Annotated in this window: 45 protein-coding genes; 22 read left to right on the top strand and 23 right to left on the bottom strand. The window is 69.9% G+C overall.

Going from position 1 to position 55,212, the window contains the following annotated elements; translation table 11 throughout:
• Positions 1-135: 135 nt before the first annotated feature.
• Positions 136-1,038: a CmcJ/NvfI family oxidoreductase gene (locus tag ACFOGJ_RS17330; protein WP_379902764.1), complete on the bottom strand. Its 903-nt coding sequence runs from the start codon at positions 1,036-1,038 to the stop codon at positions 136-138.
• A 211-nt stretch (positions 1,039-1,249) separates the two neighbouring features.
• On the opposite strand from ACFOGJ_RS17330, the gene ACFOGJ_RS17325 reads away from it, so the two are divergent.
• The 3 genes from ACFOGJ_RS17325 to ACFOGJ_RS17315 are packed head-to-tail and all read left to right on the top strand — an operon-like array spanning position 1,250 to position 4,429.
• Entirely contained in the window at positions 1,250-2,479 is a 1,230-nt protein-coding gene (locus tag ACFOGJ_RS17325; protein WP_379902762.1) for a diaminopropionate ammonia-lyase, read from the top strand.
• Complete coding sequence (locus tag ACFOGJ_RS17320; protein ID WP_379902759.1) at positions 2,476-3,654, top strand: M24 family metallopeptidase; 1,179 nt, start codon at positions 2,476-2,478, stop codon at positions 3,652-3,654. Before ACFOGJ_RS17325 ends, ACFOGJ_RS17320 begins: the two co-directional genes overlap by 4 nt.
• A 16-nt stretch (positions 3,655-3,670) precedes the next feature.
• On the top strand, positions 3,671-4,429 hold the full coding sequence (locus tag ACFOGJ_RS17315) for a maleate cis-trans isomerase family protein (RefSeq protein WP_379902757.1): 759 nt from the start codon (positions 3,671-3,673) through the stop codon (positions 4,427-4,429).
• 199 nt (positions 4,430-4,628) lie between these two features.
• Here the strand turns inward: ACFOGJ_RS17315 and ACFOGJ_RS17310 are convergent, their stop codons facing one another.
• From ACFOGJ_RS17310 to gltB, 3 genes are read right to left on the bottom strand one after another with little or no spacing between them, the layout of a single operon-like run.
• A complete protein-coding gene (locus ACFOGJ_RS17310; protein ID WP_379902755.1) occupies positions 4,629-5,066 on the bottom strand; it encodes a hypothetical protein in 438 nt (145 codons plus the stop codon).
• Positions 5,067-5,113: 47 nt separating this feature from the next.
• Positions 5,114-6,532, bottom strand: a complete 1,419-nt coding sequence (locus ACFOGJ_RS17305; RefSeq protein ID WP_379902752.1) for a glutamate synthase subunit beta — start codon at positions 6,530-6,532, stop codon at positions 5,114-5,116.
• 57 nt (positions 6,533-6,589) lie between these two features.
• Positions 6,590-11,362: a glutamate synthase large subunit gene (gltB, locus tag ACFOGJ_RS17300; RefSeq protein ID WP_379902750.1), complete on the bottom strand. Its 4,773-nt coding sequence runs from the start codon at positions 11,360-11,362 to the stop codon at positions 6,590-6,592.
• 572 nt (positions 11,363-11,934) lie between these two features.
• On the opposite strand from gltB, the gene ACFOGJ_RS17295 reads away from it, so the two are divergent.
• Genes ACFOGJ_RS17295 through ACFOGJ_RS17280 form a run of 4 tightly spaced genes read left to right on the top strand, consistent with a single transcriptional unit; the run spans position 11,935 to position 15,835 of the window.
• Positions 11,935-12,945: an NAD(P)H-dependent flavin oxidoreductase gene (locus ACFOGJ_RS17295; RefSeq protein WP_379902748.1), complete on the top strand. Its 1,011-nt coding sequence runs from the start codon at positions 11,935-11,937 to the stop codon at positions 12,943-12,945.
• A 10-nt stretch (positions 12,946-12,955) separates the two neighbouring features.
• Positions 12,956-13,609 (top strand): 2-hydroxychromene-2-carboxylate isomerase, encoded by a 654-nt coding sequence (locus ACFOGJ_RS17290; protein ID WP_379902746.1) that lies wholly within the window; start codon positions 12,956-12,958, stop codon positions 13,607-13,609.
• A gap of 14 nt (positions 13,610-13,623) precedes the next feature.
• Positions 13,624-14,259 carry a 2-hydroxychromene-2-carboxylate isomerase gene (locus tag ACFOGJ_RS17285; RefSeq protein ID WP_379902743.1) on the top strand — a complete coding sequence of 212 codons (636 nt, stop codon included), beginning with the start codon at positions 13,624-13,626 and terminating at the stop codon, positions 14,257-14,259.
• A gap of 40 nt (positions 14,260-14,299) precedes the next feature.
• Positions 14,300-15,835: an acetyl-CoA acetyltransferase gene (locus ACFOGJ_RS17280; protein ID WP_379902740.1), complete on the top strand. Its 1,536-nt coding sequence runs from the start codon at positions 14,300-14,302 to the stop codon at positions 15,833-15,835.
• A gap of 60 nt (positions 15,836-15,895) precedes the next feature.
• Here the strand turns inward: ACFOGJ_RS17280 and ACFOGJ_RS17275 are convergent, their stop codons facing one another.
• Entirely contained in the window at positions 15,896-16,768 is an 873-nt protein-coding gene (locus tag ACFOGJ_RS17275; RefSeq protein ID WP_379902737.1) for a crotonase/enoyl-CoA hydratase family protein, read from the bottom strand.
• A 166-nt stretch (positions 16,769-16,934) separates the two neighbouring features.
• Between ACFOGJ_RS17275 and ACFOGJ_RS17270 the strand changes: the two genes are divergently transcribed.
• Genes ACFOGJ_RS17270 through ACFOGJ_RS17255 form a run of 4 tightly spaced genes read left to right on the top strand, consistent with a single transcriptional unit; the run spans position 16,935 to position 21,348 of the window.
• A complete protein-coding gene (locus ACFOGJ_RS17270) occupies positions 16,935-17,759 on the top strand; it encodes a phytanoyl-CoA dioxygenase family protein (protein WP_379902734.1) in 825 nt (274 codons plus the stop codon).
• Positions 17,756-18,580 (top strand): hypothetical protein, encoded by an 825-nt coding sequence (locus ACFOGJ_RS17265; RefSeq protein WP_379902731.1) that lies wholly within the window; start codon positions 17,756-17,758, stop codon positions 18,578-18,580. Before ACFOGJ_RS17270 ends, ACFOGJ_RS17265 begins: the two co-directional genes overlap by 4 nt.
• Before the next feature lie 12 nt (positions 18,581-18,592).
• Positions 18,593-20,044 (top strand): O-linked N-acetylglucosamine transferase family protein, encoded by a 1,452-nt coding sequence (locus ACFOGJ_RS17260; RefSeq protein ID WP_379902729.1) that lies wholly within the window; start codon positions 18,593-18,595, stop codon positions 20,042-20,044.
• On the top strand, positions 20,041-21,348 hold the full coding sequence (locus ACFOGJ_RS17255; RefSeq protein WP_379902727.1) for an MFS transporter: 1,308 nt from the start codon (positions 20,041-20,043) through the stop codon (positions 21,346-21,348). The genes ACFOGJ_RS17260 and ACFOGJ_RS17255 overlap by 4 nt, the downstream gene beginning before the upstream one ends.
• A 6-nt stretch (positions 21,349-21,354) precedes the next feature.
• Here the strand turns inward: ACFOGJ_RS17255 and hemN are convergent, their stop codons facing one another.
• Positions 21,355-22,707 (bottom strand): oxygen-independent coproporphyrinogen III oxidase, encoded by a 1,353-nt coding sequence (hemN, locus tag ACFOGJ_RS17250; RefSeq protein WP_379902724.1) that lies wholly within the window; start codon positions 22,705-22,707, stop codon positions 21,355-21,357.
• Between the two features lie 107 nt (positions 22,708-22,814).
• Here hemN and ACFOGJ_RS17245 point away from each other — a divergent pair, with 107 nt between their 5' ends.
• Positions 22,815-23,588: an enoyl-CoA hydratase/isomerase family protein gene (locus ACFOGJ_RS17245; RefSeq protein ID WP_379902722.1), complete on the top strand. Its 774-nt coding sequence runs from the start codon at positions 22,815-22,817 to the stop codon at positions 23,586-23,588.
• 59 nt (positions 23,589-23,647) lie between these two features.
• On the opposite strand, the gene ACFOGJ_RS17240 is transcribed toward ACFOGJ_RS17245, so the two are convergent.
• Complete coding sequence (locus ACFOGJ_RS17240) at positions 23,648-24,583, bottom strand: hypothetical protein (RefSeq protein WP_379902719.1); 936 nt, start codon at positions 24,581-24,583, stop codon at positions 23,648-23,650.
• A gap of 52 nt (positions 24,584-24,635) precedes the next feature.
• The gene (locus ACFOGJ_RS17235; protein ID WP_379902716.1) at positions 24,636-25,556 is read right to left on the bottom strand and encodes a GlxA family transcriptional regulator; all 921 of its coding nucleotides are present in this window, start codon (positions 25,554-25,556) and stop codon (positions 24,636-24,638) included.
• Between the two features lie 129 nt (positions 25,557-25,685).
• Between ACFOGJ_RS17235 and ACFOGJ_RS17230 the strand changes: the two genes are divergently transcribed.
• Positions 25,686-26,228: a cysteine hydrolase family protein gene (locus tag ACFOGJ_RS17230; protein WP_379902713.1), complete on the top strand. Its 543-nt coding sequence runs from the start codon at positions 25,686-25,688 to the stop codon at positions 26,226-26,228.
• A 373-nt stretch (positions 26,229-26,601) separates the two neighbouring features.
• Here ACFOGJ_RS17230 and ACFOGJ_RS17225 read toward each other — a convergent pair whose 3' ends face one another.
• The 4 genes from ACFOGJ_RS17225 to ACFOGJ_RS17210 form a co-directional block, all read right to left on the bottom strand.
• Complete coding sequence (locus tag ACFOGJ_RS17225; protein WP_379902710.1) at positions 26,602-27,540, bottom strand: aminotransferase class IV; 939 nt, start codon at positions 27,538-27,540, stop codon at positions 26,602-26,604.
• 37 nt (positions 27,541-27,577) lie between these two features.
• The gene (locus ACFOGJ_RS17220; RefSeq protein WP_379902707.1) at positions 27,578-28,975 is read right to left on the bottom strand and encodes an aspartate aminotransferase family protein; all 1,398 of its coding nucleotides are present in this window, start codon (positions 28,973-28,975) and stop codon (positions 27,578-27,580) included.
• A 280-nt stretch (positions 28,976-29,255) separates the two neighbouring features.
• Positions 29,256-30,185, bottom strand: a complete 930-nt coding sequence (locus ACFOGJ_RS17215; protein WP_379902704.1) for a DMT family transporter — start codon at positions 30,183-30,185, stop codon at positions 29,256-29,258.
• Between the two features lie 5 nt (positions 30,186-30,190).
• Positions 30,191-30,991: a crotonase/enoyl-CoA hydratase family protein gene (locus ACFOGJ_RS17210; protein ID WP_379902701.1), complete on the bottom strand. Its 801-nt coding sequence runs from the start codon at positions 30,989-30,991 to the stop codon at positions 30,191-30,193.
• 139 nt (positions 30,992-31,130) lie between these two features.
• Here ACFOGJ_RS17210 and ACFOGJ_RS17205 point away from each other — a divergent pair, with 139 nt between their 5' ends.
• From ACFOGJ_RS17205 to ACFOGJ_RS17165, 9 genes are all read left to right on the top strand, one after another.
• The gene (locus tag ACFOGJ_RS17205) at positions 31,131-32,279 is read left to right on the top strand and encodes an acyl-CoA dehydrogenase family protein (protein ID WP_379902699.1); all 1,149 of its coding nucleotides are present in this window, start codon (positions 31,131-31,133) and stop codon (positions 32,277-32,279) included.
• A 13-nt stretch (positions 32,280-32,292) separates the two neighbouring features.
• A complete protein-coding gene (locus ACFOGJ_RS17200) occupies positions 32,293-33,348 on the top strand; it encodes an acyl-CoA dehydrogenase family protein (RefSeq protein WP_379902697.1) in 1,056 nt (351 codons plus the stop codon).
• 48 nt (positions 33,349-33,396) lie between these two features.
• Positions 33,397-33,786 (top strand): zinc-ribbon domain and TM2 domain-containing protein, encoded by a 390-nt coding sequence (locus ACFOGJ_RS17195; RefSeq protein WP_379902694.1) that lies wholly within the window; start codon positions 33,397-33,399, stop codon positions 33,784-33,786.
• Between the two features lie 160 nt (positions 33,787-33,946).
• On the top strand, positions 33,947-34,243 hold the full coding sequence (locus ACFOGJ_RS17190; RefSeq protein WP_379902691.1) for an NINE protein: 297 nt from the start codon (positions 33,947-33,949) through the stop codon (positions 34,241-34,243).
• Between the two features lie 174 nt (positions 34,244-34,417).
• Positions 34,418-35,185, top strand: a complete 768-nt coding sequence (locus ACFOGJ_RS17185) for a GntR family transcriptional regulator (RefSeq protein WP_379902688.1) — start codon at positions 34,418-34,420, stop codon at positions 35,183-35,185.
• Positions 35,186-36,775 carry a gamma-glutamyltransferase family protein gene (locus tag ACFOGJ_RS17180; RefSeq protein WP_379902686.1) on the top strand — a complete coding sequence of 530 codons (1,590 nt, stop codon included), beginning with the start codon at positions 35,186-35,188 and terminating at the stop codon, positions 36,773-36,775.
• A gap of 102 nt (positions 36,776-36,877) precedes the next feature.
• On the top strand, positions 36,878-37,378 hold the full coding sequence (locus ACFOGJ_RS17175) for a TRAP transporter small permease subunit (protein ID WP_379902683.1): 501 nt from the start codon (positions 36,878-36,880) through the stop codon (positions 37,376-37,378).
• A complete protein-coding gene (locus tag ACFOGJ_RS17170; protein ID WP_379902681.1) occupies positions 37,368-38,927 on the top strand; it encodes a TRAP transporter large permease in 1,560 nt (519 codons plus the stop codon). The genes ACFOGJ_RS17175 and ACFOGJ_RS17170 overlap by 11 nt, the downstream gene beginning before the upstream one ends.
• A gap of 32 nt (positions 38,928-38,959) precedes the next feature.
• On the top strand, positions 38,960-40,042 hold the full coding sequence (locus tag ACFOGJ_RS17165; protein ID WP_379902679.1) for a TRAP transporter substrate-binding protein: 1,083 nt from the start codon (positions 38,960-38,962) through the stop codon (positions 40,040-40,042).
• A gap of 75 nt (positions 40,043-40,117) precedes the next feature.
• On the opposite strand, the gene ACFOGJ_RS17160 is transcribed toward ACFOGJ_RS17165, so the two are convergent.
• From ACFOGJ_RS17160 to ACFOGJ_RS17110, 11 genes are all read right to left on the bottom strand, one after another.
• Positions 40,118-41,326 carry an acyl-CoA dehydrogenase family protein gene (locus tag ACFOGJ_RS17160; protein WP_379902676.1) on the bottom strand — a complete coding sequence of 403 codons (1,209 nt, stop codon included), beginning with the start codon at positions 41,324-41,326 and terminating at the stop codon, positions 40,118-40,120.
• A gap of 66 nt (positions 41,327-41,392) precedes the next feature.
• Positions 41,393-41,773 (bottom strand): response regulator, encoded by a 381-nt coding sequence (locus ACFOGJ_RS17155; protein WP_379902673.1) that lies wholly within the window; start codon positions 41,771-41,773, stop codon positions 41,393-41,395.
• Complete coding sequence (locus ACFOGJ_RS17150) at positions 41,770-44,055, bottom strand: hybrid sensor histidine kinase/response regulator (protein ID WP_379902670.1); 2,286 nt, start codon at positions 44,053-44,055, stop codon at positions 41,770-41,772. The genes ACFOGJ_RS17155 and ACFOGJ_RS17150 overlap by 4 nt, the downstream gene beginning before the upstream one ends.
• Positions 44,056-44,084: 29 nt before the next feature.
• Positions 44,085-44,864, bottom strand: coding sequence for an SDR family oxidoreductase (locus ACFOGJ_RS17145; protein ID WP_379902667.1), 780 nt, complete (start codon positions 44,862-44,864; stop codon positions 44,085-44,087).
• Between the two features lie 168 nt (positions 44,865-45,032).
• Positions 45,033-45,869, bottom strand: coding sequence for a TIGR03084 family metal-binding protein (locus tag ACFOGJ_RS17140; protein ID WP_379902665.1), 837 nt, complete (start codon positions 45,867-45,869; stop codon positions 45,033-45,035).
• A gap of 162 nt (positions 45,870-46,031) precedes the next feature.
• Complete coding sequence (locus ACFOGJ_RS17135) at positions 46,032-47,174, bottom strand: nitronate monooxygenase (protein WP_379902662.1); 1,143 nt, start codon at positions 47,172-47,174, stop codon at positions 46,032-46,034.
• A 26-nt stretch (positions 47,175-47,200) separates the two neighbouring features.
• Entirely contained in the window at positions 47,201-49,210 is a 2,010-nt protein-coding gene (locus tag ACFOGJ_RS17130) for an acetyl/propionyl/methylcrotonyl-CoA carboxylase subunit alpha (RefSeq protein ID WP_379902660.1), read from the bottom strand.
• Between the two features lie 14 nt (positions 49,211-49,224).
• Entirely contained in the window at positions 49,225-50,040 is an 816-nt protein-coding gene (locus tag ACFOGJ_RS17125) for an enoyl-CoA hydratase/isomerase family protein (protein ID WP_379902657.1), read from the bottom strand.
• Positions 50,041-50,053: 13 nt separating this feature from the next.
• Positions 50,054-51,676 carry an acyl-CoA carboxylase subunit beta gene (locus ACFOGJ_RS17120; protein ID WP_379902655.1) on the bottom strand — a complete coding sequence of 541 codons (1,623 nt, stop codon included), beginning with the start codon at positions 51,674-51,676 and terminating at the stop codon, positions 50,054-50,056.
• Positions 51,676-53,481, bottom strand: a complete 1,806-nt coding sequence (locus ACFOGJ_RS17115) for an acyclic terpene utilization AtuA family protein (protein ID WP_379902652.1) — start codon at positions 53,479-53,481, stop codon at positions 51,676-51,678. The genes ACFOGJ_RS17120 and ACFOGJ_RS17115 overlap by 1 nt, the downstream gene beginning before the upstream one ends.
• Before the next feature lie 40 nt (positions 53,482-53,521).
• Positions 53,522-55,212: long-chain fatty acid--CoA ligase (locus ACFOGJ_RS17110; RefSeq protein ID WP_379902649.1), on the bottom strand; the 1,691-nt coding region annotated here is incomplete at its 5' end.

Genomic DNA, 55,212 nt, shown 5'->3' with positions numbered 1-55,212 from the left:
AAGCGCGGCGTCAGCCACAACGAGGCGGAGGCCGCCGATCCGGGGCATCTCGCGGCCGGCTGCGATGTCCTGTTGCACGCGATTCTGGCGCGGGCGGGGATCGCCGCCGGCTGATGGCGGTCCCGCAGCAAGGGATCAGAAGCTCGATCCTTCGTCGAGCCGCACCAGCGCCCGCACCTCGATGCTGCGCCGCGGGGCGGCGCCGGGCCGCGTGTCCGGGTCGTCGAAGGCGGTGTGGGGCACGTAGCGGACCGGCGCGTCCGGGTCGGAATCGTAGGTCTTGATCAGCAGCGCCTCTTCCGGGGTCATGTCCGGCACGTAGAGCCAGCGCTGCCCCGGCGACCAGGTCAGGCTGAAGACCTCGCCCACCCGGTCGCGATAGACCAGGTCGGTCGGCACCAGGTCGGCGGGATCCAGGGAGCCGCCGTCGACGATGGCCAGCGGCGCCATCTCCACCGGCCCGCCGAACGGCCGCCACAGGTTCACGATGCCGAAGCGGCCGCGCAGCCAGTCCGCGGCGCGGTCGGCCGGCAGCAGGTCGCGCACCCGCTGCGGCCCGGACCTGGGCGTGTAGTCGCCATGGGCGCGGCGCACCGGAACGCGGGCGCCGGTCGCGCCGCCGCCCTCGATCCGCACGGTGTGGTCGAAGATCACCACTTCGCTGGCGCCGGTGCGCGCCTTCAGCAGGGCCTCCACCTCCGGGTAGAACCGCGCGCGAACCTCCGCCTCGTCGGTGAAGTCGGCGACCGCGCTGCTGCTGCGCACCAGGGTGAAGCCGTTCTCCGCCAGGGTCAGCTGCTCCGCGATCGGGCGGATGTCCAGGATCTCGACAGTGCGGGGCTCCAGTTCGACGGCATAGCGGACACCGCCATCGTCGCGGCTGAAGCTGCCGATCGGTTCGACATGGATCTGCGGCCTGCCTGGCTGCGGCTTCAGGAAGTTCACCTGCGCCTCCACCGCCGGCAGATGCAGGGAGGGGATCGGGCCGGAATGAATGAGGCTCAGTTCCAGCGAGGCGATATCGGTGCGGTCGAACATCTTGGCCTCCAGTTCCTGCGATGAACCCCTGTCATGAGGCAGGTGGCGGCATCGCGCTTTCGATCTGCAGGAGATGGGAGCGGTGCAGGCCGTCTTCACGCGACAAATCGTCGACCGGTACATGAACGGAAATCATGTCAAAAATGAAAGCGAAGCGGCCGGCCGATTCGGCCCTCGCCCTCGCGTCCTGTCGGAGTAGACTGCTGTCGCGATGATTGTCCTGGAGCATCACCAGCGGCCGGCGGAAACCGGTCCCTGGCCGCAGGAGCTGGATGCGGTCCTGCCGCCGGCCATGCTCGGCACCGCGGCGGCCGAGATTGCCGCCTGGCCGGGATACGCCCCCACCCGGTTGCGGAGCCTCGACGTCCTGGCGGGCCAGCTCGGCATCGCGCAGCTTCTCTACAAGGACGAAAGCGGCCGCCTCGGCCTGGGCAGTTTCAAGGCGCTGGGCGGCGCCTATGCCGTGCTCTGCCTGGCCGCGGAACGGGTCGCGGCGGCGACGGGGCAGCAGCCGCCGCTGGCGGAGATCCGTGCCGGCGACCATGCGGCGCTGCTGGCCGGGCTGACGGTGGCCACCGCCACCGACGGCAATCACGGCCGCTCCGTGGCCTGGGGCGCCCGCCTCGCCGGCTGCCGCTGCCGGGTCTACATCCATGCCGGGGTCAGCGCCGGCCGGCAGGCCGCGCTGGAGGCGCTGGGCGCGGAGGTCCGGCGGATCGACGGGGACTACGATGCCTCGGTCCGGCTCTGCGCGGCGGAGGCGGCGGCGGAGGGCCTGTTCGTCGTCTCCGACACCTCCTATGACGGCTATGGCGACCTGCCGCGGCAGGTGATGGCCGGCTACAGTGTGATGGCGGCGGAGGTGCTCGATCAGGTCGGCGGTCATGGCGCCGCAGGCAGCGCCGCCCTGCCCACCCATGTCTTCGTCCAGGCCGGGGTCGGCGGCCTGGCCGCTGCCGTCTGCGCGCAGATGTGGCAGCGCCTGGGTGCGGCGCGCCCGCGCTTCGTGATCGTGGAACCGGCCCGCGCCGCCTGCCTGATGGCGACCGCGCGTGCCGGCCGGCCGACGGCGGTGTCGCTGCAGGAGGAAACGGTGATGGCGGGATTGTCCTGCGGCGAGATCTCGCCGATCGCCTGGACCATCCTCGACCGCGGTGCCACCGACTACCTGACGATCGGCGAGGACGACGTGGCCCCGATCATGCGGCTGCTGGCCTCCGGTGCCGCAGGCGGCGGCACGATCACCGCGGGTGAGTCCGCGGTGTCCGGCCTGATCGGCCTGCTGGGTGTCGCCGCGGATCCGGATCTGCGGCGCGCGGTCGGCCTGACCACCGGCAGCCGGGTCCTGGTCTTCGGCAGCGAGGGCGCCACCGACCCGCAGATCTATGCCAGCATGGTCGGTCATCCGCCGCCCGGCGAAGGCGCGCCGGACGGCGCATGATCCAGGCGGGCATGACCGGATCGGCGCCCGACAGGGGCCTGCCGGCCGGCGAATGCGCCGCCCGCTGCACCCGTGCCCAGGCCCTGATGGCGGCGGCGGGGCTGGACCTGATCCTGCTGACCACCGAGCCGGAGGTCCGCTACTTCTCCGGCTTCCTGACCCCGTTCTGGCAGAGCCCGACCCGCCCCTGGTTCCTGCTGCTGCCGGCAGACGGCAGGCCCGTCGCGGTGGTCCCGCGGATCGGCGCCGTCGCGATGGCGGCGACCTGGGTCACCGATATCCGCACATGGCCTTCGCCCCGGCCGCAGGACGAGGGGATCTCGCTGCTGGCCGATACGGTCCGCGACCTTGCCGGGACAACGCCGATGCTGGGCGTCAGCCAGGGGCCGGAGAGCCATCTGCGCCTGCCGCTGACCGACTGGAACCGGCTGCTGGCGGGACTGCCGGGTGCGGTCCTGCGGGATGCCACGCCGATCCTGCGGCAGCTGCGGATGGTGAAGTCGCCGGCGGAAATCGCGAAGATCGCCCATGTCTGCGACCTGGTCTCCGAAGTGTTCGAGGGGATGCCCGCCTGGCTGCGGCCGGGCATGAGCGATATCGAGGTCTTCCGCCGCTTCCGCATCGCCTGCCTGGAGGCCGGCGCCGACGACGTGCCCTACCTGGTCGGCGGCGCGGGTCCGGGCGGCTATGGCGACATCATCTCGCCGCCGCAGGGCCGGCCGCTCGCCCCCGGCGACGTCCTGGTGCTGGACACCGGCGCCACCTTCGACGGCTATTTCTGCGACTTCGACCGTAACTACGCGTTGGGACCCGCCGACGATGCGGCGCGCGACGGCTATCGCCTGCTGCACGCGGCGACCGAGGCCGGTTTCGCGGCCGCTCGGCCCGGCAACACCTGCGCCGACCTGTTCGCGGCGATGCAGGCGGTGCTGGGCAGGGCGGACGGCGATGTCGGCCGCATGGGCCATGGCCTGGGGATGCAGCTCACCGAATGGCCGTCCCACACCGCGGACGACGAGACGGTGCTGCAGCCCGGCATGGTGATCACCCTGGAGCCCAGCCTGGACCTGGCTCCCGGCCGGATGATGGTGCATGAGGAGAACCTGGTGATCGAGGCGGCTGGGACGCGCTGGCTGACCCGCCGCGCGCCGGCGGAACTGCCGGTCATCGACTGAGGGGCGGGAGGGGCTGGTGCGCCTGGACTACGAGCTGGACGAGGGCGCCGAGCGCGACGCCGCCTTCGGCTTCGTGATCCTCCAGGTCGACGAGACCCTGGAGGCGGACCTGCGCCGCCTGCTGCCGGATCCGGGCCTGCGCCTCTATCACAGCCGGATCCCCTCCGCGCCGGAGGTGACGGTGGAGACCCTGCCGCGCATGGCCGCCGATCTGACCCGGGCCGCTGCGCTGCTGCCCGCCCATGCCGGGCTGGACGCGATCGGCTATGCCTGCACCTCCGCCGCCACGGTGATGGGGGAGGGGCGGGTGTCGGAGCTGGTCGCCGCCGCGCATCCCGGCGTGCCGGTGACCAACCCGCTGACGGCGGTGAAGGCCGCCTGCCGGGCGCTGGGTGTCACCCGGCTGGGGCTGGTCAGCCCCTACGAACCGGTCGTGTCCCAGGCCCTGCGCGATGCGCTGGAAGCGGCCGGTATCGCGGTCAGCGCCTTCGGCTGTTTCGAGCAGAAGGAGGAGCGGCTCGTCGCCCGCATCAGCCCGGATTCGATCCTCGACGCCCTGCTCGCCATCGGCGGCCGCGACTCCCAGGCGGTGTTCGCCGCCTGCACCAACCTGCGCGCGGTGGAGGTGCTGGCGGAGGCGGAGCGGATGCTGGGCAAGCCGGTCCTGGCCAGCAACCAGGTCATGGCCTGGCACCTGCTGCGCCTGGCCGGCCTCGACGCGCCGCTGGGGACGGGCGGGGCGCTGTCGGATGCGGGTCTGGCCGACGCGGACTGAGGGCGCCGCACAGCGACGTAGCCGTCGTCCTCGGGCTTGACCCGCGGATCGTGGCAGGGCCGCGAAGTCGCGCAGCGTCTTTGTCCCGTCACGGCCCTCGGCTCGGGGGCCGAGGGCGACGGCGCCGGGAAAGGCACGTCGAGAAGACGTGTGAATGCCGTATGGTCGAGCCCGAGGGCGACGGTGATCGTATCGGAACCTACCGCTTCGACCCGGCCACGGCGCCGTTGGTGAAGCACTTTCCGGCGGCGCCCAGGTCCAGCGCGTCGCGGTCGAGCCAGCCGTCGGGGCCGGCTCTCGCGGACATCTGCAGATAGCTGACCCATTGCGGGGTCTTGCCGCTCTCGTCCAGGCAGAGGCAGTGCGACTTGTCGCCGGCGACCGGCCAGCGGAAGCGCAGGTTGTAGCCGGGAAAGACCACGTCGGTCTGGCAGGTGCCGGGGTTCGCAGGCTGCTGGTTTGGCGCCTGCACCTGCGGCTGTGCGCCGTCGGGCCGACAGTCGACCGCGACCCTGGCCTGCTGGTGATTGGCGGTGGAACAGATCTGCGCGTAGGGCAGGAACCAGGGGGCATCGGCTGCCGCCGCCGGCGCGGCGAGCGCGGCGGTCACCAGCAGGACAGACATGTGCAGCTTCATCGGTTGCCTCCCGCCGGCCGGGCAGCCCGGCCGGCTGGCGGGACCCGTCAGCGCGGCAGCAGGGTCTCGCCCATCAGGAACTTGTCGACCGCATGGGCGCATTGCCGGCCTTCGCGGATCGCCCAGACCACCAGCGACTGGCCGCGTCGCATGTCGCCGGCCGCGAACACCTTCGGCATCGACGTCGCATAGCCCTCGGTGTCGGCACGGACATTGCCGCGGGCATCCAGGTCGACGCCCAGATCCTCGATCATGCCCTCCGCCACCGGATGCACGAAACCCATCGCCAGCAGCACCAGTTCCGCGTCCAGGGTGAACTCGCTGCCCGGGATCTCTTTCATGTCGTCGTCCAGGCGGATGCCCTTCAGGCGCTTGACCTTGCCACCCTCGCCCTCCAGCGCGACGGTCTTCACCGCGAAGTCGCGCTGCGCGCCTTCCGCCTGCGATGACGAGGTGCGCATCTTCATCGGCCAGTTCGGCCAGGTCATGCCCTTGTTCTCGCGCTGCGGCGGCATCGGCATGATCTCCAGCTGCGTGACCGAGGTCGCGCCCTGGCGGAACGAGGTGCCGATGCAGTCCGACCCGGTATCGCCGCCGCCGATCACCACGACGGGCTTGCCGGCGGCGCTGAGTTCCTTCACGTCGCCAAGCGGCTCGCGCCCGACCCGGCGGTTCTGCTGGGTCAGGAAGTCCATGGCGAAATGCACGCCGTCCAATTCCCGGCCCGGGACCGGCAGGTCGCGCGGCTTTTCCGAGCCGCCGGCCAGCACCACCGCGTCATAGCTGTCCAGCAGGGTCTGGACGGCCAGGTTGCGGCCGACTTCCACCCGCGGCTTGAAGCGCACGCCCTCGGTCTGCATCTGCGCGATCCGGCGGTCGATCAGATGCTTCTCCATCTTGAAGTCGGGGATGCCGTAGCGCAGCAGGCCGCCGATCTTGGCGTTCTTCTCGTACACCGTGACATCGTGGCCGGCCCGCGCCAGCTGCTGCGCGGCCGCCAGGCCTGCCGGTCCGGAACCCACCACCGCCACCCGCTTGCCGGTCTTGTGGGCGGGCACTTCGGGTGCCACCCAGCCATGTTCCCAGGCCTTGTCGGCGATCGAGCATTCGATCGTCTTGATGGTCACCGGGGTGTCGGTGATGTTCAGGGTGCAGGCCGCCTCGCAGGGCGCCGGGCAGATCCGGCCCGTCACCTCCGGGAAGTTGTTGGTGGAATGCAGCACGTCCGCCGCCTCCCGCCAGCGGCCGCGATACACCAGGTCGTTCCAGTCCGGGATGATGTTGTTCACCGGACAGCCGGTATGACAGTAGGGCACGCCGCAATCCATGCAGCGCGCGCCCTGCTCCGCCACCTTCTCGTCGGGAAGCGGTACGACGAATTCGCGGAAGTTCTTGGTCCGCTTCTCCACCGGCAGGTAGGTGCGGTCCTGCCGCTCGATCTCCATGAAACCCGTTGGCTTGCCCATCGGAAGCAGCCTCTTCTACATTCTGGTCTGACTGGGGTCGGGGTCTGCCGCTGCGGCCTACTCGCCGGCGGCGACCACCGGCTCGGCCGCCTCGGCCTGCAGTTCGCGCAGCGCCCGGCGATAGTCCTTCGGCATCACCTTCACGAATTTCGGCAGGTAGGTGTCGAATTCGTCCAGGATCATCCGCGCCCGCCGGCTGCCGGTATAGTGCAGATGGTTCTCCAGCAGCCGCCGGATCCGCGCCGCGTCCTGGCCCAGCATGTCGACCATCGCCGGTGCCAGGTCCTGCGGCCCGCGGCTGGCCTTGCCCAGCCAGGTGGAGCCGGGGTCCACATCCTCCAGGTCGACCATCGCCTGGTTGCAGCGCATGGCGAAGCTGCCGTCGGTGTCCAGCACATAGGCGACGCCGCCGGACATGCCGGCCGCGAAGTTCGCGCCGGTCGGTCCGATCACCACCACGGTGCCGCCGGTCATGTACTCGCAGCCATGGTCGCCGACACCCTCGATCACCGCCGCGGCGCCGGAATTGCGCACGGCGAACCGTTCGCCGGCGACGCCCCGGAAATAGCATTCGCCGGAGATCGCCCCGTACAGCACGGTATTGCCGACCACGATCGCCTCTTCCGGCACGATCCGGCTCTGCGCCATCGGATAGATCGCCAGGATGCCGCCGGACAGGCCCTTGCCGACATAGTCGTTGGCATCGCCGGCCAGCTCCAGGGTCACGCCCTTGGCGACCCAGGCACCGAAGCTCTGCCCGGCGGTGCCGGTCAGCTTCACGTGGATACTATGGTCGGGCAGGCCGGCATGGCCGTAGCGCTTCGCCACCTCGCCCGACAGCATCGCGCCCGCGGTGCGGTCGACATTGGTGATACCGCGCTCGATCGTCACCGGGGTGCCGTCCTCCAGCGCCGGCTTCGCCTGGGCGATCAGGTCGCGGTCCAGGATGTCGTAAATATGGTGCTCCTGGCGCTCGCTGTTGTGGGTGGCGACGCCGGGCCGGTCCTCCGGACGGTGGAAGATCTTCGAGAAGTCCAGGCCCTGCGCCTTCCACAGGCTCAATGCCCGCTTCTTGTCCAGGCAGTCGGAGCGGCCGATCATCTCGTCGAAGCGCCGGAAGCCCAGCTCCGCCATGTACTTGCGCACCTCTTCCGCGACGAAGAAGAAGTAGTTCACGACATGCTCGGGCTGGCCGGTGAACTTCTTCCGCAGCTCCGGGTCCTGGGTAGCGATGCCGACCGGGCAGGTGTTCAGGTGGCACTTGCGCATCATGATGCAGCCGGCGGCGATCAGCGGCGCGGTGGCGAAGCCGAACTCGTCGGCGCCCAGCAGCGCGCCGACCACGACGTCGCGGCCGGTGCGCAGGCCGCCATCGACCTGCACCGCGATGCGGCCGCGCAGGCGGTTCAGCACCAGGGTCTGGTGCGTCTCCGCCAGGCCGATCTCCCACGGCGAGCCGGCATGCTTGATCGAGGTCAGCGGGCTGGCGCCGGTGCCGCCCTCGAAGCCGGCGATGGTGACATGGTCCGCCCGCGCCTTGGAGACGCCGGCCGCGACCGTGCCCACGCCGACCTCCGACACCAGCTTCACGCTGACATCGGCGTCCGGGTTCACGTTCTTCAGGTCGAAGATCAGCTGCGCCAGGTCCTCGATCGAATAGATGTCGTGGTGCGGCGGCGGCGAGATCAGACCGACGCCGGGGGTCGAGTGCCGCACCTTGGCGATCACCTTGTCGACCTTGTGGCCGGGCAGCTGACCGCCCTCGCCGGGCTTGGCGCCCTGCGCGATCTTGATCTGCATCATGTCGGAATTGACCAGGTATTCCGTCGTGACGCCGAACCGGCCGGAGGCGACCTGCTTGATCGCCGACCGCATGGAATCGCCGTTGGGCATCGGCTTGAAGCGCTCCGGCTCCTCGCCGCCCTCGCCGGTGTTCGACTTGCCGCCGATCCGGTTCATCGCGATCGCCAGGGTGGTATGCGCCTCGCGGCTGATCGAGCCGAAGGACATCGCGCCGGTGGAGAACCGCTTCACGATCTCCGCCGCGGGCTCGACCTCGTCCAGCGGCACCGGCTCGCGCCGGCCGCGGATCTCGAACAGGCCGCGCGGGGTCAGCAGCTTCTCCGCCCGCTCGTTGATCATCGCCGCGAAGGCGTCGTACTGCTCCTGGCTGTTGCCGCGCACCGCGTGCTGCAGCGCGCCGACCGTCTCGTAGGTCCAGGCATGCGCCTCGCCGCGGATGCGCTGGGCATATTCGCCGCCGGCATCCAGCATGGTGCGGTAGATCGGCGCCTCGGAATAGGCCAGCCGGTGGCGGGTGACGCTTTCCTCCGCCACCTCCTTGATGCCCACTCCCTCGATCCGGGTATGGGTGCCGGTGAAGTACTTCTGCACGAAGCCCGACGCCAGGCCGACGGCGTCGAAGATCTGCGCGCCGCAATAGGACTGGTAGGTGGAGATGCCCATCTTGGACATCACCTTCAGGATCCCCTTGCCCACCGCCTTGACGTAGTTGGCATGGGCCTGGGCCTCGTTCAGCCCGTCCTTCAGCTCGCCCTGGTGCAGCATGTCGGAGATCGTCTGGAACGCCAGGTAGGGGTTCACCGCCTCCGCGCCATAGCCGGCCAGGACGCAGAAGTGATGCACCTCGCGCGCCTCGCCGGTCTCCACCACCAGGCCGACCTGGGTGCGCTGGCCGGTGCGGATCAGGTGATGGTGCACCGCGGCCGTCGCCAGCAGCGCCGGCAGCGGCACCCGGTCGGCATCCACCGTGCGGTCCGACAGGATGATGATGTTGTCGCCGGCCTTCACCGCCTCCTCGGCGGCGGTGCAGAGGCGGCGGATCGCCTTCGCCATCGCCGTCTCCGCCCGGGCGGCGGGATAGGTGATGTCCAGGGTGACGGCGCGGAACTGGTTGTCGGAGATGTCGCTGATATAGCGGATCTTCTCCAGATCCTCGTTGGTGAGGATCGGCTGCCGCACCTCCAGCCGCTTCAGGCTGTCCCATTCCTTAAGGTCGAGCAGGTTCGGCCGCGGCCCGATCAGGGAGACCAGCGACATCACCAACTCCTCACGGATCGGGTCGATCGCGGGGTTGGTGACCTGGGCGAAGCACTGCTTGAAATAGGAGTAGAGCAGCTTCGGCCGGTCCGACAGGGCGGAGATCGGGATGTCGTTGCCCATCGAGCCGATCGGCTCCTGCCCGTCCATCGCCATCGGGCCCAGGATGAACTTCAGGTCTTCCTGCGTGTAGCCGAACACCTGCTGCCGGTCGAGCAGGGTGGCATGGTTGGGCGCCATCGGCGGCAGGGCCGGCGGCAGGTCCTCCAGCACGATCTGCGTGCGGTCCAGCCATTCCTGGTAGGGATGCGCCTGCGCCAGCTCGCGCTTGACCTCCGCATCGTCGATGATGCGGCCTTCTTCCAGGTCGATCAGCAGCATGCGCCCGGGCTGCAGGCGCCACTTCTGCACGATCCGCTCCTCCGGGATCGGCAGCACGCCCATCTCGGAGGCCAGGATCACCTTGTCGTCGTCGGTGACCAGGTAGCGCGCCGGCCGCAGGCCGTTGCGATCCAGGGTGGCGCCGATCTGGCGGCCGTCGGAGAAGGCGATCGCCGCCGGCCCGTCCCAGGGCTCCATCAGCGCCGCGTGATGCTCGTAGAAGGCGCGCCGCTCCGGATCCATCAGCGGGTTGCCCGCCCAGGCCTCCGGGATCATCAGCATCATCGCATGGGCCAGCGAATAGCCGCCGGCGACCAGCAGCTCCAGCGCATTGTCGAAGCAGGCGGAGTCGGACTGGCCGGGGCCGATCAGCGGCCAGAGCTTCGGCAGGTCGTCGCCCAGGATCTCCGACGTCATCGCCTGCGCGCGTGCGGCCATCCAGTTGACGTTGCCGCGCACGGTGTTGATCTCGCCGTTGTGGCAGATCATCCGGAACGGCTGCGCCAGGTTCCAGGTCGGGAAGGTGTTGGTGGAGAAGCGCTGGTGCACCAGCGCCAGGGCGCTGACGCAGCGCTCGTCTTCCAGGTCGGGGTAGAACGGCCCCACCTGGTCGGCCAGCACCAGCCCCTTGTAGATGATCGTCCGCGACGAGAAGGAGGGGACGTAATAGCCCTCGGTATCGCCGCCGATGTCGCGGATCGCGTTGGCGACCTGCTTGCGGATCACGAAAAGCTTGCGCTCGAAGGCGTCCTGGTCGGCGCAGTTCGCGCCGCGGCCGACGAACACCTGCCGGATCACCGGCACCGTCGGCTTCACGCTCTCGCCCACGATCTCCGGCCGGGTCGGCACGTCGCGCCAGCCCAGGCAGCGCTGGCCCTCCTCGGCGATCTTGCGCTCGATCAGCCGCTCGCATTCCACCCGGGCCACCGCATGGCGCGGCAGGAACAGCATGCCGACGCCATATTCCCCCACCGGCGGCAGGTCGATGTGCAGCTCGGCACAGGCATCGCGCAGCAGGGCATCGGGGATCTGCAGCAGGATGCCGGAGCCGTCGCCGGCATCCGGATCCGCGCCCACCGCGCCGCGATGGGTCAGGTTCTTCAGGATCTCCAGCCCTTCGACGACGATGTCGTGGCTCTTGGCATTCTTGATGTGGCAGACGAAGCCGATGCCGCAATTGTCGCGCTCGAGCGTGGGGTCGTAGAGCCCCTGAGCCGGCGGCAAGCCGTAGGCGCCGGCCGGCACGGCCGTGCCGGTTTTCCTGCCGCTGCCATTGCGCCCGGTGTCCGCCGCCCGGTCCTGCCGGAGGGTGTCCTGGTTCGCCTCAGCCGCCCCAACGCGCTCGATTCCGTCGAACTCGATTTCGGGCAGCGGGTGTGTCGTCGTCATGGATCTCTCGTTCATGGCGTTCCACATCAGCCGCAATGTCAGGTTGCCGCGACACGTCCATCCGCAGCGTCGGCGGTCGTGTCGGGCATGTCGTTCTTTGCCGTCCTGCCGCTCCCGTCCGTCGCCGACGGGCCCGTCCATCACCGACAGGGTCCAGTCCGGCACCGATTTCGGTTGGAGCGGCCGGTTTTGCCGGGCGCGCGCGGTCTGTGCCGGTACGCCCCTACGCCGGCGCAGACGCGTAGACCCGCGCCGCGGCCGGCAACCCCCGGTCCCTGGCCCCCAGATGTTGGCCCTGTTTCCGCTCAAACCCGCGGGCACAGCCGGACGAAATTACCGAAAGCGAGCCCCCGTGGCAAATGTCCACGGTGTCGCAACCCCGCCGCGCGGCTGCCGGAAGCGATGCAGCGCAGCGGCGCCGGGGCGTTTAGCAGTTAGCGCCGCCGACTGCAAAGGCAAGCGCCGCGGGCCGCCATCCGCTCCGGGTCGGACAGCGGGGGGCTTGCCCCGCCGGCGCCGCGGCGGTTAGCTGCGTCCCGGCCGATGGCGGACGACGCGGAGGGGAGAGCGCGATGCTGGCGACACGGATCACGGAACTGCTGGGGATCGAGCATCCCATCGTCCAGGGTGGCATGCAGTGGGTCGGGCGGGCGGAACTGGCCTCTGCGGTCTCCAATGCCGGGGCGCTGGGCATCCTGACCGGCCTGACCCAGCCGACGCCGGAAGCGCTGGCCAAGGAGATCGCGCGCTGCCGGGAGATGACCGACAGGCCGTTCGGGGTGAACCTGACGATCCTGCCGACCCTGAAGCCGGTCCCCTATGACGAATATGCCGCAGCGATCGTGGATTCGGGGGTGAAAATCGTCGAGACGGCGGGCCGCAACCCGGAACCCTACCTGCCGATGTTCAAGGCGAACGGGGTGAAGGTGCTGCACAAATGCACCTCCGTCCGTCATGCCATGAAGGCGGAGGCGATCGGCTGCGACGCAGTCTCCATCGACGGCTTCGAATGCGCCGGCCATCCCGGCGAGGACGACGTGCCCGGCCTGATCCTGATCCCGGCGGCGGCCGACAAGCTGACGATTCCGATGATCGCCTCCGGCGGCTTCGGCGATGCGCGCGGTCTGGTCGCAGCCCTGGCCCTGGGCGCCGACGGCATCAACATGGGCACCCGCTTCATGGCGACCGAAGAGGCGCCGATCCACCGCAACGTCAAGGACGCCCTGGTGGCTGGCGGCGAGCGCGACACCTCGCTGATCTTCCGCCCCCTGCGCAACACCGCGCGGATCTACCGCAACAAGGTGGCGGAGGAGATCCGCGGCATCGAGGATGCGAAGCTCGATGCCGGCGAGAAGGTGACCATCGACGACCTGATGCACCTGGTGTCCGGGGAACGCGGCCGGAAGGTCTATGAGGAAGGCGATATCGACTTCGGCATCTGGTCCGCCGGCCAGATCACCGGCCTGATCCACGACGTGCCCAGCTGCGCGGACCTGGTGCACCGGATCGTGGCGGAGGCGGAGGCGATCATCGACGCCCGCCTGGCCGGCCTGCGCCGGCCGGCGGCCCGGGCGGCCGAGTAGGCCGCGGTCGATGGCCGGGATCGAGTATTTCTACAGCGCGCATTCGGTCTTCGCCTATATCGGCGCCGCCCGGTTCCACCGGATCGCCGCGGCGGCCGGCCGTACCGTCCGGCACCGGCCGATCGACCTGAACCGCCTGCTGCGCGGTATCGGCGGGGCTCCCTTCGCCGGGCGCAGCCCCGGCCATATGCGCTATTTCTTCGGCCGCGAGATCGCCCGCTGGGCGCAGGAACGGGATGCGCCGGTCTGTGGCCATGTGCCGGCCGGCCATGACGCCGACATGGCTCTGCCGAACGGCCTGCTGATCGCGGTACAGGCAGAAGGCGGCCCGGTCGACGCGCTGTCGCAGTCGATCCTGCAGGCGCATTGGCGCGACGATACCGACATCACGGACCCGGACGCCCTGGCACCGCTGCTCGCCGCCCTCGGCCTGGCGCCGGCGCCGCTGCTGCAGGCGGCGCGCTCCGCGGCGGTGCGGGCGGCCTACGACGCCAATATCGAAGAGGCGGTGGCAAGGTCGGTCTTCGGCTCGCCCACCTACATCGTGGACGGCGACATGTTCTACGGCCAGGACCGGCTGGAGATGGTGGAGAAGGCGCTGCAGGCGCCCTATCCGGGACGGACGTTCGGCGGGCCGGTGCACGCGGCGGCCGAAGCGAACTGACGGGAGGCGGACCCTTGGCCGAGATCGAGTATTTCTACAGCGCGCATTCCGCCTTCGCCTATCTGGGTTCGGCCCGCTTCCTGGAGATCGCGCAGGCGGCCGGGCGGAGGATCCATCACCGCCCGATGGACCTGGACCAGCTGATGGTGCGGATCGGCGCGGTGCCGATGGCGGAGCGCGGCCCGGTGCGCCGCGGTTATTTCTTCGGCCGCGAGATCGAGCGCTGGTCGGAGGAACGCAACGCCCCGGTCACCGCCACCCTCCCGGCCGGCCATCGCAAGGACCAGACCCTGCCCAATGCGGTGCTGATCGCGGCGCTGCAGGCGGGCCGGAATGTCGATGCCCTGGCCCATGCCATGCTGCAGGCGCATTGGCGCGACGATGTCGACCTGACCGAGCCCGGCAACCTGGAACCGCTGATCCGCGGCGCCGGCCTGGACCCGGCGGCGCTGCTGGCCGCGGCCGGGACCGATGCCGTGCTGGCCAAATATCGTGCCAATACCGACGAGGCGGTGGAGCGTGGCGTGTTCGGCGCGCCGACCTATTTCGTGGACGGCGACATGTTCTACGGCCAGGACCGGCTGGAGCAGGTGGAGAAGGCCCTGCGCAAGCCGTATCGCAAGGGATTCTATGGCGGCGGCGGCCGCTGAAGCCGGCAACGGGAACAGGACGAGGGGAGGGGAAAGAGGAATGGACACCGCGCGCATCCCGGTGCTGGTCGGCTGCGGCCAGGTCAGCCGCCACGATCCGGATCCGGCGACGGCTTCGGCGCCGATCGACCTGATCGCGGAGGCGGCGCGTGCCGCCGCCGCCGATACCGGCGCCGGCGCGGCGATGCTGCAGGCGCTGGACACCATCGTGGTGATCCGCTCCTTCGCCGATACCAGCTGGCGTTTCGCCTGCCCCTTCGGCTCCTATGCCAACCCGCCGAAATCGCTGGCGGCGCGGCTGGGCGCCGATACGGCGAGGCGGCAGATCTACACCTGGCCCGGGGGCAACATGCCGCAATGGTGCCTGAACCGGCTGTCGGAGATGGTGACCCGCGGCGAGCTGGGCGCCGCGCTGATCGCCGGCGGCGAGGCGCTGGCCACCCAGAAGGCGGCGCAGCGGGCCGGCCTGCAGCTGGACTGGAGCGAGAATCCGGGCGGCGAACCGGAGATGTGGGGCGTCTCCACCCGCGGCTGGAACGAGGTCGAGGACCGCCACCGCATGGCGGGCGCAATCTACGCCTATCCGCTGATCGAGACCGCGATCCGCGGCGCCCGGGCCGAGGACCTGGAAACCCACCAGGCGGCGATGGGCCGACTGTTCGCCCGCTTCGCCGCCGTCGCCGCGGCGAACCCGCTGGCCGACCGCCGCGATGGCTTCGACGCCGCGACCATCGCCACGCCGGGACCGGGCAATCCCTATATCGTCTCGCCCTATACCCGGCTGATGAACGCCAATGCCTTCATCGACCAGTCGGCGGCGCTGATCCTGACCTCTGTGGCGGTCGCCGACCGGCTCGAGGTGCCGCAGGACCGCCGGGTCTACCTGCATGGCTGCGCGGACGCCTATGACAGCTGGTATCTCAGCGACCGCAGGGCGTTTCACCGCTCGCCCGCAATGGGCGTGGTGGCGCGGGAGGCGATGGCGATGGCGGGGACGGAGATGGCCGACATGGCGGCACTGGACCTCTATTCCTGCTTCCCCTCGGCGGTGGAGATCGCCTGCGCGGAGATGGGCATCGACCCCGACGACCCGCGCGGCCTGACGGTGACCGGCGGCCTGCCCTATTTCGGCGGGCCGGGGAACAACTACGTCACCCATTCGATCGCGGAGATGATGAACCGGGTCCGCCAGATGCCGGGCGCGAAGGGCCTGGTCACCGCCAACGGCAACTACATCACCAAGCATTCCGCCGGGATCTATTCCACCGAGCCGCCGCAAAAGCCCTTCGCGCCGATAGATCCGAAGAGTTACCAGGCGGAGGTGGACGCGGTGACGGGCCCCGCGATCGCGGAGGCCCCCGAAGGGCCGGCGGAGATCGAGACCTATGCCGTCGTCCACGACCGCAAGGGCCCGTCCTTCGCCATCCTCTATGCCCGCCTGCCCGACGGCCGCCGCTTCATCGCCAACACGCCGGAGGACCCGGCGCTGCTCGCCGACATGGTGGAACGCGACTATCTGAGGGCGCCAGGGCGGGCCAGCTCGGCGGAGGGGCTGAACACCTTCACCCCCGACTGAACGGTCTCGAGGGCGCCGGGTGGGCTGACATCGGAATCGGCCCGTCCCGGCGCGCGGTCGTTATTCGAACTCGCGTTCTTTCCACCAGGGGAAGAAGTCGGGCATGTCGTTGGCCGCGCTCATGGTGAATTCCGGCTTGCGCTTCTCCAGGAAGGACTGCACGCCTTCATAGGCGTCGGCGGAGCGGCCGCGCTGGAAGATGCCGCGGGAATCGATCTTGTGCGCCTCCATCGGATGGTCGGCGCCCAGCATCCGCCACAGCATCTGCCGCGACAGGGCGACGGAGACCGGCGCGGTGTTCTCCGCGATCTCGGCGGCGATCTCGCGCGCCCGGGGCAGCAGCGCGTCGGGGGCGCAGAGTTCGCGCACCAGGCCGCCCTCCAGCGCCTCCTGCGCGGGAAAGACCTTGCCGGAATAGACCCATTCCAGGGCGCGGGAGATGCCGACGACCCGCGGCAGGAACCAGCTGGAGCAGGCCTCCGGCACCACGCCGCGGCGGGTGAAGACGAAGCCGAAGCGCGCCTCGGTGGAGGCGAGCCGGATGTCCATCGGCAGCTGCATGGTGACGCCGACCCCGACCGCCGGGCCGTTCACCGCGGCGATCACCGGCTTGCGGCTCTCGAAGATCCGCAAGCTGACCTTGCCGCCGCCGTCGCGCCAGTGCTGGCCCTGCGGGCTTTCCCGGTCCTCGCGCGCGTCCATGTCGAAGGTCTTGCCGCCGGCGGACAGGTCGGCGCCGGCGCAGAAGGCACGGCCGGCGCCGGTCACGATCACCACCCGGACGTCGTCGTCCGCATCCGCCGCGTCGAACGCCGCGATCAGCTCCTGCAGCATGGTCTCGGTGAAGGCGTTCAGCTTCTCCGGCCGGTTCAGGGTGATGGTGGCGATGCGATCCTCCACCTCGTAGAGGATCTGGCTGAACGGCTGCGGCATCTCGGATGCTCCTCCCTTTCTGCATTGCTGGTCTGCGGCGGCATTTCGTCCGGCGGGGCGCCGGCCGCTTGCCTGCCGGGTGCCGGTGACTGTATGTCGCCAGGAACGGGTCCGCCACAGCCGGGATCGCCTGCGGGCCCATGTCTTCGGGGGAGGAGTGCATTCCGTGCCGGCCCAGGCGCCCGAACAGGCGGCAGCGCCCGCCCATCCCTTCCAGCGGCCGATCCCGGTCAGCGGCGATTACGGCCGCGACGGGGTGGTGGCGCTGCATGGCGTCGCCGATCCTGCCCGCCTGCTGCTGCTGCGGGAACGGGCCGTGGCGATGTTCGACCTATTCGACAGCCTGACGGAAAGCCAGCTTGCCGCGCTGGACTCCGGCGACTACCGCTTTCACGGCGCGCTGCCCTATCGCCGCATCGATGCCGGCTTCGACATCCTCAACGCCCTGCATCCGGGCCTGGTGCCGCTGGTCACCGCCCTGCTGGGCAGCGAGAAGGCGGCGCTGCGGAACTGCATCGTCCGCCGCATGCAGCCGCAGCGGACGGAGACCCGTGCCTCCTTCCACCAGGACCTGCAGTTCCTGTGGCCGCACGACCTGCCGATGGCGACGGTCTGGATCCCGCTGGACCCGCTGGACGGCAGCCGGCCGGGCCTGCAGGTTTTGCCGCGGCGGCTGAGCGCATTGGCCGGACCCAGCCGCACGCAGCGCCAGAAGGACGACCCGGCCTTCACCGACTATGCCGAGGGCGGGCCGGGCGAGGCCTTCGACCTGCCGATCGCCCTGGACGAGGAAGCGGTCGCCGCGCTGGCGCCCGGGGTGGAGCTGTGGGAGCCGCATCTGGCGTGCGGCGACGTCCTGGTCTTCGACGGGCTGACGGTGCATCGCAGCGCCCTGCGGCCGGACATGGCGCATGCCCGGATCAGCGTGGAACTCCGCCTCTCGGTGCCGCCGCCGGGACTTGATCCCGCCGCGGGGGAGGCGAAGGCGTGAGCGGCAATGCGGTCTCGGAGGGCGCGGCGCCGTCCGCCCCGTCGGCGGGCGGCGGGACCGTGCGCGAAGGCGATCTCGAACGGCTGGGGATCGTGCTGTTGCGCGGGGCGGCCGAGCCGGCCGGCCTGCAGGCGATCCTGGCCCGCGCACAGCAGGTCTTCGCCATGCTGGAAGGGCTGTCGAAGGCGGAACTGCAGGCCCGCGGCGCGGGCGAGTTCCTCTTTCACGGCGCCCTCAACCTGGCGGCGGTCGATCCGGAGATGGAGATCCTCAAGGCGCTGCATCCGGGCATCCTGCCAGCGGTCACCGCCTTCCTGGGGGGCGGCGGATTCGGCTTCCGCAACAACATCGTGCGGCGGATCTATCCCGCCCGGCCGGAGGCCAGTTCCTCCTTCCATCAGGACCTGCAGTTCCTGAAGCCCTATACCGGGCGGATGGCGACGATCTGGGTGCCGCTGCAGCCCTGCGACGGCAGCCGGCCGGGGCTGGACATCCTGCCGGTACGGCTGGACCGGCTGGCCGGCGCCAGCATCGGCGACTATCTGGGCGATTCCCCGGTCTTCCAGCCCTATGTCGACCGCGGTCCCGGCGTCGCCCATGACAGCGCCGTCGCCCTGGACGACGCGGCGGTGGCGCGGGCCGCCGGCGGCCGGCCGCTCTGGCGGCCGCAGCTGCAGGTCGGCGACGTGCTGGTGTTCGACGGCTATACCATTCACCGCAGCGGCATGGCGCCCGGGATGCAGCAGCCCCGGACCAGCATCGAACTGCGCTGCGTACCCACCGACGCGCCGGCAGCGCCGGCGCCGCAGAACGGCATCTAGCAGGGGGAAGGCATGAGCGAGGCAGGCGTCGCGGCCTTCCAGGCGGGCCGCTGGGTGGAGGCGATCGTGGCCTTCCGCGATGCGGTACAGGCCGATCCGCAGGACCATTGGTCGCGGCTGAATCTCGCCCGCGCCTGCTTCAACCTGAAGGATTTCGTGACCTGCAACCGGGTGCTGCGGGACCTGGTGGCGGCCGGTCCGGTGGCCGAAATCCGCTTTCCCGCCCTGGAGATGCAGGCCTATGTGGCGCCCTTCGACCCGGCGATGGACAATGCGGCGCTGCTGCAGCTGTCGCGCGACTGGGCGACCGTGCTGCGCAGCCGGGCTGGGGACCTGTTGCCGCCACCGCCGGCACCGGCGGTGCGGGAGCGCCTGACAATCGGCTTCCTCTGCGCCTATTTCGGGGCGCCGATCGACTACCTGCCGGTCGGCCTGCTCGACCGGGCCGGCTTCCGGGTGATCGGCTATGGCGCGGCGCGCAAGCCCGTCCCGCAGCTGCAGAGCATGCCGCGCTTCGACCTGTACCGCGACCTGTCCGGCCTGGACGACCGCGCCGCGGCGGAGCGGATCCGGGCTGACGGGGTCGACATCCTGGTCGACCTGGGCGGCCAGGGCTGGGGGCAGCGCAACGGCATCGCGCTGCACCGGCCGGCGCCCGTCTCTGTCGGCTGGAGCAACCGGCTCTACCCGGCCAGCGGCGCGCTGATCGACTGGCTGCTGGCCGATTGGGTGACGATGCCGGTGGGCGCGGAACGGGCCGAGGAGGTCCGGGTCTGGCGCATGTCGGAGCCGGTGCTGCCCTGCAACCACCTGCAGAAGCCGCCGCCGCCGGGCCATCCCGCGGCAGATGCGCCGATCACCTTCGGCACCGTGGCCTCGCCGTTCAAGCTGAACGGCGCGACCCTGTCGCTCTGGGCGGCGGCGATGCGGGGCGTGCCGGGCAGCCGCTTCCTCTATGCGATGGAGACGATGTCCGGCGACCAGGCGCAGCATGTCGCCCGCCTGTTCCGCGATGCCGGGATCGGGCCGGACCGGGTGGAACTGCGGGCGCTGGAGCCCAACACCCTGCCGCTAGCGATCAACGATGTCGATGTCGTGCTGGACACGCAGCCCTTCACCGCGAACTTCACGACCTGGCAGGCGGCGGCGCAGGGCGTGCCGATGGTGAGCCTGCGGGGGACGCGCTATTCCGGCCGCATGGCCGCCGCTGTGCTGACCGCGCTGGGGCGGGTCGACTGGGTGGCGGAAACCCCGGAGCAGTTCGTCGACATTGCGGTGGCGATGGCCGGCCAGGCCCGCGCCGCCGCCGGGCAGCGGGCGGCCCGGGCGGAGCGTGCCCGTACCGCACGGATGGCCGATCCGGCCCATGCCGCCCGCGTCCTGGGCCGGGCACTGCAGGGCATCTGGACCGAAGAGGTGGCGCGGCGCGCCGACCCGGCCGATCCCGGCGCGGCGGCGGCGTGACCACCGGCGGCGCGCCCGCAGGACGGCCTTCGGACGCGGCGGAGGGAAGTCCCCGGCCGCCGATTCCGCTGCGCGCCTGGGCGACCTATTTCCTGTGCACCAGCGCCTTCGCCTATGCCTTCTTCCAGCGGGTCCTGCCGTCGGTCATCGTCGAGGACCTGATGACCGCCTTCGCGGTCGGCGGCGCGCTGCTGGGCAACCTGTCGGCGATCTACTTCTACACCTATGCGGCGCTGCAGATCCCGATCGGCGTTCTGACCGACCGGCTGGGCGCGCGGCTGATCCTGACGGTGGCGCTGGTGATCGCCGCCGGCGGCTCCGTCCTGCTGGGCATGGCGGAAGCGGTGGAGGAGGCCTATCTGGGCCGCGCCCTGGTCGGCATCGGCTGCTCCGTCGCCTTCGTCTCCACCCTGAAGCTGGTCACCGTCTGGTTCCCGGCGAACTATTTCGCCTCCCTCTCCGGCGGGCTGATGCTGTTCGGCATGGCCGGCGGCATGGGCGGCCAGGCGCCGCTGGCCTATCTGCTGCAGTTCATCACCTGGCGGGAGGCGCTGCTGGGCGCGGGCGTCGCCGCCGTGCTGATCGCCGCCCTGGTCTGGCTGGTGGTGCGCGACCGGCCGGCGGATGCCGCCAGCACCGGGCGCGGCCGGCAGACCGTGCCGCTGGGCCCGGCCCTGCTGCATGTCGCGCGCAGCGGCCAGGTCTGGCTGTCCGCTGCGGTGGCCGGCGCGATGGCGGGGCCGATGCTGGCCTTCGCCGGGCTCTGGGGCGTGCCCTATCTGGAGGCCGAATACGGCCTCAGCCGCAGCGCGGCGGCGGGCACCGCCTCGCTGATGCTGCTCGGTGTCGCCGCCGGCGGTCTGGTGGGGGGCGCCATCTCCGACCGGATCGGCCGGCGCAAGCTGCCGCTCTATACCGCCACCATCGTCTTCGCGGCCGCCCTGGGGCTGCTCCTGCTGCCGGGCATGTCGCACCTTCTGGCCGCGGTGCTGATCGCGGTCGCCGGCTTCGCCTGCGGCGTGTCGGTGCTGTGCTACGCCCTGGCGACGGAGCAGCTGACCCCGGACTATGCCGGCGCCTGCAACGGGGTGGTGAACATGGCGACGGTGGGGTCGGGCGCCCTGATGCAGCCGCTGATCGGCTTCCTGCTGGATCTCCAGGTGCCGGCGGGGGTAGGCGCGCCGGTGTTCACGGCAGCCATGTTCCGGGAGGCCTTCATCGCCTTCCCCGTCAGCGCCGTGGCGGCCTTCCTGCTGGTCCTGACGGTGCGGGAGACCTGGTGCCGGCCGGCGGCGTCAGGCTGATACGGCTCACACCGCCCGGCTGTGGCGGCCGGCGGCGGCGGCCAGGTGGCTGTCGAAGGCCGCGGCGACATTGCGCACCAGGAAACGGGCCTCCGGCGGGATGCTGATGCGGTCGCCCTGCAGACGCACCACGCCGTCGGCCTGCAGGGCGGGCAGGCGGTCGGCCGCGCGCAGCAGGGTGTCGGCCCGGGTGCCATGGGCCCGGCAGACCTGACCCAGGTCGACCTCGAAATCGCACATCAGCCGCTCGATCACCACCGCGCGGCAGCGATCCTCGCGGCTGATCCGGATGCCGCGGGCGGTGGCCGGCAGGCCGGCGCCGATGCGCCGGGCATAGCGGCCGCGGACCGGGTCGTTCTGCACATAGCCCTGCGGCAGGCGGCCGATCGCCGAGGGCCCGAAGCCCAGCAGGGCGTCGGCATCGTCGGTGGTATAGCCCTGGAAGTTGCGCCGCAGCAGGCCGGCCTCGTGGGCGCGCGCCATCGGGTCGGCGGGCAGGGCGAAATGATCCATGCCGATGCGGCGATACCCGGCCTCCTGCAGCACCGCGGCGATCGCCTCGGCCTGGGCATGGCGGACCGGGCCGTCGGGCAGGTCCGCGCTCCGGATCTTCTGCTGGTGTTTCTTGAAGCCCGGCACATGGGCATAGCCGAAGACGGAGAAACGGCTGGGTTGCAGCGGCAGGCAGGCACGGACCGTCTCGACGCAGGCGGCAACGGTCTGTTGCGGCAGCCCGTAGAGCAGGTCGACATTGAGCGCGGTCACGCCGGCGGCCCACAGCCGATCAGCCGCGATGACGGTCTGCGCCACGCTCTGCCGCCGGTTGATCGCGGCCTGGACCGCAGGATCGAAGCATTGCACGCCCAGGCTGGCGCGCGTGACGCCAGCAGCGCCCAGCACGCCCGCCATCTCCTTTGAAAGGCTGCGGGGATCGATCTCAATGGCGATCTCGGCCTTGTCCGCCAGATCGAAACGGGTGCGCAGCAGATCGACGAACCACTTGAACTCGTCCGCGGGCAGGATCGTCGGCGTGCCGCCGCCGAAATGCACATGCTGTACCGCGAGCCGGCGGGGCAGGCGGTCGGCAATCAGCGCGACCTCGCCGCGCAGCTGGTACAGGAAGTCCAGCACCGGCCCGTCGCGTCGGGCCACCGTGGTGTTGCAGCCGCAATACCAGCACATCGCCCGGCAGAACGGCACGTGGAAGTAGAGCGAGCCTGTCAGCCCCTCCTCCAGTTCCTCCAGCCATTCGGCATAGTCGCGGTAGCCGATCGCGGCGCTGAAATGCGGCGCGGTCGGATAGCTGGTATAGCGCGGCAGCCGCTCGTCGCCATAGCGGGCCGCAAGGTCGGTGCGCATCACGGCTTGCTCCTGCTGGATTCCCGATGACGGCAGGATGACAGCCCTTGCGGCGACCGGCCTTGAGGCAGATCAAGTCATCGCGCAACGGCAATGGGAGGAAGCCGATGGCCTATCGATCGATCGACCTGGAGGTCCGCCAGGGCGTCGGGTGGCTGCGCTTCAACCGGACGCCGGTGAATGCCGTCGACTGGGCGATGATGGGCGAGATGCATGACGGCTTCGTCGACCTGGTGGGGCGGCCGGAGGTGCGTGTCGTCGTGATCGCCAGCGCCCTGGAGCGCTATTTCAGCGCCGGGGCGGACATCCAGACCTTCCGCGATACCGACGATGACGGCGTGCGTCGCTGGATCGCCATGGCGCAGCGCCTGGCGCTGGCAGTGCGCGCGGCGGACAAGCCGGTGCTCGCCGCGATCAACGGCACCGCGGTCGGCGGCGGGCTGGAGATGGTGCTGCATGCCGACCTGCGCTTTGCGGCCAGCGATGCCAGGTTCGGCCAGCCGGAGGTCAATATCGCCTTCATCCCGCCCGTCGGCGGCACCCAGGGGCTGGTGCGCCTGGTCGGGCGCGGCGCGGCCTTCCGGATCCTCTACGACGGTACCCTGATCGATGCCGAACAGGCCCTGGCGATCGGCCTGGTCGACGAACTGGTGGCGCCGGAGACGCTGGTGGACAGGGTGCAGGCCTATGCGACTGGCCTCGCTTCCAAGCCGGCGAATGCCCTTGCCGCGATCCGCCGCTGCCTGATCGACGGCGGGGCGATGGCCTTCGCCGACGGCCTGGCGGTGGAGAAGGCGCAGGCCGAGGCGCTGGCCGGCCATCCCAACTTCCGCGAGGGGATCGCCGCCTTCCTGGAAAAGCGGAAGCCGGGCTGGCGCTGACGGTTTCCGGGCCCAGGTCCGGCAAAGGGGGGTGGCACGGGGAGCTGGCAGAAGAGGCGTCAGGTCTGGGACGGTTCCCCGTCGACGGTCAGATGGCGCAGGCGCGCGACGGCACGGTCCGCGAAATGCTCCAGCGCGAACCGCGCATCGATTCCCTTGTTGCGGGCAACCTCCTGCGAACTCTGGAGGATCTCATGCCGCTGGGGGAGGTCGCTCACCACGACCAGGTTGTAGCGCCGGATCCCCATCGCCCGCAGTTCCTCGTAGAGCCCGCCGATCGCCTGCGTCGGCACCTCCGGTGCCGCGGCCCGCTCGTCGCAGACGATGCTCAGGGTGTCGCTGGCGATATGGGGACGCAGGGCGACAAAGATGCGGTGGATCTCCGCCGCCGTGGAGCTTCGGTTCATATGGATCATGAAGCTGTTCGGGATGGCGCCGGGCTCGAATTCCACGTCCGACGAGGTCGAGATCGCATCCATCCGCCGGCCCAGCCTCTGGGCCAGTTCCCTCTGGTCGAGCGCTGCGCCGGGCGGCCTTTTTCCGGGCACCTGCTGCGGTGCGGAGGCCGGCGCGGCCAGCATCGAACGCATGGTCTCGATCGCCTCGGCCCGGGAGCGGACATGCCGGAAATCGGCCTGCAGCCCGACGCTCTGTGCGACCGCGGTGGCATAGCTCTGGAACAGCGGCCGGCCGCGGTCGGCATCGATCACGACGGAGCGGAACAGGCGGATGCCGTTCTCGTGAAAGTGGCGATAGGCCGCCAGCAGATCGATATGGTTGGCGAACAGGGTCGCCGCGCCATAGTCGGAGATGATGTTCAGTTCCGACCCGGATATCTCGGTCCGCAGCCGGTCGAAGAGCATCGGAAAAGCCGAAACGACGATCTCGCCGACGAAGGTGATCAGGAAACAGTCGGGAAGTCCGTCCGGAGATTTCTCGATCTCCGTGCCGAACGGCCCGGTCCGCGGGGCTCCTGCTTCAGAATCGCTGTCCATCCTGTCGTTAAGTTCGCTGAAAAGTAGTCGTTCCGCAAACGCGCGCTGACGGTCACGCGCGGAAGCGCTGGCGATACTCGCCCGGCGTCAGGCCGACGATGCGCTGGAACACCTTCCGGAAGGCGGCCGGGTCTCGATAGCCCACCTCCCACGCGATGCTTTCCACCGGCCGGGACCCGAACTGCAGCAGCTCGCGGGCGCGGCCGACGCGCAGGCGCTGGGCATAGTCCGTGGAGGTCAGGCCCGTCGCCTTCTGGAAGCGGCGCAGGAAGGTCCGTTCTTCCAGCCCGGCCCGCTGTGCCAGGTCGGACAACCCCGCCTCCCGGCCGCCGGTCGCCTGCAGCCAGTGCTGCACCGAAAGGATGGCGGCATCGCCATGGTTCAGCCGCGGCGAGAAGGTGCTGTAGAAGCGCTGTTCCCGGCCGGGCGGGTCCAGCAGCAGGATCTGCGCGGTCTCCAGCATCACCGACGGGCCGAGCAGCCGGTCCACCAGCTTCAGGCCCAGGTCGGTCCAGGACATCAGCCCGCCGGCGGTGAGGATGTCGCCGTCGTCGATGATCAGCCGGTCGGTGTCCAGCGCGACCGCCGGGAAGCGGTCCCGGAACAGCTCCGCATAGGCCCAGTGGGTGGTTGCCGCCCGGCCGTCCAGCAGTCCGGTTTCCGCCAGGACGAAGGTGCCGGCGCAGACCGAGGCGAGGATGCTGCCGCGGCCGTGGCAGGCCAGCAGCCAGGCGGCCAGGGGGCGCGCCGCCGTCGGGGCCATCGGTGTCCCCAGCGCGGGCGGCAGGATCAGGACGTCGCATTCGCCGCCATCCGGTGCGGCATCCGGCCCGCAGGGGCATTCGCAGACGTCCAGCAGCTGCGGTGCCTCGGACCGTCGCCGGGCGACGTCGTTGGCGATGCCGAACAGGTCGGCCAGGCCAAGGACGGCCGACAGCTGCGCGCCCGGATGGCGTACCAGCCCGATCTGCATCCCTGGCTCTTCCTTTGGCATAGGGGTGTCGGTATCGCCTCGCATAATGTCGGTCACGCCAATGGCGGCGCAAGCCGGTTCCGGCGAGAGTCGCCCTTCACGACCCATCACCAGACAGGACATCCGGACATGAGCAAGCGCGCGATCCTCGTCGTCGATCTTCAGAACGAGTATTTCCCCGCCGGCAAGCTGCCGCTCGTCGGCATCGAGGGGGCGGCAGCCAACGCTGCGAAGGTGATCGCCACGGCCCGCGACAAGGGGGATCTGATCGTGAACATCCGCCACGAACGGCCGGGCGGACCGATCTTCGAGCCCGGCAGCACCGGCGCGGAGATCAACGATCTGGTGGCGCCCGCACCTGGCGAGGCCGTGATCACCAAGAACTTCCCGAATTCCTTCCGGGAAACCGGCCTGCACGACCTGCTGCAGGAGAAGGGGATCGAGGACGTGGTGGTCGTCGGTGCGATGAGCCAGATGTGCGTCGATGCGACCGTTCGTGCCGCCGCCGATCTGGGCTACGGCACCACGACGATCCACGACGCCTGCGCCTGCCCCGATGTGGAATTCGGCGCCGCCAAGGTGCCGGCTGCCCAGGTCCATGCCGCGATCATGGCGGCCCTGGGCTTCGCCTATGGCGAGGTGGTGGACACGGCGACCTGGCAGGGTCGTTGAGGCGGGCCAAGCAGTCGAAACAGTCTGCCGTCCTCCTCGGGTTTGACCCTACGGGACTCACACATCTCGCCAGCGGGCCAAATCGGCGCCGCTTTCCACTCCAGGTGCCGTCGCCCTCGGGCTTGACCCGAGGGGCGCGACGAGACAGGGGCGCTGCGCAGCATCACCGTCCTGCCACGATCCTCGGGTCGAGCCCGAGGACGACGGCAGCGGGGAGCCGCGGCGAGAAGATGTGTGAAATCCCATAGGGCTTGACCCGAGGACCGGGCGGCGGAGCGCCCCATATATGCGGCCGTGCCGTCCTGCCAAGATCCTCGGGTCGGGCCCGAGGACGACGACACCGGTTGAGGCGCGACTGGAGGGGGAACCGCCCCTAATTGTCGCCGTAGTCGACCGGCGTGGCGTGCCAGCCTTCCTTGTGCTTCTTCCAGTAGAGTTCGCGCAGCTTCGCGCTGACCGGGCCGGGGCGGTCGTTGTGGTAGATCCGCTCGTTGACCCGGGAGACCGGCATCACGCCGCCGGCGGTGGTGCAGGTCAGCACCTCGTCCGCCTCCAGCAGTTCGTCGGGATGCAGCGGCCGGACCTCCGTCGGCACGCCGATCTCCGCGCAGAGGTCCAGCACCGACTGCCGGGTCACGCCTTCCAGCGCGCCATGGTCGGGGCAGACCATCTTGCCGTCGATCAGGGCGAAGATGTTGAAGCCGGGGCCTTCCGCGACGGTGCCGTCGGGGCCCAGCAGGACGGCATTGTCGGCGCCCCTGTCCGTCGCCTCGAACTGGGCGCGGATCATGTCGCCCCAATGGTAGTTCTTCACCGTCGGATCGACCGATTCCGGTGCGATCCGCGGCACCGAGGAGATCACCAGATGCGCGCCGCGCGCCTGCATCTCCTCGTCCATCACCCAGACCCAGGGGATCGCATAGGCGATCAGCCGGTTCTCGCAGTTCGCCGGATGGCGCGGCAGGCCGGGCTTCGCCAGGCCGCGGGTGCAGACCATGGCGACATAGCTTTCCCGCAGGCCGGAACGGGCGACGCAGCCGTGCAGGATCGCCGCCAGCCCGGCCCGGTCCACCGGCAGGGTCATCCGCAACGCGTCGACCGAGCGCAGGAAGCGGTCCAGATGGTCGTCCAGCCGGAAGAAGGCGCCGTCCCAGACATGCACCACGTCATAGGTGACGTCGGACTTGGTGAAGCCCCAGTCGAGCACCGAGATTTTCGCCTCGGCGATCGGGACATAGTCCCCGTCCTGCCATGCGCATCCCTTGGCGAAGGGATTGCTCTGCACCGCGGTCAGGGTCTGTGCCTGGCTCATGGCTGCCTCCTTCCGGTCGAACGTTGCTGGGTTACGATCAGGCCGCGACCTGGCGCAGGCCCTTCTTGTTCACCCAGCCGTCGGTATCGTCGAGCGCCTTCTCCAGCGCGTCGAAGATCTCATGGATCTGCCCTTCCTCGATCATCAGCGGCGGGCAGATGGTGACCGCGCCGGCGCCGATCGCGCGCAGGATCACGCCATGCGCTTGCGCGAACTCCACGCACTGGGCGGCGACCCCGTCGGTGGCTGCGAACTCCCGCTTCGACGGTTTGTCGGCGACCAGTTCCACCGCGCCGACCAGGCCGACGCCCCGCGCCTCGCCCACCAGCGGATGGTCGGCCAGGGCCTTCAGCCGCTTCTGGAACGCCGGATAGATCGCCTGGACATGCGCCAGGGTGTTGCGCTCCTCGTAGAGCTGCAGGGTGCGTAGCGCCACGGCGGCCGAGACCGGATGGCCGGAATAGGTATAGCCGTGGCCGAAGGCGCCGATGCTTTTGCTCTCGTCCGCGATCGCCTGGTAGATCGGGTCGTCGACCATCACCGCGGCGATCGGCAGGTAGGCCGACGACAGCTGCTTGGCGCAGGACAGGGTGTTGGGGCGGATGCCGAAGGTCTGGCTGCCCCACATGTTGCCGGTCCGCATGAAGCCGGTGATCACCTCGTCGGCGATCATCCAGACGTCGTACTTCGTCAGCACCGCCTGGATCTTCTCGAAATAGCCCTCCGGCGGCACGATCACGCCGCCGGCGCCCATCACCGGTTCGGCGATGAAGGCGGCGACCGTCTCCGGCCCCTCCTTGATGATCAGCTCTTCCAGGTTCTTCGCCAGGCGGGTGGAGAATTCCTCCTCGCTCTCGCCCGGCTCGGCATAGCGGTAGTGGTGCGGGCAGTCGGTGTGGCGCACGCCTTCGATCGGCAGGTCGAAGCTCTTGTGGTTGAGCGGGATGCCGGTGAGGCTGGCGGCCGCCACGGTGACCCCGTGATAGCCCTTGATGCGGCCGATGATCTTCTTCTTCTCCGGCCGGCCGACGGCGTTGTTGTAGTAGCGGACCAGCTTGACCTGGGTGTCGTTGGCCTCCGAGCCGGAATTGACGAAGAACACCTTCGAGAAATCGGCCGGCGCGATGCTCTTCAGCTTTTCCGCCAGGTCGATGCTGGGCATCGAGGATTTGTGGGTGAAGCCGTGATAGTAGGGCAGCTCGCGCATCTGCTTCACGGCCGCCTCGATCAGCTCCTCCTCGTTCCAGCCGAGCGAGGCGCACCACAGGCCGGCCATCCCCTCGATATAGCGGTTGCCCTGGTCGTCCCAGACATGCACGCCCTGGCCCTTGGTGATGATCAGCGGCCCCTTTTCCTCATGCTTGCGCAGGTTGGTGTAGGGGTGCAGCACATTGGCAATGTCCCGGGCGGCCGCGGAATTCGGGGCGTAGTTCATGACTGGGTCCTCTGCTTGATGGCCGGTCCGGCCGGTCATGCGCGCATGCGCCACGGCACGGGCCGGTTGCGACGGGCCCACGGGCCGGCCCGGGGGCGACCAGGGGGTCGACCGGGGCGGGTGGGGCCGGGCACGTTATCCGACCGATACAGCATACGATTGTTGCAGCCGCCGCCCAAGGGGAAGCGAGGGGGCGCAGGCGGCAATTTTCCCGGCCGACTTGGCTTCAACCGAACGAATCCTGGCAGTTGCAGGCCGGGGCGCGGGTTGCGCCCTGCGCTCAGCCCCGCACGGCCTTGTCCAGCGGCCGGCGGAAGCTGGCGAGGATGATGCCCGCCACCACCAGGGCGAAGGCGAGCCAGATCCACCAGCTTACCGCCTCGCCCCAGATCACCCAGCCCCAGAAGAAGCCGTAGAGGGTGATCAGATAGTTCGCCTGCGAGAAGAAGACCGGCCCCTTCAGCCGCACCAGTTCCAGGAAGACGCTGATGAAGAAGGCGGTCAGCACCGCGGCGGCCAGCAGTGCCCAGGGCGCCACCGTCCAGGCGGGCAGCAGGTCGGGCGTGCGGCCGGTGGCCAGGACGAAGACCAGCATCACGACGGTGGACCCCAGCAGGGTGCCGCCGGCGCTGGTCGGGCTGGGTTCCGCCGGCGGCTGCAGGATGGCGGCGGCGATGCTGGCCAGGGCGAAGAAGCAGGGCGTGCCCAGCGCCAGCAGGAACCAGCCCGCCATGTCGGGGTCGGGCAGGGCGGTCTCCGGCACCAGCACCAGGCTGACACCGGCGAAGCCCAGCAGGATGCCCAGCACCCCGAACAGGTAGATCCGTTCCAGCCGGGCGATCACGCCGAAAAGGTAGGTCAGCGCCGGCGCGAAGGAGAGCACCAGGGTCATCAGCCCGGCATTCAGGTGCGGCGCGACGAAGTTCAGCAGGGTCAGCGGAAAGCCGACCGCCAGGGCACCGATCACCGCATAGGCCCGCAGGTGGCGCCAGCCGGTGCCCGGCGGGATCCGCAGGCCCAGGCAGATCGCCAGCAGCAGCAGCCCGCCGCCGAGGCTCTGCCAGAACGAGAAGACGAAGGAGGGGATGCCCGCCTCCGCCGCCACTTTCGACGCGGAATAGAACAAAGCCCAGACCGCGGGCGCGCCGACCAGCAGGATGAACGGCCAGGCGCGCCGGAACGGCGTGTCGCCGGTGCCGCCGGCAGCCATCGCGCTCAGCGCCCCTTGAAGGCGGGTGCGCGTTTCTCCAGGAAGGCGTCGACCGCCTCGGCATGGTCCTCGGTGGCATGGGCCAGGGCCTGGAAGGCCGCCGACATCTCCAGCAGGGTGTCCAGCCGGACATGCTGGCCCTCGCGCAGCAGCCGCTTGGACATCCGCAGGGCATGGCCCGGATTGGCGGCGATGCGGCCGGCCAGGTCCTGTGCCGCCGACATCAGCTCGGCGGCCGGGACCACCTTCGACACCAGGCCGCAGGAAAGCGCCTCGTTTGCGTCCAGCATGTCGCCGGTGAAGGTCAGCTCCGCCGCCTTCGACATGCCGACCACCCGCGGCAGCAGCCAGGCGCCGCCATCGCCGGGGATGATGCCCAGCTTCACGAAGCTTTCCGCGAACTTCGCGCTGTCGGCGGCGATGCGGATGTCGCACATGCAGGCCAGGTCGCAGCCGGCGCCGATCGCCGGGCCGTTGACCGCGGCGATGGTGGGGACGTCCAGGTCGTAGAGGGCCAGCGGGATGCGCTGGATGCCGCCGCGATAGCCGTCGCGGATCTGGTAGGGGCTGCCGCCGGCGATGCCCTGGCGCTCCTTCATGTGCTTCACATTGCCGCCGGCGCAGAACGCCTTGCCCGCGCCGGTGACGATGACGCACCGCACCTCCGGATCGGCGCCGGCGCGACGGCAGGCATCGACCACCGCGTCCCATTGCGCCTGGGTGGAAAGGGCGTTGCGGGTGTCCGGGTCGTTGAGGATCAGGGTGACGACCCCGCCCGTCTGCTCGTAAAGAACGAAATCGGCCACTGCCCCCGCTCCCCCCTGCTGTCGTTGAACCCTTGCCTGCCGGCGTATCGCTCTACAGACATGCGCGCAAGCCCGTTATGGTAGATGGTTCACCCCCCGCCCGCGAGCGGGCGCATGCCCTCGCCTTCCGGAATGGCCCATGTCCGATCTCGTTTTCGCCCCCTGCACCCTGCCCGATGGCGCCGAGGCGCTGCGTGGGGAAGTGCGCGCCTTCCTCGCCGACGAACTGGCCGACTACCCCGCCCGCCGGCGGGCGGAAAGCTGGTCTGGCTATTCCAAGGCGTTCAGCCGCAAGGTCGGCGCGAAGGGCTGGATCGGCATGACCTGGCCCAGGCAGTATGGCGGCGCGGAGCGCAGCGCGCTGGAGCGCTACGTGGTGCTGGAGGAGATGCTGGCCGCCGGCGCACCCGTCGGCGCCCACTGGATCGCCGACCGGCAGAGCGGCCCGCTGCTGCTGCGCTACGGCACCGATGAGCAGCGCCGCAGCATCGTGCCGCGCATCGCCCGCGGCGAGGTGCAGTTCTGCATCGGCATGTCGGAGCCCGATTCCGGCTCCGACCTGGCCTCCGTGCGCAGCCGGGCGGCGCGCGACGGCAATGGCTGGCGGCTGGAGGGGCGGAAGGTCTGGACCTCCGGCGCGCACGAGGCGGAGTACATGATCGCCCTGTTCCGCACCGCCGCCCAGGGCGAGGACCGGCATGCCGGCCTGTCGCAGTTCCTGGTCGACATGTCGGTGCCCGGCATCACCGTGCGGCCGATCATCGACCTGGCCGGCCAGCATCATTTCAACGAGGTGCTGTTCGACGATGTCCGCCTGCCGGCCGATTCCCTGATCGGCGGCGAGGGCCAGGGCTGGCAGCAGGTGACCCAGGAACTGGCCTACGAGCGCAGCGGGCCGGAACGCTTCCTGTCCTGCATGCAGCTGGTGAACGAGATGGCGCGCATGGCCGGCACCCGCCACGACGATGCCGCGCTGGCGGCGGTCGGCCGGCTGGTCGCCCATCTGTCGGTGCTGCGGCAGATGTCGCTGTCGGTGGCGGCGATGCTGGACCGGGGCGAGAATCCGGCGGTAGAGGCGGCGCTGGTCAAGGATCTGGGCGCGATCCTGGAGCAGTCGGTGCCGGAGATCGCGGCCGATGTCTTCGACATCGAGCCGATGCTCGATTCGGCCGGCGATTATGTCCAGGTGCTGGCCTACCTGACCCAGGTGGTGCCGTCCTACTCGCTGCGGGGCGGCACCCGCGAGATCCTGCGCGGCATCATCGCCCGCGGCCTGGGCCTGCGCTGAGGGGGCGGGAAGCATGAGCGAACTGCAATCACTGCTGCGCGACACTGCCGAGCGGCTGTTCGCCGATCGGGTCACGCCGCAGGTCCTGCATGCCGCCGAGGATGGCGGCTGGCCGGCGGAGCTCTGGCAGGTGATGGCCGAACACGGGCTGCACCAGCCCTTCGGCGCCGGAGATGGCGAGGAGGCGGGGGAGGACGGCGCGGACTGGTCCGACCTGTTCGCCCTGTTGTTCGCCGCCGGCCGCTGGGCGGTGCCGCTGCCTCTGGGGGAGACGGCGATCGCCGGGCGGGTCCTGCTGGACGGCGGCCTGACCCTGCCGGATGGCCCGCTGGGCCTGGCCGCGCAGGCGGACCTGAGCCTCGACCAGAAGGGGCGGGTCGGCGGCACCGCGGCGAAGGTGCCCTGGGGCGCTGCCGTGCCCTTCGTGGTGGCCCGTGCCGGCCGGCGCGACGGCGCGCAGCTGGTGCTGCTGCCGACCGACGGGGTGGAGCGACGGCTGGACCGCAACATCGCCCGCGAGCCGCGCGACGACCTGAGCTTCGAAGGAGTGGTGCCGGCGGCGTCCTGCCCCTGGCCGGCGGATTGGTCGGCCGACCGGCTGCGCGACCTGGCGGCGCTGCTGCGCGCGGCGCAGATCGCCGGCGCCATGGACCGGGTGCTGGACATCACCGTGGGCTATGCCGGCGAGCGCAAGCAGTTCGGCCGGCCGATCGGCAAGTTCCAGGCGATCCAGCACCAGCTGGCCGAGCTGGCGGGGGAGGCGGCGGCGGCGGCCGTGGCGGCGCAGACCGGCTTTGCCGCGCTGGACGAAGGCCGCGACCCCTGGTTCGCCATCGCCGTGGCGAAGCAGCGCGCCTCGGAGGCCGCCGGCAAGGGGGCGGCGATCTCCCACCAGGTGCATGGCGCGATCGGCTTCACCTACGAACATCACCTGCACTACCTGACCCGCCGGCTCTGGTCCTGGCGCACCGAGTTCGGCAATGCCCGCAGCTGGGCCACCGCGATCGGCGCGCGGGCGGCCGGCCGCGGCGCCACCCGGCTCTGGCCGGACCTGGTGGCGGGCATCTAGGCCGGCAGGCCGGCAGGGGCAGCCCATGAAGGGGAAAAGGGGAAGGGGATGAGCGATATCAGCACGAGCGGCGGCGCCGTACCGGGCGGCATGGGCCCGGTGGAAGCCGGATCCGGCGGGCAGCCGCCGAAGGCCGGCATGGTCCATTGCACGAGCTGCGGCGCGGAGATCGCCCAGGTCGCCCAGACCTGCCCGAAATGCGGCGCGCCGAACCTGGCGAACGGCGAACGAACGTCGGAAAAGTCGATGGTGGCGGCGGCCCTGCTCTGCTTCTTCTTCGGCACCTTCGGCTTCCACCGCTTCTATGTCGGCAAGATCATCACCGGCATCCTGATGATCCTGACCCTGGGGGGTCTGGGCATCTGGACCCTGATCGACTTCGTGATGATCATCGTCGGCTCCTTCCGCGACAAGGAAGGCCTGCCGCTGAAGCGCTGAGAGAACGCCGGCCGGCCGGACCTCCGGCGGCAGGGAGCACAGCATGCCCTATTGCGCGAGATGCGGCGGGCAGCTGGCGGCCGATGCCGCCGTCTGCCCGGCCTGCGGGGCAGCGAACCTGGCAGCGGGCCGTGCGACGCCTACATCGCCGGACGAGCCCATGAGCGACCGCAGCTACGGCGTGGCGGTGGCGTTGTGCGGCATCTTCGGCATCGTCGGCATCCACCATTTCTACCTGGGCAACCATCTGCACGGCCTGTTCGACCTGGGCCTGTTCCTGGCGGCCATGGCCTGCTTCTTCGTGCTGGGCTTCCAGGGGCCGGACTGGTTCCTGCTCGGCATCCTGCTGCTGGCGGTCGATGCGCTGCACACGATGATCATCTTCTACCGCCTGATCACCGGACAGGCCCATGACGGCCGTGGCCGGCGGATCGCCGTTCCGGGCGGCGGCCGATAGCCGTCTGGCGACCTGACCGGAAACGCGCGCAGCCAACCGCCGATCCCGTCGCGAACTGTCAGAAATAGGTACACTAAGTTATTGAAAGTGTTTGTATAATTAAATTCTGCATACAAAATGATTGTATTGCGTACAGGACGCTGCGAGACTGCTCGCCGGTGGAAGGGAAGCCGTATGCTGGGAAGCCGACTGAAGAACGAGATCGCCGACCTGATTCTCTCCGGACGCCTGAAGCCGGGGCAGCGGCTTGACGAGCAGGGCCTCGCCGCCCGCTTCGGCGTCTCGCGCACGCCGGTCCGCGAAGCGCTGCAGCAGCTCGGCGCTGCGGGCCTGGTGGAGGTGCGGCCGCGGCGGTCGGCACGGGTCAGAACCCTCAGCATGTCGGAGCTCGAGAACTCGTTCGAGGCGATGGGCGAGATCGAGGCGGTCTGTGCCCGGCTGGCTGCCGAACGCATGACCGAGGCCGAGCGCCTGGCGCTGAGGCAGCTTGTCGAAGAGTCGCAGTCGGCCAGCATGCAGGGCGATCGCGTCGCCAGCCGCGAGCTGGATGCCCGGATCCATGCCCTGCTGCATGTCGGCGCGCACAATCCTGCGCTCCGGACGGTGGCCGACGAGATGCGCACCCGGGTCGAGCTGTACAGCTCGGCACCCTACACCCTGCCGGACTTCGACACCCGGCTGGAAGTTCCCCATCGCGAGCATGAGCGGATCGTCGAGGCCGTCCTGGACCGGGATCCGGCAGCGGCACAGCGGCTGATGGTGGCGCATATCGGCCAGAGCTTTCTGACCGTGAAGGGGATCCTGGAGGCGGAGCCAAGCGCCCTCGACGTGTCGCCGGCGCGGGCCCCGACACGCGCGGCGGCGGCCCGCACCGCTGCCGACCGGCGGCGCGCGCGGCCTGCAGCCCGGTCTGCCGCCGCCTCCGGCCAGGGAGGGGCGTGAATGCACGACTATGGCGGTCCGGGGCGCTCAACGGCCTTCGCGGCGGCCGCGATGTGCGCGACATCCCATCCGCTCGCCGCGCTGACGGCGCTCGACCTGCTGCGCCAGGGCGGCAATGCGGTCGACGCCGCGGTGGGCGGCGCCCTGGTGCTCGGTTTCTGCGAGCCGATGATGTGCGGCCTGGGCGGCGATGTCTTCGCGATGATCCGCGACCCGGCCACGGGTTCGATCGCGGGACTGAACGGCTCGGGGCGCGCGCCTGCCGCACTCGATGCGGCGATGCTGCGCGACCAGGGGATGTCTGCGGTCCCGGTCGATTCCGTCCATTCGGTGACGGTGCCCGGGGCGATCGATGCCTTCGACCGCCTGGTCCGCCGGCACGGCAGGCTCGATCTCGGCACCGTGCTGCAGCCGGCGATCCGCCACGCCGAACGCGGCGTGCCGGTCTGCCACCGCTCCGCCCTCGACTGGGCGGCGTTCGCACCGCGGCTGCAGGGCGCAGGCCGGGAGCATTATCTCCAGGCGGGCGCGCCCTATGCGGCAGGCAGCATCTTCGCCTCTCCCGCCCAGGCCGAGGCGCTGCGCCTGATCGCCCGCGACGGCAGGGACGCGTTCTACGGCGGCGAGATCATGCAGGACATGGTCGATACCCTGCGCGCCGCCGGCGGCTGCCACGTGGCGGAGGATTTCGCGACCACCGCCGCCAGCGACACGGACGTGCTGCGGCTCGGTTACCGCGGACACGACCTGGTCGAGCTGCCGCCGAACGGGCAGGGCGCCACGGCGCTGCTTCTGGCGAACATCCTGCGGCGCTTCGACCTGTCGCGGCTCGATCCCGACGGTGCCGAGCGGGTGCATATCGAGGCGGAGGCGACGCGTCTTGCCTATGGCGCCCGCGACAGGTTCATCGGCGACCCCGACGCGGACCCGGACCATGCCCGGCAGATGCTGAGCGAGGAGACGGCCGACCGCCTGGCCGGGCAGATCGACCCGCGGCGCGCCGGCTCCCGCGGCCCGGCGGCGGTGGAGGCCGTTCATCGCGATACCGTCTATATCTGCGTGGTCGACGAAGACCGGCTGGCGGTCTCGCTGATCTATTCCACCTTCTGGCCCTTCGGGTCGGGACTGGCCTCGCGGCGCTTCGGGATCAGCCTCCAGAACCGCGGCGCAGGCTTCTCCCTCGTCCCCGGTCATGTCAACGAACTGAAGGGCGGTCGCCGCCCGCTCCACACCCTGATTCCCGGCTTCATGGAGCAGCCGGGACAGTACGCGATGCCGTTCGGCGTGATGGGCGGACCCTACCAGGCCACCGGCCATGCGCACTTCCTGTCCAACCTCGTCGACTACGGGATGGACCTGCAGCAGGCCATCGACGCGCCGCGCAGCTTCCTCGATCCCGCAGACGGCCGGCTGGTCCTGGAACGCGGCTTCTCCGACAGGGTCGCCGCCAGGCTGGCGGAGATGGGGCACGATGTGACGCGCGCGCCGGTCGGCATGGGCGGGGCACAGGCGATCCGCATCGATCTTGCCGCCAACCTCCTTGCCGGGGCCAGCGACCCCCGCAAGGACGGCATGGCCCTGGGATACTAGCGGCATGCCCGGCGGCGGCACCATTCCCATCACGACGGCCGGTTCGCTGCACCGCCGGCCAGGGCGGTCCGGGAGGCCGCCCGGGGCCGAAGGAAGCACCGGATGATCGGTCCGATCCTGCGCCTGGCGTCGCTCGGCCGCTCGGCTGCCGGCTATGTCGTCCTGCTTCTGATGGTGGCGCAGATCGTCGTCGTCGCGCTTCGCTACACCTTCTCCCTGGGCTGGCCATGGGCGCTGGATCTGCTGGTCTACTGCTTCTACGCCGGTGCGCTGCTGCCCGCGCTCTACGTCCTGGTCCGCGACGTCAGCGTCCGGGTGGACCTGTTCTACACCCGCTGGCCGCAGAGGCGGCGGGACCGCATCGACCGTGCCGCGCTCCTGCTTCTGGTCTGCCCGGTGCTGGCCTATGCCGGCTGGATCTCCTCCACGCTCAGCGCGAATGCCTGGGCGGTGCTGGAATCCTCCCCCACCTATGGCGGACTGCCGGGCTATTTCCTGCTCAAGACCCTGCTCAGTCTCGTCCTGCTGGTACTGTCTCTTGCCGCCCTGGCGATGGCCGTTCGCCGCGCGCCCTATATCCGGGAGCGGCACGATGAGCCATGAACTGCTTCTGCTCCTGATGGGGCTGATGCTCTTCGGCGCGATCCTCAGCGGCGTTCCGGTCAGCTTCGTGCTGCTGGGCGTCCCCTTCCTTGTCGCTCTGCTCGGCGCCGCCACCGGCAGCTTCGATCTCGCCTTCATCGATGCCTTCCCGTCACGCGCTTTCGGATTGCTGACCAATCCCGTCTTCGTGGCCGTGCCGTTGTTCGTGCTGATGGGCAGCCTGCTGGAGAAGGCGGATATCGCGCGGCGGATGATGTTCGCCGCGGGTGCCCTGTTCGGCGAACATCGGGGCGGTCTGGCCTATGCCGTCATCATCGTCGGTGCGTTGCTCGCGGCATCGACCGGGGTCATCGGCGCCACCATCTTCATGCTGGGCCTGATCGCCCTTCCCGCCATGCTGAGCGCGAACTACGCGCCACGACTGGCCTCCGGCGTGATCTGCGCCTCGGGTTCGCTGGGCCAGATCATCCCCCCGTCGATCCTGTTGATCCTGCTGGCCGACCAGATCTCGGCGGCCTATCAGACGGGACGGCGATCGGTGGGCGACTTCGCGCCGGAGCCCGTGTCCGTCGGCGACCTGTTCGCCGCCGCCCTGCTGCCCGGACTGCTGCTCGTCGGCCTCTACCTCCTGTACATCTTCGTGCTGTCGCGGCTGCGGCCGGAGGCATGCCCGCCGATCCGGCAGGAGGGCGCGTCCGGCGGCCACCGCCGGCCCAGTGCGCGCGAGGTCTTCGGATCCCTCGTCCTGCCCCTGGCCCTGATCCTCCTGGTGCTCGGCTCGATCCTCGGCGGCATCGCGACCCCGACGGAAAGCGCCGCGCTGGGCGCGGCCGGCGCCCTGGTGATGGTGGCACTGGAGCGCGCGAACCTGCCCGCATGGCGGCGCTACGCCATTCTCGCAGTCCTGCCCGCGGCGTTCCTGCTGGTCCTGGTGAAGGCGCTGGGCGGTGCCGGCGCCGGGCCCTGGCAGATGGCCATCGGGCTGGTCGGGCTTGTCGGCCTGCTGGCCGGGGTGATCCTGGCGCTGTGGCAGGAACTGCGCGACGGGGAACTGGCCGAGGTTGCGCGAAGCACCGCCACGATGGTCGCGATGCTGACCCTGATCGTGCTGGGTGCGACGATGCTGTCGCTGGTGTTCCGGGGCCTGGGCGGCGACGAGATGGTCGCCGGACTGCTGACCGGGCTGCCCGGCGGCACGGCCGCCGCCCTGATCGCGGTGATGGTCGTGATCTTCCTGCTCGGCTTCGTCATCGAATATATCGAGATCATCTTCATCGTCGTGCCGGTCGCGGCGCCGCCCCTGATGGCGGCCGGGGTGGACCCGATCTGGTTCGCCATCCTGATCAGCATGAACCTGCAGATGAGCTTCCTGACACCGCCCTTCGGCTATGCGCTCTTCTACTTCCGTTCCGTCGCCCCCGCCGCCCTGCGGACCGGGGACATCTACGCCTCGGTCCTGCCCTTCATCCTGCTGCAACTGATCGCACTGGGCCTGGTCGCGGCGTTTCCGGCACTCGTCAACTGGCTGCCGGGTGTCGTCTTCCAATGAAGCCAGCACGACAGGGAAAAGGGAGAGCGAATATGTACAGACGCAGGTTCCTTGCTGGCGCGGCGGTGGCCGCGCCGGCCGCACTCGCGGCCCCGGCAGTTCTCCGGGCGCAGTCGGGACATGACTGGAAGCTCGTGACCTCGCTGCCGAAGAACCTGCCCGGCCCGGGCGTCTCGGCCCAGCGCTGGGCGGACAGGATCACCAGCATGTCGGGCGGCGAACTGAAGATAACCGTCTATGCCGGCGGCGAACTGGTGCCGCCCTTCGGGACCCAGGAAGCGGTTGAGAATGGCACGGCGCAGGCCTATCACGGGTCCGGGTCGTGGTTCGCGGGTCGCGACATCTCCCATGCCTTCTTCTTTTCCGGACCGTTCGGACTGCTGTTCGACGAGATGCATGCCTGGATGTACTACGGCGGCGGTCAGGCGCTGCTCGACGAGTTCACCCATCCGCGCGGCCTGCAGATCCTCATCGCCGGCGGCTCCGGCGTGCAGACCTTCGGCTGGTTCAAGAAGCCGATCGCATCGCTGGAGGATCTGCAGGGGCTCAATTTCCGGGTCACCGGCTTCGGCGCCACCGTCCTGAACAAGATCGGCATGAACGCCGTCTCCCTGCCGCCGGGGGAGATCTTTCCCGCACTGCAGTCGGGTGCGCTGGACGGGGCGGAATGGGTCGGGCCGGCCTTCGACCAGGCATTCGGCTTCCAGAAGATCATGCCCTACATGTATGCGCCGTCGTTCGGCGACATCTATGGCGGCATCGAGTTCGGCATCAATCTCGAGGCGTGGAACGCCCTGTCCGACGGCCTCAAGGCGATCGTGGTCGCGGCGACGGAGGCGGAGGCCAACCGCTCCTCCGCCGATGCCCTGAACATGAACATCGACGGCCTGGAGGCCCTGCAGAAGGTGGAGGGGCTGACGATCGGCACCCTGCCCGAGGACGTCTGGGCGGCGCTGCGCAAGGCCTCGCATGAGGTGGTCGCCGAGGTAGCAGGCACCAGCCCCTTCGTCGGCCGGCTGGTCGACAGCTATTACGGCTATGTGAAACGTGCCTCGGGCTACAAGCAGCTCTACGACATGCCGTTCATGGCGGAACGGGTGAAGTATATCGGCTGATCGCCCGCTGCTGCCGGCCCGGGCGGCAGAATGCCGCCGCCCGGGCCGGTGGAACCGGTGCCGTACCGGTGGCGGCTACCCGGCGTAGCGTTTCAGCAACTGCCGGCCCAGCGCCGACAGATGCACCTGGTCGGGGCCGTCGCCGACCCGGATGTAGCGGGCGGTGACCCAGGCATGGGGCAGGAAGGTGTCCTCGGTGAAGCCCTTGCCGCCATGCACCTGCATGGCGCGGTCGATCACCTCCGTCGCCATCTTCGGCACGACGATCTTGGCGGCGGCGATCAGGTCGCGGGCCTCCTTGTTGCCCTCGCGGTCCATCTTGTCGGCGGCCTTCAGAGTCAAGAGGCGTGCCTGCTCCACCTCGCAGAACGACCGCGCGATATCCTCCCGCAGGGAACCGTGCTCCGACAGCTTGCGACCGAAGGCGGAGCGCGCCTCCGCCCGCTGGCACATCAGCTCGATCGCCCGCTGCGCGGCACCGATGAACCGCATGCAGTGGTGGATCCGCCCCGGCCCCAGGCGGCCCTGCGCGATCTCGAAGCCGCGGCCCTCGCCCAGGATCATGTTCTCCGCCGGCACGCGGACATTGTCGAACAGCACCTCCGGGTGGCCGCCCGGCCCGCCGTCATAGCCGAAGGTGCTCAGGTTGCGGACCAGGCTGACGCCGGGCGTGTCCTTCGGCACCAGGATCATCGACTGCTGTTTGTGGCGGTCCGGATTGTCGGGATCGGACTTGCCCATCACGATGGCGATCCGGCAGCGGTCGTTGGAGAAGCCGGAGGAAAACCACTTGCGGCCGTTGATGACATAGCTGTCGCCGTCGCGGGTGATGCGGCACTCGATATTGGTGGCGTCGGAGGAGGCGACCGCCGGCTCCGTCATCGAGAAGCAGGAGCGGATCTCGCCCGCGAGCAGGGGCTCCAGCCACTGCTTCTTCTGCTCCGGCGACCCGTAACGCGCCAGCACCTCCATATTGCCGGTATCGGGGGCGGAGCAGTTGAACACTTCCGAGGCCCAGCCGACCCGGCCCATGATCTCCGCCAGCGGGGCATATTCCAGGTTGCTCAGGCCGGCGCCCAGATCCTCCTCCGGCAGGAACAGGTTCCACAGCCCCTCCGCCTTCGCCTTCGCCTTCAGCTCGTCCATCACCGGCGGCGTCGACCAGCCGCCAGCCGCCTCGACATGCTCGTGGTAATGGGGTTCCAGCGGATAGACATGCGCCTCCATGAAGGCTGTCACCCGTGCCTGCAGCTCCTTCACCCTGGTGCTGAACTCGAAATCCATGTCTCCCCCACTTCTGCTGATCGTTCGGGTTGCCGTGTCTTTGCCGCTCGTGTGCCGGCGGGGCCTTCAGGTGTCCGCCCAGGGCTGCATGGCCGCGCGCAGTTCCGCCAGCCGGATCGGCTTGCGCAGGATGACGGGGGGCCGTTCGCCGGCCAGTTCCCGCAGCACCGCCGCCATCTTCAGGTACAGCGGATTGTGCCCGCTGATCAGGATCAGGCCGCCGGCATAGGCGGCCTCGTGCAGCCAGCGCGCCACCTCGATGCCGTCCTCGTCCGGCATCACGATATCCAGCATCACCAGGTCGGGCCGGCGTTCCCCGTAGAGCCGCCGCAGCGCCATCCCGGACTCCGCCAGCCGCACGGCGAACCCCATGCCTTCGGCGACGGTGGCGACGAAGGCGGCGAAGTCCGGCTCGTCGTCGACGATCACCATGTCCGGCCGGCTCATGACCGCACCGGCCCGTCAAGGAGCGCGCGGACCGCTTCCGCCAGCTCGGCGCGCCGGAAGGGCTTGCGCAGCAACGGTGCATGTTCGTGGCGGCTGCCGTTGCGCAGGAAGGCATTGTCGCCATGCCCGGTCATGAAGGCGACCGGCAGGCCCGGCCGGAGCTCCGCCGCCCGGTCCGCCAGCATCACGCCGTCCATCCCTTCCGGCAGGATGATGTCGGTCAGCAGCATGTCGACCTGCGGATGGCTCTGCAGGTGGGCCAGGGCCTGCGCCGCGCTGGACACCGCTTCAGCCCGATAGCCCAGGGACTGCAGGGCCGACTGGGTGAGGTCGCGCACATCGGCATCGTCTTCCACCACCAGGATATGTTCCCGGCCCTGCGGCAGGGCGGCCGGGGGACCGGCGGGTGCCGCCGCCGCGGTGTTCGTGCTGCGGGGCAGGTAGATCCGCACCGTGGTGCCCTTGCCCAGGGTGCTGGCGATCCGCGAATAGCCGTCGGACTGTTTCGCGAAGCCGTAGACCATGCTGAGCCCCAGGCCGGTGCCCTGGCCGACACCCTTGGTGGTGAAGAACGGATCGAAGGCGCGGCTGACCGTCTCCGGTGCCATACCGATGCCGGTGTCGGTCACCGTCAGCAGGACATATTCCCCGGCCGGCACCTCGGCCTGGGCCGCCTGGGCGGCATCCAGCACCGTATTGTCGGTGGCGATCGTCAGCACGCCGCCATCCGGCATCGCGTCCCGCGCGTTCAGGACCAGGTTCAGCAGCGCGTTCTGCATCAGGCCGCTGTCCACGACACAGAGCCACAGGCCGTCATGCGGCCGGATCCGCAGCTCGACATTGCCGGGTGTGGTGCGGCGGACCAGTTCCGACATCTCCTCCACCAGCTCGTTCAGGTCGACGATCGACGGCCGCAGGGTCTGCTTCCTGGCAAAGGCCAGCAGGCTGCGGGTCAGGGTGGCACCCCGGTCGGTGGCACGCAGGGCGGTCTCGCACTTGCGCTGCAGGGACGCGGTGGCGGGCCCGCTGATCGCGTCCAGACCTTCCGCAATCAGCTCCAGATTGCCGGATATCACCGCCAGAAGGTTGTTGAAGTCGTGCGCGATGCCGCCGGTCAGCTGCCCCACCGCCTCCATCTTCTGGGCCTGCCGCAGTCGGTCTTCGGTCTCCTTGCGATCGGTCACGTCGTGCGCGGAGAGGACGATTCCCTCCACCCCGTCGGTGTTCAGGAAGTTGCTGCCGACCATCTCCATCGTCAGCCAGTGGCCGTCCCGGTGCCGCACCCGCAGCTCGGTGCGCTCCTTGGCCTCTTCCGACCGGCCGAGAAGGCGCTGCAGCGCGGCCATCGCGGTGCCGATATCGTCCGGATGCACGAACTCGGTCCAGGCATGGTCGATCACCTCCGGCCCGGTATGGGCCAGCAGTTCCTCGCCCGCGGGGCTGACGAACTTCAGCCGGCCGTCGATCCCCAGGATCGCGATGATCCCGGGATTGTTCTCGACGATCGCGCGGAACTTCTGCTCGCTGCGCTCCAGCGCCCGCTGGGCCTCGCGGACCTGGGTGATGTCCTGGAAGGTGCCGCGCACCCGCCGTGGCGGGTCGGCGCCGTCCCAGACCGGCCGTCCCTTGATGTTGATCTCGATCAGCTGTCCGTCCGTCCGGTAAATCCGGTAGGCATATTCGAACGGCTCATTGGTGCGGCGGGACTTCTCGACCTCCGCCAGCATGCCCCCGACATCGTCGGGATGGATATTGGTGATCCAGCGGTCCAGGGTGCCGATCTTCTCCTGCGCACCGGGACCGAACAGCGCCCAGGCCCCTTTCGAGAACAGGATCTGGCCGCTTTCGCGGTCGAGTTCCCAGGCACCGGAGCGCGACAGCAGCTCGGCTTCCGCCAGCATCGCGTCACGCCGTTCGAACTCGCTGAGATCCTCGACGAAGACCAGGCAGCCGGCCTCCGGCCGCGGCACCGTCCGGAATCGATAGGCCCATTCGCCGGTCCGCTCGATCGCGAAGGCGTCGGCCTGGCCGTCCCGCAGCGCCGCGCTGCGCGCCACAAGGAACGCCTGACGGTCGCCGGCGGGCGGGTCGGCAGCCTGCAGCAGGTCAGTCAGGCAGTCCGGATAGCCGATGCCCGCCGGCCGGGCCTCCGCACCGCGGGACAGCAGCTGCATGAAGCTGGCATTCGCGGCGGCAATGGCGCCGTCCGGCGCGATCGCCGCCGCGGGATGCGGCAGCAGCTCGATCGCTTCCCAATGGGCGGGCCCGACGCGGTCCTGCATGTCGGGTCAGGCCTGCCCGCGGTCGCCGGTCAGGCGCCCTCCGCCTCGATCTTCGCCTGCAGTCGCCGCATACCCTTCAGCCATCGTTCCAGGTCGCTGGTCTTGTAGCTCATCCATGTCTGCGCGATCTCGTCGGTCAGGATCAGGAAGCGCTCCGCCTCCACCGCCTCGGCGACCATCTCCGCGACCTCCTCGGGTTCGCGGATCGGGCCGGCCGCATTGCGGGCAAAGGACGAGCCGGTATCCCCGAGCATCGGGGTGCGGACCCCCAGCGGCGCCAGGAGGGAGGTGCGGATGCCGCGCTCATGATAGGTGACGGACATCCATTCGGCGAAGCCTACCACCGCATGCTTGGTGACGGCATAGGGCAGGTTGCCGTGGCTGGTCAGGATCCCGGCCATCGATGCGGTGTGGATCAGATAGCCCTCGCCGCGCTCCAGCATGCCGGGCAGCACCGCCCGGGTGGCGTGCAGATGCGCCATCAGGTTGACGTCCCACTGCCGCTGCCAGACATCCAGGTCCGTCGCCAGCGGGTCGCTGCCGCTTGCGATCCCGGCATTGTGGAAGAAGATCCCGATCGGGCCGAGCTCGCGTTCCACCCGTGCGACCAGATCGTCGATCTGCTCCCGGCTGCCGACATCGCAGGCCACCGCCAGGCCGCCGAAGCCGGCCGCCACCTCGCCCGCGGCATCGCCGTTCAGGTCCGCGACCGCCACCTTCGCGCCGCGCGCCGCGAAGCAGCGGGCGCTCGCGGCGCCGATGCCGCTCGCCCCGCCGGTGACGACCGCCACCCTGTCTTTAAAGTCCATACCCTCGTCCTCCCTGTTGTCCGGATAGCTGTCGCACGGGGTGTCGGTGGCAGCCGCATGTCAGCGGCTCCACATCCGACACCGGACAGTCGACTTCTGCCCGTCCGATCCGGGACAGACGGGTGAGGATACGACGGTGCACCGCCGCCCGCGATGAGGTTACGCCGGTCAGGGTTTCCGGTCAGGATCGCCAGGCGGGGGGCAGGCGCTGGCGGTGAAACGTGTCCCGGGGGCAGGCGGATCCTGCGGCGGGCCGGCGAAGCACTGTGCCACAGCCATCCAGCGGCTGGCCGTTTGGCCGGTCACCGACAGGCCCGTGTCGGCGATGTTCCGGGTCTGGGTGACGACCCGGCAGAACGCCACCGCCTCGCCCTCGATCCGGTTGTCGTCGGAGGGGTCGTTGAATTCCCAGACCGCGCCGGACGGGGCGGTCAGCTTCAGGAACGGCCTGTCCTCCGGCACCGGCTCGCCGCGATTGGCGAAGGTCCAGCCGAAGGTGTTGTTGCCGATCACCACGACGTTGCGGATCCGGTCGCCCTCGGCCCGCTCCACACCCAGCAGGTCGAAGACCTCCTGGCCATGCGCCCAGGTCTCCATCAGGCGGGCGGTGATGCTGGAGCGCACGCTCATGTCCGGCCCGGCCCATTTCAGGCGCTTCTTCGGGTCGGCGGCATGGAAGTTCGGCACCATGGCCGTGTAATAGTCGTGCCAGAGCGCCAGCAATGCCCGGCCCTTCACCCCGCCCAGCTGCTTGTCGGTGTAGGAGCGCATCGTCTCGCCGGCCTTGGTGGCGGCCTGGAAGGCCGACAGCAGCTTCACGATCCCGGCCTCGTCGTTCAGCGACAGGTCGGCGGCATAGTTGAAGTAGTGCAGGTGCTGCAGGACGTCGTTGATCGTCCAGCCCTTGAACTGGGTGGTGCGTTCGAAAGCGGCGTCGTCCAGCGGCGCCAGCAGGGCATGCAGCGCGTCGCTCTCTTCCTTGAAATCCGCGGCCTGTTCCAGCATCTCCCGCTCCCTTCGTTCTTGTCGTTCTTATCCCTGGTGCTGGCAGGATTGTCGCTCCCGGGCTTGACCCGGGAGCCCATTCCGCCAGCGGCGCGGCACGTCAAAGGCGCCGGAATGGATCCTCGGGTCAAGCCCGAGGATGACGCCGGTGGCGGGCGCCCCCTATGCCCCCACTGCCTTGGCCAGCCTTTCGTAGGCGGTGACGAAATCCTCCCGGAACGCCTGTACCACCTGGCGGGCGGTCAGGCTCTCGTTCATCAGCCCGACCCCCTGGCCGACCCAGTAGGTGGCCAGTTCCTGCGCCCCCTTGTGGCCGCCTTCGGACAGCTTGTCGATCCGCTTCAGTGCCGGCTCGGAGATCAGCGATTGCAGCGGCATCGCCAGCGGCTCGGGCGCGCCTTCCGCCTCCCAGGCATCGGTCCAGGGGGTGCGCAGCTGGCGCGACGGCTTGCCGGTGCGGCTGCGGGCGCGAACGGTGTCGGAGGAGCCGGCCGCCAGCATCTTCTGCTTCACCACCGGGTTGGTCTCCGCCTCCGCCGTGGTCAGCCAGACCGAGCCGGTCCAGGCACCGGCGGCGCCCATCGCCATGCAGGCGGCCATCTGCCGGCCGGTGACGATGCCGCCGGCGGCCAGCACCGGCGGGCCGTTCTGCGCCGCCACCGCCTCGCAGATCTCCGGCACCAGCACCATGGTGGAAACGCTGCCGCAATGGCCGCCGGCCTCGCCGCCGGCCGCGATCAGGATGTCGACCCCGGCCTGCATCTGGCGCAGGGCATGCGATTTCGCGCCGACCAGGGCGGCGACCGCGACCCCCTTGGCCTTGCCCATCTCGATCATCGGCTGCGGCGGGATGCCCAGCGCGTTGGCGATCAGCCTGATCGGGTGGGAGAAGGCGACGTCCAGCATCGCCTTGGTGCCTTCCGGGGTGATGTTGCGGTTGAAGCCCAGCATCTCCCGCCGGGTGGCGTCGTCCACGCCCACCAGATCGACGTCCCGCGATTGCAGCAGGCCGGCCACGAAGTCCTTGTGCTCCTGCGGCAGGGCGGCCAGCACGGCGTCCTCCGACAGCTCTTCGCCCTTGCCGGCGAACTTGTTGGGCACGATCAGGTCCAGGCCGTAGGGCTTGCCGCCGACATGATCGTCGATCCAGGACAGCTCCGTCTCCAGCTGTTCGGTGGACAGGCCGGCGGCGCCCAGCACGCCGAAGCCGCCCGCCTTGCTGACCTCGGCGACCACGTCGCGGCAATGGCTGAAGGCGAGCAGCGGGAAGTCGATCCCCAGCATGTCGCAGATCCGGCTGTCCATGTCGCGTTCCTCCTCCTGTGGCGGGCTCAGGCCGCCTCGATCTCTATCAGCAGTTCGTCGGCGGCGACCTGCGCGCCTGCCGCGGCCAGCACCTCCTGCACGGTGCCGTCGATCTGGGCCAGGATCTCGTGCTGCATCTTCATCGCCTCCAGCACCGCCAGCCTTGTGCCGGCCGAGACCTGGTCGCCGGGCTTCACCAGCACCTCGATCAGCGCGCCATGCATCGGTGCCGTCACCCGTCCGCCGCCGGCGGCATCCGCGGCGGCTGCGGCGAACGCCAGGCGGTTGCGGAAGCGGAAGGAACGTCCCTCCAGCGACAGCTCCACCCGGCCGGGGCCGGGGTGGTGGACGTTGACGTCCTGCCGGTCGCCGTCCACGGACAGCCGCGCCCGGTGCCCGTCCGTCGCCGCCACGTCGATGCGCAGCTCGGCGTCCGCCCCTCCGTCCTGGCGGATGGCATAGCCGTCGCGGCCCAGCGGCCGCACCAGCAGGTCGATGGGGTCGACCTCTGCCGCCCCCTCGGTCTCGTAGACATAGCGGGTGGACAGGCTGCCGCCGCTCGCCCAGTCCAGCAGCGCCGGTGTGACCGCCAGGCTGCGCGCCAGGGCCGCGTCGCGTTCGGCCCGGAACTGCAGGACGGCGGCAATAGCCGCCTCGCGCAGGGTCGGCGGCGCCTCCCGGTAGCCTTCGTCGCCGAAGGTCTCCGCGATGAAGGCGGTCGTCGCCTCGCCGCGGGCGAAGGATCCCTGCTCCAGGATGCGGATCAGGAAGGCCCGGTTGCTGGTGGCGCCGAACAGGATTGTGTCCTTCAGCGACCGCAGCAGGCGCCGTCGTGCCGTCTCCCGGTCGGGGCCCCAGGCGATCAGCTTCGCCAGCATCGGGTCGTAGTAGGGCGGGATGTCGGTGCCGGTCTCGATGCCGGCATCGGTGCGCAGCCCGTCGCCTTCGGCGGCCTGCCAGAACGCCACCCGGCCGGTGGCGGGCAGGAAGTCCTGCGCCGGATCCTCCGCATAGAGGCGGACCTCGATGGCATGGCCGCGCAGGGCGACCTGCTCCTGGGTCAGGCCCAGCGGTTCGCCGGCGGCGACCCGGATCTGCAGGGCCACCAGGTCCAGGCCGGTCACCATCTCGGTCACCGGATGCTCGACCTGCAGGCGGGTGTTCATCTCCAGGAAGTAGAATGCGCCATCCTCGCCCAGCAGGAATTCCACCGTGCCGGCGCCGCGATAGTCGATGCTGCGCGCGGCCTCCACCGCCGCCGCGCCCATCGCATTCCGCAGCTCCGGGGTCATGACGGGGCAGGGGGCTTCCTCGACCACCTTCTGGTGGCGGCGCTGGACGGAGCAGTCGCGTTCGCCCAGGTGCAGCACCGTGCCATGGGCGTCGGCAAAGACCTGCAGCTCGACATGGCGGGGGCGCAGGATGGCCTTTTCCAGGATCAGCTCGCCGGAACCGAAGGCGTTCTGCGCCTCCGACCGGGCGCTGCGCAGGGCATTGGCCAGGCCGCCCGCATCCTCGACCAGGCGCATGCCGCGGCCGCCGCCGCCGGCCGCCGCCTTCACCATCAGCGGGAAGCCGATCCGTTCCGCCTCCGCGGCCAGGGTCGCATCGTCCTGGGCTGCGCCCTGGTAGCCCGGCACGCAGGGCACGCCGGCCTCGATCATCCGGCGCTTGGCAGCCGCCTTGTTGCCCATCAGCTCGATGGCATCGGCCCCGGGGCCGATGAAGACCAGGCCCGCCTCGGCGCAGGCGCGGGCGAAGGCCGCATTTTCCGCCAGGAAGCCATAGCCCGGATGCACCGCGCCGGCGCCGGTTTCCCGTGCCGCGGCCACGATCCGGTCGATCGCCAGATAGGATTGCGGCGCGGGCGGCGGGCCGATGCAGACCGCATGGTCGGCCAGCGCCACATGCGGCGCGCCGGCATCGGCCTCGGAATGGACGGCGATCGTGCGATAGCCCAGGGCGCGGGCGGTTCGGATCACGCGGGACGCGATCTCGCCGCGATTGGCGACGAGGATGCTGTCGAAAGCTGTCATGCTGCCGCGGTCCTTCAGGATGCGCCGCCGGTCCAGGCCGGCTTGCGCTTTTCCAGGAAGGAGGCGATGCCTTCCCGCCCTTCCTCGCCCAGCATGCAGCGGGCGAAGCCGTCGGCGGCGAAGTCCAGCATCGCCGGCCGGTCCAGGTGGCGGGTCGCCAGCAGGATCTCCTTGGTGACGGCATTGGCGCCGGGCGCGCAACGCATCACCTGTTTCCGCACCTCGGCCTCCACCGCCTCCAGGCCGGCGGCATCGTCGACCACATGATCGGCCAGGCCCAGGCGGCCGGCCTCCGCGCCGTCGAAGCGCGATGCGGTCAGCATCAGCCGCCGCGCGGTCCGCAGGCCCAGCCGCTGTGCGACGAAAGGCGCGATCTGCGCCGGGGGGATGCCCAGGGTGGTCTCCGTCAGGGCGAACTTCGCGTCGGCGGTCACCGCCACCACGTCGGCGGTGCAGACCATGCCCAGCCCGCCGGCCATCGCCGCGCCCTCGACCAGGATCACCACGACCTGCGGCATCTCGTTGATCAGGTCGAACATCTCGCCGCCGGCGCGGCTGGAGGCCGCGACCTCCGCCACGCCCTGTTCGCCGCCCTGGTAGTTGGACTTGAAGCCCTTCAAATCGCCGCCGGCGCAGAAGGTGCCGCCCTTGCCGCGCAGGGTGATGCCGCGGATGGAGCGGTCGCCGCGCACCGCCTGCAGTACGGCAACCAGCTCGCCCGTCAGTTCCTGCGACAGGGCGTTGCGCGCCTCCGGCCGGTTGAACCAGATCGTCAGCCAGGCGCCGTCGCGCGCCAGCAGCAATGTCTCGGTCTTCGGCAGTTCGGTCATGCTCTCCGCCCCCTTACATTCGTGCCACGCCGAAGGCGTTGGGATGCAGGCGCCGGCTGCGCCCCTCCCGGCAGGTCTCCAGCGCGAAGCCCAGCACCCGGCGCGTGTCGCGCGGGTCGATGATCCCCTGGTCCAGCATCCGGCCGGACGTGTAGAAGGCGTCCGACTGGCTGTCGAAATGGCGGATCAGCCGCTCCTTCTGCTTGGCCAGCGCCGCCTCGTCGACCGGCTGGCCGCGCCGCGCGGCACCGCCGCGGGCGACCTGGTCCATGGTCAGCGCCGCCTGCTCGCCGCCCATAACGCCGGTCAGCGCGTTCGGCCAGGTGAACAGGAAGTCGGGGTCGTAGCCGTACCCCGCCATGCCATAGTTCCCGGCGCCGAAGCTGGCGCCGATATAGAGGGTGATCTTCGGCACCCGGACGTTCGACACCGCCTGGATCATCTTCGAGCCGTGCTTGATCATGCCGGCCTGCTCGTAGGCGCGGCCGACCATGTAGCCGGTGGTGTTGCTGAGGAAGATGATCGGCAGTTCCGCCTGGTCGCAGAGCTGGAAGAACTGCGCCGCCTTGGTGGCGCCGGCCGGGTCGATCGGGCCGTTATTGCCGACGATGCCGCAGGCATGGCCGTAGATCGACCCCTGCAGGCAGATGGTCGAGACGCCGTAGCGCGGCTTGAAATCCTCGAAGGCGGAGCCGTCCAGGAAGCGCGCCGACAGCTCCCGTACGTCGTAGGGGCGGCGATAGTCGATCGGCACCAGCCCGGCGATTTCGTCCGGGTCGTAGAGCGGCTCGGTAAACGGCCGGCGCTGCGGCGGCGCGCAGCCCTTGTTCCAGTCCAGCCCGGCCAGCAGCCGGCGGGCGATCAGCAAGGCCTCCGCATCGTCCTCGGCGGAGAATTCCACCAGGCCGGAGGTGGTGGCGTGCATGTCGGTGCCGGCCAGTTCCTCCTCGTCGGAGACCTCGCCGGTGGCCGCCCGCACCAGTGCCGCGCCGCCCAGCGACGCCCGGCCGCGGCCCCGCACGCTGACGACATAGTCGCTCATGCCCGGCATGTAGGCGCCGCCGGCGGTCGCCGGGCCGTGCAGCACCGCGACCGTGGGGATGCCCAGCGCGCTGAGGCGGGCCAGGCGGTAGAAGATGCCGCCGCCGACCGCCCATTGCGCCACCTCGTACTGCATCAGGTTGGCGCCGGCACTTTCCACCAGGTGGACGAAGGGCAGCTTGTGCCGGATCGCCACGTCCAGGCAGCAGCGCAGCTTGTCCCCCGACATCTTGGTGGAGGCGCCGGCATTGATCCCGCTGTCGTCGACATAGACCAGGCAGCGCAGGCCGCTGACGAAGCCGATGCCGGCCAGCGCGCTGGCGCCGGGGATCGACTTCTCGCGGTCGTCGGTGTCGACGCAGAAATCCGCCAGGCCGTAGAGCTCCAGGAACGGCATGCCGGGGTCCAGCAGGCGCAGAAGCCGCTCCCGCGGGGTCAGCTGGCCGCGTTCCTCGAAGCGCGGCCGCCGCTTTTCCGACAGGGCTTCGGCGCGGGCCTTCAGGCGCTGCACCTCGTCGATCAGGGCGAGCATGTCCTGGCGATTTGCGGCATAGCTGTCGCTGGCGGTGGCGAGACGGGAGGCGAAGGCGGTCATCAGGCGGCCTCCGCCTGCGCGGCCCGCGCCATTTCGCGCGGCACCGCGATGGCCTGCGCCAGCAACACCTGGGCATAGCCCTTCCCCTGCGCATCGTTGCGCAGGCTGGCGACGCCGCCACCGCCCAGCACCTCGTGCATCAGGATGTTCATCGCATGCGGTCCGGGCATCAGGAAGCGCTCCGCCCGTCCTTTCAGGAAATGGCCGAAGCAGTCCGCGATCCTGTCTTCGGTCAGGGCCGCCCAGATATAGGGCAGGTACTCCGCCTTGCGGGCGATGATGCCGACATTGGCCTTGTCGCCCTTGTCGCCGCTGCGGCCCCAGGCCAGCGCGATCAGCGGCACCTCGACCATGTCGGCATCTGCCGCCGGCGCGGCCGGCGGTTCCGGCCGCACGATCGCGGCCGGGTCGAAGGCGGCGGTCTTCGTGGCTGCGAAGGGGATGTCGCGGCCGTCAAGCTCGATGGTGACAGGAACCTCCGCCTTGGGCTGCAGGAAGGAGAACAGGCGCACGACGGGGGAGGGCTTCGACCGGCCGCCGCCGGAGAAGCCGGACAGGCCGGGCGGGCTGGCCAGGCCGATGCCGGTGGCTTCCCGCAGCAGGATGCCGATGCCGGCCTGGTCGGGATGCTTGGCGGCGAGCTTCAGCACCACCTCGCGCGGGGCCTCGATCCGCCGGCCGCTGCCGAACTGGCTCTCCGCGCCCAGCACCTCGACATCGGTCTCGCTGAACGCGCCCAGGTTGGAGGCGCGCAGCGCGGCCTCCGCCCGGCGCAGCGCGCCGTCGGCGAAGCCCTTCGCCTTCCGGTCGGCATCCACGCCGTAGAAGGTGAAGTAGCTGCCGCCGCGCCAGCCGTCCATGTAGGTGGCGCTGACCTTGTAGCTGTCGGGGGCGGGATAGCCGCGGGCACCGGAGACGCGGACCCGGTCGGGGCCGGCCTGGTCGATCCGCACCTCGGAGAAGTCGCAGACCACGTCCGGCACGATATAGGCCTGCGGGTCGCCGATCTCGTAGAGCATCTGCTCCGACACCGTGCCGACATTGACCAGGCCGCCGGTGCCGTCCGGCTTCACCACGTCGAAGCTGCCGTCGGCGCGGATCTCGCCGATCGGATAGCCGATCCGGTCGATGCTCTTCACCACCTTCTCCCAGTCGGTGAAGTTGCCGCCGGTCGCCTGCGGGCCGCATTCCAGCAGGTGGCCGGCCAGGGTGCCGCCGGCCAGCCGGTCCCAGTCCTCCGGCGCCCAGCCGAATTCATGGATGCAGGCGCCCAGGGTGACAGCGCTGTCCACGCAGCGGCCGGTGATCACGATGTCGGCACCCTCCGCCAGGGCGGCGGCGATCGGGAAGGCGCCGAGATAGGCGTTGATGCTGGCCAGCCGCGCCGGGTCGGGGAAGTCGGCGCCGGAGAACATCTCCTTCGCCTGCAGCGCGTCCTTCTGGCCCATCAGGTCGTCGCCCAGCACCACGGCGACCTTCAGGTCCAGCCCGGCCTGTTCGATCAGGGCGCGCGCCGCCGCGCCACAGGCGCGCGGATTCACCCCGCCGGCATTGGAGATCAGCTTCACGCCCTGGCGGGCGATCTCGGCCAGGTTCTGCTTCAGCACGACGGAGACGAAGTCGCGGGCATAGCCGGCCTCCGGGTCCTTCGCCCGGGCGCGGGCCATGATCGACATCGTGATCTCGGCCAGATAGTCGTAGACGATATAGTCCAGGCCGCCGGCCTGCAGAAATTGCGGCGTGGCCATGGCGCTTTCGCCCCAATAGCCGCTGGCGCCGCCGACCCGGATGATTTTCTCGCTCACGGTTGTTTCCTCAGCCTCGATCTGATCTCGGTCCGGTCGCTCACTCGGTTCCGGGCAGGCGGTAGTCCGCGAACTGGTCCCGCAGCTTCAGCTTCCAGATCTTGCCCGTGCCGGTATGGGGCAGGGTGTCGACGAATTCCACCGCGTCCGGCAGCCACCAGGTGGCAACCTTCTCGCGCAGATAGTCGAGCACCGCCTCCGCGCCGATCGTGCTGCCGGGCATCCGGGTCACGATCAGCAGCGGCCGCTCCTGCCATTTCGGATGCTCCACCGCGATCACCGCCGCCTCGGCGATTTCCGGATGGCCCATGGCGGCATTTTCCAGCTCCACCGAGCTGATCCACTCGCCGCCGGACTTGATGACGTCCTTCGACCGGTCCGCCAGCTCCACATTGCCGTTCGGATGCAGGACCGCGACATCGCCGGTATGCAGCCAGCCGTCGACCACCCCGGTGGCGCCGTCCAGCCCGTTCTCCCGCTTCAGATAGCCGCCGGCCACTGTCGGGCCGCGCACCAGCAGATGGCCGCGCGCCGTGCCGTCGGCCGGCAGGTCCTTGCCCGCGTCGTCGATGATGCGGAAGCGGCTGCCGAAGGCGCGGCGGCCGCCATACTGGTAGAGGTCCAGCTTCTCCTCGTCGCTCAGGTCGGCGCTGCCGCGCGGGCCGCTGGAGTGGGGCAGGGAGAACTTGGTGGAGGACAGGGCCTCGGTCATGCCCCAGCCCTGCATCGGCTCCACCCCGTACTCGGTCAGCAGGGCCCGCTGCAGGGCCCGCGGCGGCTTCGAGCCGCTCATCACCGTGGCGCGCAGATGGCTGAACCGCTTGCCGGTGGCGCGCATGTGGTTCAGCAGGATCATCCAGATCGTCGGCACGCCGTAGCAGAGGGTGACGGCCTCGCCCTCCATCAGCTCGTACAGCTTCTCCGGCTCGTAGTCGCGGCCGGGCAGGACCAGCTTGAAGCCCATCATCGGCGCGGAATAGGGGGTCTGCCAGCCATTGCCGTGGAACAGTGGCGCCATCGGCATCACCACTTCCGGCACGCCGTTGCGATAGCCGGAGATGGTGTCGCCGATCATCTGCATCATCGCCGTCAGGGTGGCGGAGCGATGGCTGTAGACGACGCCTTTCGGGTCGCCGGTGGTGCCGGAGGTGTAGCAGATCGTGGAGGCGCGGCTCTCCTCGAACTCCGGCCAGTCATAGACGCCGTCCTCGGCGGCCAGCAGCGCCTCGTAGAATTCCAGGCGCGGCAGGTCGAGCCCGTCCGGAAGCTCCTCCGGTGCGCCGAGGAAGATGTAGCCGCGCACTGTGGTCAGCTGCGGGGCCAGGCTGCGCACCAGCTCGGCCGTCGCCGCGTCGAAGGCCAGCCAGGCATCCTCGGCATGGTTGATGATGTAGACCAGCTGCTCCGGGAACAGCCGCGGGTTGATGGTGTGCAGGACGGCACCCATGCCCGGCGCGCCGTAGAACATCTCGAAGCAGGCGCGGGTGTTCCAGCACAGCGCGCCCAGCCGCTCGCCTTCGCCGAGGCCCAGCTTCGTCAGCGCCTGCGCCAGCTGCTTCGTCCGCCGCTGCGCATCGCGATAGGTGTAGCGCTGGATCGAGCCGTCCAGTTCGCGGCTCACCACCTCGCGCTCGCCATGGCATTCCGCGGCATGGTCGATCATGGCCGAGACCAGCAGCGGCACGTCCATCATCAGTCCCTGCATCGCGTTCTCCTCCCCCGCCTTTCGGC

This window comes from Marinibaculum pumilum (assembly GCF_042646425.1).
In the GTDB taxonomy this organism is placed as follows: Bacteria; Pseudomonadota; Alphaproteobacteria; order Ferrovibrionales; family Ferrovibrionaceae; genus Marinibaculum; species Marinibaculum pumilum.
The sequence above is the reverse complement of the archived record's forward strand: the minus strand, read 5'-3'. Positions and strand labels throughout refer to the sequence as shown.

Excerpts from the sequence above, each read along its gene's own strand:
- ACFOGJ_RS17330 (WP_379902764.1), bottom strand. The coding sequence starts at position 1,038 with ATGTTCGACCGCACCGATATCGCCTCGCTGGAACTGAGCCTCATTCAT.
- ACFOGJ_RS17325 (WP_379902762.1), top strand. The coding sequence starts at position 1,250 with ATGATTGTCCTGGAGCATCACCAGCGGCCGGCGGAAACCGGTCCCTGG.
- ACFOGJ_RS17320 (WP_379902759.1), top strand. The coding sequence starts at position 2,476 with ATGATCCAGGCGGGCATGACCGGATCGGCGCCCGACAGGGGCCTGCCG.
- ACFOGJ_RS17310 (WP_379902755.1), bottom strand. The coding sequence starts at position 5,066 with ATGAAGCTGCACATGTCTGTCCTGCTGGTGACCGCCGCGCTCGCCGCG.
- ACFOGJ_RS17305 (WP_379902752.1), bottom strand. The coding sequence starts at position 6,532 with ATGGGCAAGCCAACGGGTTTCATGGAGATCGAGCGGCAGGACCGCACC.
- gltB (WP_379902750.1), bottom strand. The coding sequence starts at position 11,362 with ATGACGACGACACACCCGCTGCCCGAAATCGAGTTCGACGGAATCGAG.
- ACFOGJ_RS17295 (WP_379902748.1), top strand. The coding sequence starts at position 11,935 with ATGCTGGCGACACGGATCACGGAACTGCTGGGGATCGAGCATCCCATC.
- ACFOGJ_RS17290 (WP_379902746.1), top strand. The coding sequence starts at position 12,956 with ATGGCCGGGATCGAGTATTTCTACAGCGCGCATTCGGTCTTCGCCTAT.
- ACFOGJ_RS17280 (WP_379902740.1), top strand. The coding sequence starts at position 14,300 with ATGGACACCGCGCGCATCCCGGTGCTGGTCGGCTGCGGCCAGGTCAGC.
- ACFOGJ_RS17275 (WP_379902737.1), bottom strand. The coding sequence starts at position 16,768 with ATGCCGCAGCCGTTCAGCCAGATCCTCTACGAGGTGGAGGATCGCATC.
- ACFOGJ_RS17260 (WP_379902729.1), top strand. The coding sequence starts at position 18,593 with ATGAGCGAGGCAGGCGTCGCGGCCTTCCAGGCGGGCCGCTGGGTGGAG.
- hemN (WP_379902724.1), bottom strand. The coding sequence starts at position 22,707 with ATGCGCACCGACCTTGCGGCCCGCTATGGCGACGAGCGGCTGCCGCGC.
- ACFOGJ_RS17245 (WP_379902722.1), top strand. The coding sequence starts at position 22,815 with ATGGCCTATCGATCGATCGACCTGGAGGTCCGCCAGGGCGTCGGGTGG.
- ACFOGJ_RS17240 (WP_379902719.1), bottom strand. The coding sequence starts at position 24,583 with ATGGACAGCGATTCTGAAGCAGGAGCCCCGCGGACCGGGCCGTTCGGC.
- ACFOGJ_RS17235 (WP_379902716.1), bottom strand. The coding sequence starts at position 25,556 with ATGCAGATCGGGCTGGTACGCCATCCGGGCGCGCAGCTGTCGGCCGTC.
- ACFOGJ_RS17230 (WP_379902713.1), top strand. The coding sequence starts at position 25,686 with ATGAGCAAGCGCGCGATCCTCGTCGTCGATCTTCAGAACGAGTATTTC.
- ACFOGJ_RS17225 (WP_379902710.1), bottom strand. The coding sequence starts at position 27,540 with ATGAGCCAGGCACAGACCCTGACCGCGGTGCAGAGCAATCCCTTCGCC.
- ACFOGJ_RS17220 (WP_379902707.1), bottom strand. The coding sequence starts at position 28,975 with ATGAACTACGCCCCGAATTCCGCGGCCGCCCGGGACATTGCCAATGTG.
- ACFOGJ_RS17215 (WP_379902704.1), bottom strand. The coding sequence starts at position 30,185 with ATGGCTGCCGGCGGCACCGGCGACACGCCGTTCCGGCGCGCCTGGCCG.
- ACFOGJ_RS17205 (WP_379902699.1), top strand. The coding sequence starts at position 31,131 with ATGTCCGATCTCGTTTTCGCCCCCTGCACCCTGCCCGATGGCGCCGAG.
- ACFOGJ_RS17200 (WP_379902697.1), top strand. The coding sequence starts at position 32,293 with ATGAGCGAACTGCAATCACTGCTGCGCGACACTGCCGAGCGGCTGTTC.
- ACFOGJ_RS17195 (WP_379902694.1), top strand. The coding sequence starts at position 33,397 with ATGAGCGATATCAGCACGAGCGGCGGCGCCGTACCGGGCGGCATGGGC.
- ACFOGJ_RS17190 (WP_379902691.1), top strand. The coding sequence starts at position 33,947 with ATGAGCGACCGCAGCTACGGCGTGGCGGTGGCGTTGTGCGGCATCTTC.
- ACFOGJ_RS17185 (WP_379902688.1), top strand. The coding sequence starts at position 34,418 with ATGCTGGGAAGCCGACTGAAGAACGAGATCGCCGACCTGATTCTCTCC.
- ACFOGJ_RS17180 (WP_379902686.1), top strand. The coding sequence starts at position 35,186 with ATGCACGACTATGGCGGTCCGGGGCGCTCAACGGCCTTCGCGGCGGCC.
- ACFOGJ_RS17175 (WP_379902683.1), top strand. The coding sequence starts at position 36,878 with ATGATCGGTCCGATCCTGCGCCTGGCGTCGCTCGGCCGCTCGGCTGCC.
- ACFOGJ_RS17170 (WP_379902681.1), top strand. The coding sequence starts at position 37,368 with ATGAGCCATGAACTGCTTCTGCTCCTGATGGGGCTGATGCTCTTCGGC.
- ACFOGJ_RS17165 (WP_379902679.1), top strand. The coding sequence starts at position 38,960 with ATGTACAGACGCAGGTTCCTTGCTGGCGCGGCGGTGGCCGCGCCGGCC.
- ACFOGJ_RS17160 (WP_379902676.1), bottom strand. The coding sequence starts at position 41,326 with ATGGATTTCGAGTTCAGCACCAGGGTGAAGGAGCTGCAGGCACGGGTG.
- ACFOGJ_RS17155 (WP_379902673.1), bottom strand. The coding sequence starts at position 41,773 with ATGAGCCGGCCGGACATGGTGATCGTCGACGACGAGCCGGACTTCGCC.
- ACFOGJ_RS17150 (WP_379902670.1), bottom strand. The coding sequence starts at position 44,055 with ATGCAGGACCGCGTCGGGCCCGCCCATTGGGAAGCGATCGAGCTGCTG.
- ACFOGJ_RS17145 (WP_379902667.1), bottom strand. The coding sequence starts at position 44,864 with ATGGACTTTAAAGACAGGGTGGCGGTCGTCACCGGCGGGGCGAGCGGC.
- ACFOGJ_RS17140 (WP_379902665.1), bottom strand. The coding sequence starts at position 45,869 with ATGCTGGAACAGGCCGCGGATTTCAAGGAAGAGAGCGACGCGCTGCAT.
- ACFOGJ_RS17135 (WP_379902662.1), bottom strand. The coding sequence starts at position 47,174 with ATGGACAGCCGGATCTGCGACATGCTGGGGATCGACTTCCCGCTGCTC.
- ACFOGJ_RS17130 (WP_379902660.1), bottom strand. The coding sequence starts at position 49,210 with ATGACAGCTTTCGACAGCATCCTCGTCGCCAATCGCGGCGAGATCGCG.
- ACFOGJ_RS17125 (WP_379902657.1), bottom strand. The coding sequence starts at position 50,040 with ATGACCGAACTGCCGAAGACCGAGACATTGCTGCTGGCGCGCGACGGC.
- ACFOGJ_RS17120 (WP_379902655.1), bottom strand. The coding sequence starts at position 51,676 with ATGACCGCCTTCGCCTCCCGTCTCGCCACCGCCAGCGACAGCTATGCC.